The sequence below is a fragment of the Paraburkholderia sp. BL18I3N2 genome, from assembly GCF_003001875.1.
Lineage (GTDB): Bacteria > Pseudomonadota > Gammaproteobacteria > Burkholderiales > Burkholderiaceae > Paraburkholderia > Paraburkholderia phytofirmans.
This window is the reverse complement of the sequence record NZ_PVNC01000001.1, coordinates 1,258,027-1,298,682: the sequence shown is the minus strand read 5'-3', so window position 1 is coordinate 1,298,682 and position 40,656 is coordinate 1,258,027. Positions and strand designations below refer to the sequence as shown.

The window sequence follows — 40,656 nt, the reverse complement described above, 5'->3', positions numbered from 1 at the left end:
AACCGGTCGCTCACTCAACGTACTGACGAATGATCTTTCCATCTTTCAATGAAAAAACCTTCCTTTCATTACTGTGTGAGACTTGATACTTTCGCTTCTCCGGCAGGCCCCGAAGGACCCCACCGGCGCGTCGCGCATCAAGCGCCCACACTTATCGGCTGTTAATTTTTAAAGATCGATTCCGCATTCACTACCAAACCGGTACCGCACGCCGCTGTCTTTCCAACTACCCGGCACCGCTTCGTTCTGCGTCGCTGCATCAGCAGCAGAGAAACGAGATTATGAAGAACTTTCGCTACGCCGTCAACAGGTTTTTCCAACTTCCTGAACCTGCCCGCTTCGCTGAAAGCCTTGCCACTGCTGGCTCTCCCGCCTCCCGCGCCCCGTTCTCCGAGGCACGAAAGAGCGAGATTCTAGCGACCTGCACCCCGCCTTGCAAGCGTTATTTTGATAGGCCTGGATTGCGCCAGAAACGGCGCGAGGACGACGACAAAACCGGACACCCAGCAAGGGCAAAAGGAACCGAAAACCCACATTCCACTAACGGCTTCAAAAGCACTCTCACACAATCACGTGCTTAAGCATCACCCGTTCGACAACACCTAAATAGTGATCGAGATCCGGCGTAGCACGATTCTCTTCCTTGGCAAGATCGTCCCATCTGCGCAGACGCAATGCGTCTTCCGCGTACGGCTTCTGCAGAAACGCCTCAGCCTCCTCCTTGCTGAAAATGCCACCCTGCAACTCGAGGCTCCGCACCGAATCGGCGGAAAGCTGGCCGAAATACGTGTCGTCGATGGCGCACAGGCATCGCTTGGCGTCGACGTGCAAACGGATCGGCTCCAACACCGCGTTCGACAACACCGGCCGCAAGAACGGCAGCGCGAAATACTGATGCAGATCGTCGATGCCCCGTTCCGTCGGCGTCTCGCCCTGCAGATTGAGCAGGTGGCCGAGGTCGTGCAGAAACGCCGCGGCAACCAGTTCCTCGTCGGCGCCGGCCTCTTCCGCCAACAAGCCGCTCTGCAACGCATGCTCGAGTTGCGTCACCGGCTCGCCGCTGTAAGCCAACTGGCCGTATTGCTCGAACAGGGAACGAATATCCTTCACATCCAATGCCACGCGCTTACTCCCACGGTAATGAAAAGGTCTTCAGATTGGTGAAGCTCTTCATGGCTTCCTGAACGCCTTCCTTATAGCCGAGCCCGGAGTCCTTGATGCCGCCGAACGGCGTCAACTCGATCCGATAGCCGGGCACTTCCCACACGTTGACTGTCCCCACGCGCAATTCGTTGATGAAGCGCGTGATCGCATCCTGCCGGTTCGTGCACACGCCCGACGACAGCCCGAACGCCGTGCCATTGCTAATGCGAATCGCGTCGTCGATTGTGTCGAAGGTGATGATCGGCGACACCGGTCCGAAGGTCTCTTCGCGCACCAATGCCATTGACGGATCGACGCCGTCCAGCACCGTTGGCGCATACAACGCGCCTTTGCGCTGATTGCCAATCCGCAGACGCGCCCCGCTCGCCACCGCCTCGTTCACACGCGCCTCGAAAAGCTGCGCTGCGGCGACGTCGATCACAGTGCCCATCTGATTCGAAGCATCGAACGGATCGCCGAAAGACCAGGTGCGCGTCTTTTCGACGACCAGATCGGTAAAGTCCGCAGCCACGCTCTTTTGCACGAGCATCCGCTTGACCGCGGTGCAGCGCTGCCCGGAGTTCTTATACGAGCCTTGCACGGCGAGCGTCGCCGCGCGTTCGAGGTCGGCGTCGTCGAGCACGATCAGCGGATCGTTGCCGCCCAGTTCCAGCACCACGCGCCGGTATGCCGCCTTGCTTGCAATGTATTTGCCGATCGCCACGCCGCCCGTGAACGTGACGAGCTCCGCCAACGGATGCGTGATCAGCTCATCGGCGATTTCGCGCGGGTCGCCGGTCAGCACCTGCAGCATCGGCGCAGGCAGACCGGCTTCGTACAGGACATCGGCGAGATAAAGCGCCGACAGCGGCACCTTTTCCGACGGCTTCAGCACCACGCGATTGTTCGTCGCAATGGCCGGCGCGATCTTGTGCGCGACCTGGTTCATTGGATGATTGAACGGCGTAATCGCGACGATCACACCCGCCAGCGGTTCGCGCTGCGAAAACACGCGACGCTTCTTGCCATGCGGCGTCAGATCGCAGGAAAAGCTCTGGCCGTCGTCGCGCAATGCTTCGATCGACGCAAACTTGAACACGTCGGCTACGCGGCCGATCTCATAGCGCGAGTCCTGCTTCGACAACCCCGACTCGAGCGAAATCAGATCCGATGCCTCTTCGGTCCGCTCTCGCATGAGCGAAGCTGCGCGCTCCAGAATCTGCGAGCGTTCGTAACGCGTAAGCTTCGCTTCATAGGCCGCCGCGTATTCGAACGCGGCGCGCACGTCGTCGACGCTCGCCAGCGGGACTGTGCCCACGCGCGTTCCCGTGTAAGGATCGGACACGTCGAGCGTGCGCGAGCGCGTCACGCGCTCGCCTTTGAGCCGCAGCGCTTCCGCCCGAAAAGCCGGATGGTCCCGCAGCACGGCGTTCATGATGACGACACGCGATTCAAGGCAATGTCGAAGATATCGAAGTTGCGCAGCCTCTTGCCGCCATCGCCCCCGCTGGACGGCAACGCTTCGACACGCCGGTTGAACAGCAGCGGCACTTCCTGCTCGGAAATCCCGCCATGCGAGCGCAACGGCACCGTCAGCCCGGACAGATCATGTTCAGCGCGCCGCGTGCCGAGCACGACATGCTTCGTGCTGACCACGACGATATCGCCGACGCGATCGTTCGGCAGTTCGAAGCGCTCGCAGGCCGCCGCGTTGTCGAGCACCGTATCCATTCCCTGCAAGCCGCCGATCCGCTCGATCACCTGCGCGACGCTGACATCGCGCGGCAGATAGATCGTCGCAAAAGAGCCGAGCGCGCCGTGATGCACCACATACGGATCCGTGATCGGCAGAATAACGCGCGCGCGGCCGGCGCCGAGCCAGTCGTCGAGCACGTCCTGCAAATAGATCACGTTCGGCTCGCCGGTCTGCGGATCGTGCTTGGCGTTCATGCCGTGATCGGCGGTCAGGCCGATCACCCAGCCGAGCGCGTCGAGCTTCGCGAGGTAGCCGTCCATCATCGCGTAGAAGGCGTTCGCGCCTTCGGTACCCGGCGCCCATTTGTGCTGGATGTAGTCGGTGGTGGATAGATACATCAGGTCGAGCTTGCGCGTTTGCGCGAGCCGAACACCGGCTGCAAATACGAATTCGGACAACCCGGCGCTATACACATCGGGCACGGGCATGCCGACCAGATCGAGCACTTCGCCGATGCCGTTTTCCTCGAACGTCACCTTGTCGGCTTTTTCCGCCGAGAAGCAGATGCCCTTCAACTGCCAGCCGAGCAGCCGGCGCAATTTGTCTTTCGCGGTGACCACGGCGACCGCGGCGCCGGCTTCGGCAGCGGCGGCCAACAGCGTGCCGGCGCGCAGATAAGCGGGATCGTTCATCATCACTTCCGCGCCTTCGCCGCCGTTCGCGTCCGGGTCCCAGAAGTAGTTACCGCAGATGCCATGCACCGAAGGCGGTACGCCGCACACGATCGACAGATTGTTCGGGTTGGTGAACGACGGGATCACGCAGTCGCCCTTGAAGGCGCCGCCGCCCTTGAGCATCTTGCCGATGAACGGCGCGACGCCCGCCGCGACCGCGGCTTCGAGATAATCGAATTCGCAGCCGTCGACGCACACCACCACCGTCGGTTGCGAGGGCAGCCGGTAGCTGCGGCCGTTGACTTCGATCGTGCGTTCGCTTGTGCTCGTGCTTGTGCTCGTATTTGCCATCGTTACCTTCCATGCGTGCCGGGCACGCGCGTTGTAGTCAATTCGCTGCAACCATCTCAATCATTCGATGCCGCCGGCACGCGCGCCACGTTCAACGGCCCCGCCGGTTCGCATGCCGCGTGAGCGCGCTGCAGACCGCCGTTCACATGCGCATGCATCAGCGCCGCGGCATGCTCGGCGTCGCGCGAAGCCAGCGCCTTCAAGATCGCGCGATGCTCGGCGAGCGAGCGCTCCATCGCATCGGCATGCACCACCAGCGCGGCACGTCGAAACAGACTCAATTCGCACACCAGCCGCCGGTACGTTTCATACAGTTTCGAATTGCCCGATGCCGCCACCAACGCATCGTGAAACGCCACATTCGCGCGCGCATAAGCATCGTGATCCTGGGCGTCGAGCGCCGCGCGCATCGCGTCGAGCCAGTCTCGCAACACCGCGAGCTTGCCGGCATCGATGCTCGTCGCCAGCATCCGGCACGCCGCCTCTTCGAGCACGGCGCGCACCGCGTAAATCTCATCCGCTTCCGCCAGCGACACCGTCCGCACGAACACGCCGCGATTCTTCTCGGTACGCACGAGTCCGGCCTGCTCGAGCGCGCGAAACGCCTCGCGCACGGGACCGCGCGACACCCGCAGACGCGTGGCCCAGTCGGCTTCGTTGAGCTTGTCGCCGGGCGCGAGCGCCCCCTCGATGATGTGCCGCTCGATTTCGTCGCGAACCAGCGTCGTCAGCGAATGCCTGCGCACAACCTCAATCGGATCGACAGAAGCAGTTTGCATATATTCGGTCATTTTGACAAATTTCGCCACATCGATATGTGTATGGGCTTGCGCGGCGTCATGACACGCGAACTCAACTATCAGAGATCGGGCGTCAGTCGACCCGACGGCGCGGAACACGCGCCGCGATCAGCAGCAGCGCAGCGAGCGAGACCAGCAGAAGAATCAGCGACAGCGCGGAGGCCGGAAGGTAATAGCCGCGCTCCACCTGGCCGACGACCACGATCGGCACTGTCGCGAATCCAGGCGGATACACGGTCAGCGTGGCGCCGAGTTCGCCGAGCGAGAGCGCGAAGCCGAGCGCAAGACTGGCGCGGATCGCCGGCACCAGTTGCGGCAGCACGACGCGGCGCAGCACCATCGAAGGCGGCGCACCGAGGCTTGCCGCGGCTTCACGCAAAATCGTCAGCTCCGGGCGCAACGCGGCGGCCGCGCAGCGGTAGCAGAACGGCAGCACCAGCGCCAACTGCACGAACACGACGATCGCCGCGGAGCTCGACAGATCGAACGGCCGCTTGTGATACGCGATCAGCACCGCGAGTCCGAGCACCACGCTCGGTACGCCGTTGGGCATCATCGCGATGGTGTCGACGATCGCGCCGAGGCCACGGCGGTCGCGCCCTTCGAGCGCCAGCGCGAGCCACAGGCCGAGAATCGTACCGAGCACCGCGACGCCCATGCCGATTTCGAGGCTGGTGGTGAGCGCGTCGAAGTCGCTCGAACCGAGGCGCTCGAACCAGCGCATGCTGAAGCCGTCGGGCAGGATCGTGCCGGACCAGTGCGCGGCCACGCTCGACAGTGCGACGACCAGCACCGGCAACACGAACAGCCAGAAGCAGAGCAACGCGGCAAAGCCGAGAAACAGGCCGCCGAGCATGCGCACCAACAGACTGCGGCGCACCGGCCGCGCTTTCTTGTGCATGACCGGCAAAACGGTCGGGTCGAGTTCAACGGCCATGGCCCGCTCCCTTCACCTTGCGACGGTTGACCTGGCGGTACAACGCGTACAGCGACAAAGACATGATCAGCATCACGACCGCGCCGGCGGCGGCGGTCGGCAGATCGAGATCGACGGTAGCGGAACTGTAGATCGCCACCGGCAGCGTGATCAGATGAGCGCTGCCGAGCACGAGCAGAATGCCGAACTCGTTGAGCGTCAGCAGAAAACACAGGATCGTTCCCGCGGCGATGCCCGGCCACGCGAGCGGCAGGATCACCTTGAACGCGACCATCCAGCCGCTCGCGCCGAGGCTGCGCGCGGCTTCGATCAGACGCATGTCGAGCGTGGCGAACGAAGCGAGCGTGGGACGCACGACGAACGGCGCGTAGAACACCACTTCCGCGAGAATCACGCCGCCGACGCCGAACAGGAAATCGAGCGGCGGCGCCTGCAGATGAAAGAGCCGCTGCAAGCCGATGCTGACGGAGCCTTGCGAGCCGTACAGAAAGATCAGCGTGAAAGCGACCAGAAACGACGGGAACGCCACGAACAGTTCGAGAAAGCGCGTGATCATCCGCGCGCCGGGGAACGGCTTGAAGAACAGGATCGACGCCAGCGCGACGCCGAGCAGCGACGCGAGCCCGGCGCTGGCGAACAGGATCCACAGTGTCGTGCCGATCACGCCGCTCGTTTCCGGGTTACTGAAGAACGCCGAATAAGCATGCAGGCTCAAGCCGTGAGGACCGGTCAGGCTCAGCAGCACGAGACGCACGAGCGGATAGACGACCAGCGGCCCGAGCACCACCACCAGGATGAACAGCAGATGCCATTGCGCGGCGCGTTCGCGCCGCTTTACCGCGGCCGTGTGCGAAGCGGCGCTGGCGCTGCGGCGCACGTCGGCTGCGGCATCGGCGGCGGCCGAGCCGAGCGGGTTCGGCGTATCAGGGGTTGATAAGGACGACATCGTCAGCCTCGTAACGCAGGGAAATACGCGCGCCCTTCTCCGGCATCATGCCGTGGCCGCGCTGCATGGTGACGAGCACCGCCTCATTCGGCATGGCGTCCAGCGCGACCGAGACCGACAGAACCGCGCCATACCATTCGACCGACGTGATCGCGCCGTGCAACTGCCCTTCGCCGAGCGGCACGACACGCAGCGCCTCCGGACGCAGACAGGCCACGCGATCGCGCTCGTTGTAGCGTGCGTCGTCCATGCTGAAGGCGACCTGCGGCGGCAGCAGATTGGCCGCGCCCAGATAACGCGCGACGAAGCCGTCGGCCGGCGTGTCGTACAGCTGCTGCGGCGTGCCGAGTTGGGCGATGCGGCCTTCGCGCATCAGCAGCGTGCGGTCGGACAACACCAGCGCGTCGTCCTGGTCGTGCGTCACGCAGACGATCGTCAGATTCGGCAGGCGCTCATGCAGCGCCTTGAGTTCGGAACGCACCGACGCGCGCAGATTGGCGTCGAGTGCGGAAAGCGGCTCGTCGAGCAGCAGCACATCGGGCTCGATCACGAGCGCACGCGCGAGCGCCACGCGCTGCTGCATGCCGCCCGACAACTGCGCGGGCATCACGTGGCCGGCGTCGCCGAGCTGCACGAGTTTCAGCGCGTCGGCGACGCGCCGTGCGACATCTCTGGACGGCGTGCGGCGCGCGCGCAATCCGAAGGCCACGTTCTCGAACACCGACAGATGGGGAAACAGCGCATAGCTCTGGAACAGCAGACCGAGATTGCGCTTGTGCGGCGGCACGTGCGTGAGATCGTGGCCGGCCACGGTCAGCGTGCCGGCCAGTCCGTCCGCTTCGATAAACCCGGCGATGAAACGCAACAACGTCGTCTTGCCGCAACCGCTGCGGCCGAGCACGGTGAGCAATTCGCCGCGCTGGATGGTCAACGACAGATCGTCGAGCACCGTGCGCGAACCGAAGCGCACCGTCAGATGATCGATCTGCACGCCGCCCGGCGCAGTCGAACGCGCGGCATCGAGCGCGTCCGGTGCGGCGCCGAGCGCGCCTGGTTGAGCAAGACTGGCGGTATTCACCGGGTTCATCCTCCAACTGGATTAATGCTGACGCGGCGCCCCGGCTTCGCCGTGGACGCCGCCTGATTCTGCGACGTCACGCGGCCTGATGACCCGGTGACGTCGATAACGCGACGAGCGACGGCTTACTTCGGTTTGACCACTTCGATCTGCTTGCCCGACGAACCGATCACGTCGTTCTTCCAGCGCGCGGTCCAGTCGGCCTTCTTCGTCATCACCTGATTCCAGTCCACCGGAATCAGCTTCACGCCCGCGATGGCCTTCTTGACGGCTTCGCCGTTCTTGCCGGTGAGCGGCACATCGGTGCGGCCCGGAATGCCGAAGATGTCCGGCACTTTCGCCTGCACTTCCGTCGACATCAGGTAATCGATCAGCTTCTTGCCTTCCGCCTGGTTCGGACCGTTCTTGATCAGGCCGATGGCGTACGGCAACTGGAACGTGGTCGGCTGGCCGCCTTCATGTGCGAGGAAGATCGGCTTGAGCGACAGGCCGCCGTTGGCCGCGTCGTCCAGATCCATTTGCAGGTCGCCGTTGGCGACCGCGATTTCGTTACGCGAGAGCAGCACGTCGAGGTAGCCCGTGCCCTTGGTGTGGAACTTGGCGCTGTTTTCGAGCTTCTTCAGATATTCGAACGCCTTGTCTTCGCCCATCAGCGACGAGGTCAGGATGATCACCGCCATGCCGTCGCCCGCCGTAGCCGGGTTCGAGTAAGCGATCTTGCCGCTGAAGTCCGGGTGCAGCAGGTCGGCGAAGGTCTTCGGCTGCGTCTTGGTGACTTCCGGGTTGATCGCGAACGAGAAGTAGTTGTTCACGAAGGTCGCCCATGCACCGTTCGGCGCCTTGGCGATCGCCGGCACATTCTTGTAGTTGGCGCTCTGATAAGCCTGCAGCAGGCCGCTCTGGTCGGCTTGCTGGATGAACGGCGGCAGCGTGACGAGCACGTCGGCCTTCGGCTGATCCTTTTCGATGGTGGCGCGGTTCACCACTTCGCCGCCACCCGCCGTGACGATGTTGACCTTCACGCCTTCCTTCTTTTCGAAGGCCGGCAGCACGTCCTTATAGAGGTTCTCGAGGCCGTCAGCGGTGTACAGCACCACGGCGTCGGCCGCGTGCGCCTGCATGGCCGTGGCGCCGAATGCTGCCGCGGCGACCAGCGCCGGCAGCAGTTTGCGTGCGAGGCCGGCCGTGGCGTGAAGGGAATTCGTCTTTGTCATGTCGCTTTCTCCGAAAGGCAAAAAACCAGACGGTCGGGAGATCCCGATACCTGTTGTGATTGAACGGCGGTAGCGCCGCGCCGCTTGCGTGTTGCCCGCATCAAGCTGTCATGCAGATTCATGCGGATTGCAGATTGCAGATTGCCAACAACTTTGTTGCCCTCTTGTCGCCACTTTCCAGCCTGACTCACAGCCCCGCTACGACACTCGCGCCGTCGGCCATGCCTGAATGGGCACGGCAAGGATCACAGGTTTCCATGACAACGCAATGACGATTCTGCCGATTTCCAAAAAATGACACAATTCGCCAATAATATCCAAATCGCTTTTGACCGCCCGGCGTGGGCGGCGCTCGTTCAGATAGCGACGAAGGCTCGCGCGATGGCTGGAACCGCGCCGGTCCTGCCACGCCTCACAGCCTGTGTGCCGAGTCATCGCGATCCTACATGGCGAAAATGACGATGTATGCGGAACGCTTCGCGGTAGCGACGCGCCTGTGGGCTGGTTCCGATCGACGGCGCGTATTGTGCCCGGCCAAGCGGAATATTGCAGCGGATGGGGATAGTGAGAACGCGGCGCGTGTGCTGCATCGGCGCGATCGAGGTGAGCGACCGCACAACGCGAGCCGCGGATCGGCCGCACCTTCAAACGGCTCGGCATTCGATGCAGGTAAATGGCGCGCCCTGCCCCGACAGGCAGTCACTGAGCGGCGCTCAGGCGATCAGGATTTCCGGGCCATGCGCCGCGATCGCCTTGCCAAGCGCGCGTTCGGGCGCCAGCTCCGTCACCAGATAACGTGTCGACTCGATACCGTTGATGCGCACCGGCGTCACACGGCCGAACTTCGAATGATCGGCGACCACCACCACCATGTCCGCCGCGGCGATCATGCGGCTGCGCACCTCGGCGGCCATGCGGCTGTAGTCGGTCAGATAGCCGTCCGGCGAAATCCCGCCCGCGCCAATGAAGGCGAAGTCCGCGTGATACTGCGTCAGTTGATGGACAGTATCGAGCCCGAAGGTGGCGTCTTCTATGTCGGACAGTTCGCCGCCCAGCAGCGTGATGCGGTTGTCGTTGCGGCGGCCGAGCAGCAGCGCGATCCGCCAGTCGTTCGTGTACACGGACAAACGGTGCCGGTCGAGCAACGCCCGCGCCACCGCCTGCGTGGTGCTGCCCGAATCGATGATCAGGGAGGCGCCGTCCGGCACGAACTCCGCCGCGCGCTCGCCGATGGCGCGCTTCGCGCCGGCATTGGCGGCTTCGCGTGTATCGAGGTCGGGCTCGCGCCGGTCGCTCGACAGCGCGCCGCCGTGAGTCGTGACCAGCAGGCCGCGCCCGGCCAGCGCGTTCAGGTCACGGCGAATGGTCTCGCGCGACACGTTCAGTTCGCGCACCAGCTCCGCGACCGAGAGCGCGCCAGTTTTAGCGACTTGCGCCAGGATGTATTGGTGACGTTGTTCTGCGAGCATCTATAAAAGGCCGGAAGCCGGCACGCTTGGGTTTCGCCACGGTTGGAGAAGGCCGGCGTATTGTATTACGCGTCGCGCGGCGATGCTCCCCTCGCCGCGCTTACCTGCTAACCTGAACGCCCTGGCCGTGCGCGAGTGCCCCTCGATAGAGCTGGACGCCGCGTGGTCCGTCAACCGAACTGCCGATGCCGCCACTGTTTCGCCGTCTACTGTTGCTGTTCCACGCGCTGCGTTACGGCGCGCGCCTGATCTGGCTTGCCGCGCCGCAAGACCACAAACTGCACTGGATGATCGAGCTGATCGGCCGCTTGCATACGGCCGAACGTAGCGGCAAAAGTCTGAGCGGTGTGCTGCCGGCACTCGGACCACTGGCGGCCCGGTTCGCGCAAACGCTGGCCGAACGACCCGAACTCGCGACCGGCACATTGCACGACGCCATCGACGCGATCGATCACATGGAGGCCTCGCTGCCGCCGCAGGAGTCCGAACAGGCGCTCGCGCGCGCATTCGGCAGGCCGCTCGCCGCGCTGTTCAGCGCGGTGGATCTGGTGCCGGTGCGCGGCGGCTTCGCCGAGCAGACACATTTCGCGCGGCTGCTCACGCCGGTGAACGGCCATCACGAAGTGGCGATCAAGCTGGTGCGCGCCGACCAGTTGCAACAGATCGGCGACGAACTCGCGCTGCTGCGCTGGGTCGCGCGCTGGCTGGAGAAGTTCTCCGGCACAGCGCGCCGTCTGCAATTGCGCACGCTGGCGCAAACCTTCACGGACGACATCCTGCGCCGCTTCGATCTGCGCGCGGAAGCCGCCAATCTCAGCCAGACCGGCCATCATTTCGACGGCGACAAGCGCATCGTCGTGCCGGACGTGATCTGGGATCTCTGCACCGCTTACACGCTGACCATGGAGCGCGTCAGCACCTTACCGGCGAGCGATCTGCCCGGCCTGCACGCGCATCACATCAAACTCGCGCCGCTCGCCGCGCATATCGTCGAAGTGGTGACCGAGCAGGCCTTCGAGCACGGCTTCTTTCACGCCACGCTCGACGCGCGCCGCGTGCGCGTGAGCATCGAACCGGACACGCTGGGGCGTCTCGTGCTGGCGGAATTTTCGATCATGTCGAGCCTCTCGACCGGCGAGCGCGAATTCTTCGTGCATGGCGCGACCGCGCTGTTCGACCAGGACTACGGGCGTCTTGCCGAAATGCATCGCGATGCCGGACATGTGCCGCACGACACGCGCGCCGAGGTGCTCGAAGCCGAGTTGCGCACGCGCGCCGAAGCGCATTTCGCGGCCGAGCCGGAAGACCGTTCAGCGGGTTCGCTGTTTCATCATCTGCTGCATGCGGTGCAGCCGTTCGAGGGCGGGGTGCCCGGGCGGCTCGCGACCGCGCAGCGCTCGTTTCATCAAGCGGAAATGTTGGCGCGCGCGCTGCATCCGGGCGTCGACACGTGGAATATCACGCGCGGCGTGCTGGCGGATATCGCGCGGCGCGACGTCGATCACCGCGGCTGGCTCAAACGGATTGGACGCGAATTGCCGCATCTCGCGCATATGCTCCCGCGCGTGCCGCAACTGGCGGTTCGCTATCTGCAACACGAGCACGATCGCGCGCGTACGCCGCAGCAGAGTGCGCAACTGATGGTGGAAATCGGCCGCGAATACCGGCGCACACGTGTGCTGCTGTGGGCGTGCGCGGTGTGCGGCGGCGTGCTCGGCGCGGGCACGGTGCTGCTGATGTGGTGAGGTGCGGCGGTTCGCGGTTCAAACCACGCTCTGACTCTGCCAACGCGTTTGGCTGATTGCAGTTTCGAGCAAGACGCGCGTTGCGTCTCCCGACAAGATAGCGGCTTTTCTATTAATGCTTGCCGATGCTCGCTTCCTTTATCGCCACTGTTTTCGTCGTGTTGTGGTCGACCGGTTTCGTGGTCGCCCGCGCGATCACGCCGTACGCGGATCCCAATCTGTTCCTGCTTGCCCGCTTCGGCGGCACGGCGCTGATATTCGCGCTGGCCGCGCTGTTTGCACGCGCCAGGTGGCCGCGCGGGCGCGACTTCGGTAAGCATCTGGTGGCGGGTGCTTTGCTGCAAGGTGTCTATCTCGGCGCGGGTTACTGGGCCGTCGCACAAGGCTTGAGCGCCGGCGTGATGGCTTTGCTCGGCGCGCTGCAACCGCTCGCGACGGCCGCCGTCGCCGCGCCGCTCTTCGGCGAGCGGTTATCGCGGCGCGGCTGGACCGGCATGGCGCTCGGCCTCGCCGGCGTCGTGCTGGTGCTCGAACCGAAGCTGACGGCGGCCACGGCGCCGTCGCCGCACGGCAGCGCGCCCACCTGGCTGGTCGTGCTGATCTCGATCGCCGCGATCGGCGCGATCACGGCGGGCACGCTGTTCCAGAAGACCTCGCTTGCCAAGGCCGATATTCGCAGCGCGAGCGCGGTGCAGAACTTCGGCGCCGCGCTCGTCGCGGGCGTGCTTGTGCTCGCGCTCGGTGAGCATCGCTGGATTGCGTCCGCCACGCTGTGGGGATCGCTCGCGTGGGGAATCGTGATGCTCTCCGGCGTTAGCGTGACGTTGCTGGTGTGGATGGTCAGACGCGGCGACGCGGCGCGCGCGACCGCGCTGATGTTTCTCGCGCCGCCGCTTGCCGCGCTCGAAGGCTATGTCGGCTTCGGCGAGACGCTGCTGCCGTTGCAGATCGTGGGGTTTGCGGTTGCGTTGGTGGGGGTGTTGCTGGCGCGCTCGTGATGGTTGCGTCCTCAATATGGGCGAGGCGGGTGTGGTGTGCGGCGTTGTCGCGGTGCGTGGCGCGGGTGCGATGCACGGCATAGTCGCTGTGCGCGGGGCGGTCGCGGTGAGTGGCGTAATCGCGGTGCGCGGCGCAGGCGCAATGCACGGCATAGTCGCTGTGCGCGAGGCGGTCGCAGTGCGCGGCGCGGTCGCGACGCCCCCCGCCGCGAATCAATCCGCTGTGTCCGCCCCAGCCGGCACTTTGGCGCGCGCCTTGCTGCCCGGCGCCGGCGCCCACGCCGGGCGGCTCTTGCGCGCCGAATCCACCACGGCGATGTAACGCCCAGCCCACGGCGTCACCTGTCGATCGCTTTTCAACACCCACAGCGATTTACCCGATTCGACGAGCGCGACATACTCGGCGTCGAGAATGCCATAGTGATCGATAAACGAATTGAGCGACGCGGGAATGCGCACGCAACCCTTCGAATGACGCATGCCCAGCAGCGATTCGAGATGGTCAGGGTCGGTGGCGTGCATCTGGAAGCGCATCTGCGACATGCCACCCTTACCCCAGCCGCGCTCGCCCTGGGCCCAGCCGAGGTCGAAAATCCGCATGTCACGCTTGCCGTAGCCGCGAATATGGTTTTCGTTCTGCGTGCCTTCCGACCGGAAATCCATGTTGGCCGGCGTATGCTCGAATACGCCGAGCGGCGTGATGAAGTGGTCGTACTCGCCCGGCAGCCCGGTCGAAACCGGCGACGCGCCGATCATCTGCCAGGTGTCGGCCGGCGCGGCGCGAAAATAGATGAAGAGCGCCTGCACGTTGGCATTGCGATCGACCAGCACGACATACTCGCCCGACAGATCGCCGAGCATGTGAGTGCCGAGCACGGCTTGCAGCCGGTTGGCATAGGCTCGCTGATCCGCTGCCGGCACTTTCAGCGTGCGCGTGACGTTCTGCGCGAACACGTCCCGCAGCATGAACGCGCGACGCGGATCGACCACGCCGGCGGCATCGGGCGCCACGACAGCCGACGCATTGACGGCGGCCACCGGACGATTCACCGGCTTTGGCGCCGACACCGCGACGGGTGCTGAAGCTGCGCTCGCCGCGCCGCACGACGCCATGCAAAACGCGATGCCTAACGCACGTGCCCACCGGCGCAAAGAAGGCAATGCGCGCGCGATTCTCCGCGCCGAAGGTCGATACGACATACACGGTACGTCGCGCGGACGATTGGCCGACGCGAAAAACAGACGGTCCATTACAGGCTGGCCAAGCCGGTTGATGTGGTTCATCGCGTGTTTGAGCAAACCTGATTATTATTGACTGCTCGCCGGCTCATGCGGCGCTCTCAGAACGAGGATGTTACTAAGCACATTGCGATCTGTCGATGAAGATTCGTCGAATCATTGATACCGCTGTAATAACTGGACATCTTTGCAGGTCAGTGCGGCAGATTCAAAGCGGTGCGAAGGTGAATTGAACCCGGGCCGGTTACGGTTCGACATGTGCGCGAGCGCGCAAGGAGCAAAGAGGAATCATGACGCAACACGATCCAGTCGCACGCCAGGCAAGCATCTCTGAAGAAATGCACATCAGCGCCGAGTTCAATGCTGAATATGAAATCGAGCGCCGGGTCGCTTTCCTCGCGAATTATCTGCGTAGCAGCGGCCTGAAAACGTATGTGCTCGGGATCAGCGGCGGTGTCGACTCCACAACTGCGGGCCGGCTCGCGCAAATCGCGGTCGAGCGATTGCGCGCCGAACATTACGACGCGCACTTCGTCGCAATACGTCTGCCTTACGGTGAACAGAAAGACGAAGCCGACGCGCAGCAGGCATTGCGTTTCATTCGCGCGGACGAAAATCTCACCATCGATATCAAACCCGCGGCCGATGCCATGCTCGCCGCGCTCGATCAGAGCGGCCTGCTATACAAGGACGAATCGCAACAGGACTTCGTGCACGGCAATATCAAGGCGAGGCAGCGCATGATCGCGCAATACGCGGTGGCTAGTGCGCGAGCCGGGGTGGTCATCGGCACGGATCACGCGGCTGAATCGGTGATGGGCTTCTTCACGAAGTTCGGCGACGGTGCCGCCGATGTATTGCCGCTCACCGGGCTCAACAAGCGTCGTGTGCGCGCCGTGTCCAAAGCGCTGGGCGCACCGGAAGCTTTAGCGCACAAGGTGCCGACCGCCGACCTCGAAATGTTGCGGCCGCAACGACCCGATGAGGACGCCTATGGCATTCCGTACGACGCAATCGACGACTTCCTGGAGCGCAAACCCGTGAGCGATGCGGCACGCGAGACTATCTTGCGCTTCTACGAAGTCACGCGTCACAAGCGCGCGTTGCCGTACACGCCGTTCGATTGGCCGGTGCAGACAAGCGGAGATTGAGAAAGGGATGGGTGTGCGGACGACGCGCCGAATGGGCCGTGCCGGGTGCGGCGCCGGCACGCCGGCTTACGTGCGCTCTTGTCGCGCAACGCATTCAGGGTGAATCGATCGCGCTGGGTTACTGAGGCGCCGGTGGTTCGTCGGTGAACAGATCGGCGCTGGCTTCAAGCGTCTGGCCGCCCAACTGCTTGCCGTGAATCTGCCGCGCGATCACTTCGCCGACATAAGGCACTTCGGCGTCCAGTTCGACCGTGGCGTAGGCGCTGGGCTTGCCTGCGTCGACGACCTCGATGTTTTTCGCGTAATGCCCAAGTTCGTGCTTGAGGAACTCCCGCACTTCCTGCTCGCTGCACGATTCCGCGATGTTGCGCACGATCAGGTTCATGAGGTCTACCCTCTGCGCGCGTTGCGGCCCGCGCCGCGATCCGCCGACTGCACGCGCACGGGGCGCAATGCGGCACGCTGTTTCGCCTGCTCGGCAGCGAGTTGGCGGATCAATGCAGCGCCGGCGGCGCCCAAAGCGGCCAATGACAGATAGAAGGCGATCATTTAATTCTCCCCTGCGAGTTTCGTCCTGTACTCAGGATAGCGACAATCGACAGTAAAAGCGATGCAACACAGTGTCGTCAAAAAACGGACTTAAATCTCGCCGTTGATGCACTGTACCTGAATAAGCGGCGTCAAAAATAGCAAAACAGCTGTTCATTTCTCGCTACAGACCCGGCAAACACGCCGAACGCGCACGCTGAGCGCAAAAACCGGGCCGCGAGATGGATCGCCACGGCATCCTGCGAGGGACCTGCGCAAAAGGCGGACTGGTTGTCGCGATCAGTCCGCCGCTTGCACGTTAGCCGAACTCACCCACCATGCATTCCTGCCCTGCGGCAGCTGAACCAGCACTGCGGACGGATCGTCGACGCCGTCGTCGGCGACTTCGCATACGGCCAAGCCGTCAGGCAGGCGTTTCACCTCGCCGGCCGACTGGAACAGCGCAACACGTTGCGCGCTCAACGGCCGCAACTGGCGGTACACGTCGAAGCTGATGGCCGCGGGCACATCGCCGCGAATCTTCAGCGTGTCGGCCTGGCCGCAATGCACCGGCTCGGCAGCGAATACGGCAGTGCTGCCGAACACGCAGCCGATAGAAAGCGCCATGGCGGCAAGACGTGAATGGATCATGATGATTCTCCGAAAACTAGATGGGGCCGCGGCTTGCGAGTTGCAAGCCGCGCGATTGGATAAATGCTAGATGCGCGTAAATGACGCAGGCGCCGCACACAAGCCGGCCGGCTTCATGGCGGGTTGTCGCGGCCGACGCCGTGACCCTTGTCGCCGCCGGTCGCCACGTCGAGCCGGCTCACGTCGCAAGACGTTTGGCTGAAGCCCGAATAAACCACCGACCAGTTGCCGATAATCGCGGCTTGCGCTTCGGCGAGGCTCAGTTTGCCTTCGCAGACGCAGCGCTTGAGCATGACCGCCGCGCGCGCCTTGCGGCGCTCGCCCTGGTGGCCTGCCCACGGCAGAAGATCGAGATTGGCGGGCGCGTCCGGCGAGCCGCCGAGCACGATCGGCACGCGGCGGTCGAGCGCGAAGGTGGCGCCGTTGTCCGCATCGATGCCGCGTGCGGCAAGCATGCGGTCTTTGTGCGCCATCAGTTCGTCGAACGGCGGCGCGACCGTGTCAGCGTAACCGGGACGGCAAATCGTGTCCCCGACCGATTGCTGCGTGACGCGTTCGTCGAGCATGCCGGCGGCCTGCGCGCGAGCGTCGCCCATGCGTAGCATCACCAGCGCGGTGAAGCCAAGCGCGAGCGCAAACCGCATATTGCCGAGGGGACGCGCAACACCGCACCGGCGCGCAAGCGCCGGCAAAGCCGTGTCGTATGTACTGCTGGTTGCGTCGCTGGAATACCTGGCGCGACGCCTGTCTGCAATGCCTGCGTTCATTCGTCGGCGCGCCGGGAGCGGCACGCAGTAGTTCAATTCGCAGACTAATTAAAACACATTCAATATGGGTAAGTAAAAAAGCCTGCCTATGCGCGCCGCGCGCATAGGCCGCGTTTAGCGGATTTCACAGGCTGAGGAAACGGGCGGCGGCACCGTCGCGCGTCGCCAGTCCCAAGCGCCAGATTGCCAGCCGTCCTCGCGATGCCAGGGCATCCCGCACGCGCCGCGTCTGCGACGCGGCGCGATGCGTCACCCCGTCGCTACTGCGGCACACGCGCCTGCAATGCGCGGATGCGAAGCAGCGCCTGCGTGTTGGACACCGTCGTGTCGTACATCTTCGCGAGATCGGCCTTCAGCGCGGTGCGCGATCCGCCGTCGAGATAAACCATATGCCCCGACGGATAAAAACGCGCCGACAGGTTCTGCCGGACCTGCTGGCTGAGCAGCGGCATTTGCTGCAGATCGAGCACGGTCTGATAAAACGGCGTGACGAAATCGAAGAAGCCGTTGGCCGACAGCACCTTCAGGTCGGGATTGAGGGCCATCACGGCAGCCAGGTCGCCGGCGGTGTACAGAATGATGTTGCCCTTCGAGTCGACGCCCTTCTGCGCGCCGGTCGGATCGATGTGACTGAAGTCCCAGTACTTGAAGGCCTGGTCGTTCAGATCCGTGAACGACGAATTCGAGGTGTACTTGAGTTGCTCGTTCAGATACACGTTCCACATCGTCGTGTAGACGCCGGTCACCGCCGTCATGGTCGGGTCGTTGCCGCCGGAATTCGGGTCGATCTTGCCGGCAATGCCCGTGCCGATCGCCGTCACACGGCCGTCGTACTCGCCGAGCGCAAGACCCTTGGATTTCAGCAGCGTGGTGAGGAATAGCGAATTGCCCCGGCTGTCGTACGAGGCGACATCCAGACTCCACGCGAGCAAGGTCGTTTTGTCGATGCCCGTGTATTCGCTGAGCTTTTCGACCGTTGCCGCGTCGGTGGTCGGAAACTTACGCAGCGCGGCCAGATAGTCCGTGCGCGCGAACTGCGCGACTTCTTCGGCGAACGTGCCGAGGTCGGTCGGCCGCGGCGCGATGCCGAGCTTCTTGTGATACCACGCGTCCGCCGCCGCCGTGGGCAGCGCGCCGACCGGGTTGCCGGCCTGGGTGTAATCGAGAATCGACGATTGCAGCGTAATGCCGTTCAGATCCACGCCGTCTTCATGCAAACGGTACGCCAGCACGCAACTGCGCGCCGTGCCATACGACTCGCCGAACAGGTATTTCGGCGAATTCCAGCGGTTGTTCTTCGTCAGAAAGCGCTTGATGAACTGCTTGATCGAGTCCGCGTCCTGGTCGACGCCCCAGAAGTCGCGGTTCTTCTTCGGCGCGATTGCCGCCGAGTAGCCGGTGCCGACGGGGTTGATGAAGACGAGGTCGCTCTTGTCGAGCAGGCTGTCCGGATTGTCTTCCATCGAATACGGCGCGGGTGGCGTGAAGCTCGGCATCGACGTCTTGATGCGGCGCGGCGCGAACGAGCCCAGCAGCACGAACACCGACGACGACCCAGGCCCGCCGTTATAGAAGAACGTGACCGGCCGCGCTTCTTCCTTCTGATTGTCCTGCGTGAACGCCACGTAGAACATGCGGGCTTCCGCCTTTGAACTGCTCGGGTCGACGATGACCAGGTGGCCCGCCGTCGCCGTGTAGTCGATCTTGTGTCCGCCGATGGTGACCGAGTGGTGGGTGATCGCCGCGCTTTCATCCGTTTCGGTCACGGAATCGTCCGGACCGTTGCCGTAGGCAACCGGGTCGAAGAACGGCTGATCTTTGGCCTTGTGCGGCGCGCTGGCCGGCGCGGGCGCGGGTGCCGGCGCCGACGCGCCTGAAGCATGCGAATTGTGCGACGGCTGCGGACTAACAGAAGCTGACTCGGTATTCGTCATGATCGCTCCATGGGTTCGTTCACGTCTTTTGTGCCGCCCCGAAGGACTTCCTTCGGGGCGCGTGTTGCAGACTATAGTGCGGCCGCCACCTTCTGACCATTGGGACTGCCGAGCCCCGTGCAGGCATCCCAACCCGCGGATGCCGCGAAACTGCCGTTGTTGCCTTGCGTGATGTCGTTGCACGCGCCCGTCGCCTTATACAGCTTAGGGTTGATAAAGCCGGCCGGCTGCCCTTTCGCCGCATTGATGCGCGCGATCAGCGCGGCCCACAGCGGCGCGACCGCGCTGGTGCCGCCGACCACCGTCTGCGTACCGTCGATCAGGACACTGTAGCCGGTCACGGGCGATGCGTCGCCCGCCACGTCCGGCACGCCGCGCCCGCCGAGCGCTTTCTTGCCGCCGTTCGTCGACGTAGCGGACAAGCCCTTCTGCCACGCCGGCACCGGGAAAGCCTGGCTCACGCCGCCGCCGGTCGCGCCGCCTTGCGCGCCGTCGTTCCAGACCGCCTCGTGCGAGATCGAGGTGCCCGACGCGGTGAGGCTCGTGCCGCCGCAGGCCAGCACATAGGGGCTCGACGCCGGGAAGTCGACCTGATCGCCGCTGCCCGTGCCGTCGCTCGAACCACTGTCGCCCGAGGCCGCGCAGACCGTCACGCCGAGCGTTGCCGCCGACTGCAGCACGCTGTTGAAGGCCTGCAACGACTGGCTGGTCCAGTTCGACTCCGGCCCGCCCCAACTGATCGAAATCACCGAAGGCTTGTTGGTCGTGTCGTGCACCGCGCGGCTCACCGCGTCGATAAAGCCGGCGTCGCTGTTCTGCGTGAAATACACCGCGATCTCCGCCCCGGGCGCGATCGCGCCGACAATTTCGATGTCGAGCGTGACTTCGCCGTCCGGTCCGTTCGGATCGCCGGTGGGCTGGTTGCTGCCCAGATCGACGCCGACCGACTTTACCTTGGGCGAAGCGACGCCAAGGCTCGCGAAATAGGACTTGAGGTCGCTGGCGTTATACCCGCCGCCCAGCTCGATGATGCCGACGCACTGACCGCCGCCGTCGCCTTGCGGAAAATGGTAGAGCGACGCGAGTTGCGGCGGCGTGAACGAAACCTGATGACCGCGAGCCGGCAGGAACGGCGGCCGGATGCGAAAGTGCGGCCGCGCCTGCGGGCGGTTGTCGAGGCCGAGCACGGCTTGCACCACGCCGTGCAGATCGTCGGGCACGCTGATCGTGCCGGTGCGGCCGCGGAACTGGCCGGACGTGTGGTGTTCGTAATGTTCGAGCTTGACGGCGAACGCGTCCTGGAACTGGGCAATCGTGCCGCTCAGCAGGACCGTGCGCGCGGCCGGATCTTCGCGGACCACCGTCAAACCGTGTGCGGTGGCGAAGGCCTTGACCTTGGCGATGTCGTCCGGCGCGGCGCCGTAGTCCTCGGCGAGCGTCTCGCGCGACAGCGGCTTGACGCTGGGATCACCCGCTTCGATCTTGCTCATCAATGCGTCGAACTGCGCCTGCTGCTGACGGCGCAGCATGACGAATACTTCGATCCGCTCCCCCGGATTGCATTGCCCCACGACTTTCGAACCCTGTTCCACTGTTCGCTCACTGCCCGGCAGCGGGTGCTTATTGACCATAGTGTCGACTCTCCAGTTAGCGTGACCGCGGGTTCCACGAGCTGGATCCACGCGCCACGCGCCTCTCACAACCTCATCGCCTGAAGGCGGCGGCAAGTGCGCTGTTCAAGGATTTGCTGTTTCAAGGACGTCAATCGGTCCGACCAATCCATTCAAACACAGTTCCGGCGCGCGCGGCAGTTGTCCGAATGGCTAACGCCGCGTCGCCTCGATGCGCATCTTTCGCCGCTCGCGCTATGATGCTGCAGCGGCAATCCAGCCGTTACGTTGCCTCGCGCGCCGTCCGCGCGCACGATCAAAGAATCAGAGGAAGCCCCATGTCAATTTCGATGTATCAAGCATCACTGCCCGTGTTGATCCGCGGCCTGACGAACCTGCAGGTTATTCTGGGCAAAGCGGAGGCGCATGCCGCCGCGAAACAGATCGAGCCCACGGTGTTCACCACCGGCCGGCTCGCACCGGACATGCTGCCGCTGACGCGTCAGGTCTATATCGCGAGCGACACCGCGAAGGGCTGCGCCGCGCGTCTGGCCGGCGTCGAAGCGCCGAAGTACGAAGACGTCGAACAGACTTTTGAAGAACTGATTGCCCGCCTTCAAAAGACGATCGATTATCTGAAGGAATTCAATGCGGAACAGATCGACGGCTCGGAAGAACGCGCGATCACGCTGAAGCTGCGCTCGGGCCCGGTTGAGTTCACCGGCCAGTCGTATCTGCTCGGTTTCGTGCTGCCGAACTTCTATTTTCACGTCACGACGGCGTATGACATTCTGCGTCACAACGGCGTCGATCTCGGCAAGCTCGACTATCTCGGCGGCATCAAGTAAAGCGCGAGCCCGCGCGGACTCGAGGTTGGCGCGGAGCGGCAATGAGCGCTCAGAAAGAGATATTTTTGGGCGCGTCAAAGATCCGCTCCCCGGCCGGCTCAAACGCGCGGCTGGAACGCGATGATCGCCATGCCGGCCAGCGTGAAGGCCACGCCGGCGGCGTCCCACAGCGTGGGCCGCACCTTGTCGACGCACCATAGCCAGGCAATTGCCACCGCCACATACACACCGCCGTAAGCCGCATAGACGCGGCCGGCGGCGGTGCCGTGCAAGGTCAGCAGCCAGGCGAACAGCGCGAGGCTGAGCGCACCCGGCACCAGCAGCCAGATGGAACCGCCCTCTTTCAGCCAGCGCCACGGCAAGTAGCAGCCGACAATTTCGGCAATGGCGGTCACGACATAGAGCAGAAAAGTTTTCATTGAGCGGGAAAGCGAGTGAATGTGTTGCCACGAATAAGGTATGGCGCTCTATTGGCTTTATTAACACAATCACTTGGCGTGCGGGCATGGCGCATGCGAGAGTCTTCGCACTTACCTTAATTGCCAATTGCCAAACGTCATGAGCATTGCGTCACCCTGCATCGACATCTGCAAGTTCGACAGCAAAACCGGCTTCTGCATCGGCTGCATGCGCACGCGCGACGAATGCAAAAGCTGGAAGAAGATGAAAGACAAGCATCGCCGGAAAATCATCGAGGACCGCTCGCGGCGCGAGCACAAGCTGAGCAAGTAAGCGGCCTTTTCTGCGCGGTCCCGGCCTGGCGGTGTGAAGACGCGCAGCTGACGCGCCGCCTTCAGCCGGAATCAGTCCAGCGAGAGCCGCAACGCAAAGCCGATCAACGCGGCCGAGAAGGTCCAGCGCTGCAGCGTCTGCGCAAGCGGATGCGCGCGCATCCAGCCGGCGATCCGCGCGGCGCCGATCGCGTACATCACGTCGAAACAGGCGCCGATAGCGAGCAGCACCAGACCGAGCTCGACCATCTGCAACGCCACCGGCCCCGCCTCCGGGCGCACGAACTGCGGCAGCAGCACCGAGCAGAACAGCAGCGCTTTCGGGTTCAGCAAGTTGGTCAGCAGGCCTTTGACAAAAGCGGCCCGCAGCGGGCGCGACTCGACGCTTGCCGCAGCATCCGCGTTGGCACCCGCGGCAGCACCGCCGGGCAGCGCAAACACCGGCGAACGAAAAATCTGGATCCCCACCCACGCAAGATAAACCGCGCCGCCATAGCGCACCACTTCGTACAGCCACGGCGCGCTGCGCAGCAGCGCGGCCACGCCGCATGCCGAGAGCGTGACGTGCGTCGCGCGCGCGAGACCGAGGCCGCCGGCAGCCGCGAAGCCGCTGCGCACGCCACGTCCGATACTGGTTTGCAGCACCAGCGCCATGTCCGGTCCAGGCACGGCATAGACGACGAAAAGCGCTGCGATATACACGGCCAGCAGATGTGCGGAAATCATCGAATTCTCCTGTTTTCAAGGCTCTATCTTGCTATCGTCGGCGGAGGGTTTGCTGGCGAATTGCTGAGCGGGAGACCGCACCCGTGGAGGAATGCGCTAATATTGCGGCCCAAGCATAGGCTTTCCTCCAATCCGTCATCAGCATCACCAAGCCATGACAACCGACCTCGATAAAACAGACCGCGCGATCCTCGCCGCGCTGCAGAAAGATGGCCGCATGTCCAACGCGCGGCTGGCCGAAACGGTCGGCCTGAGCGAAACGCCTTGCGCGCGTCGCCTCAAGCGCCTCGAAAACGACGGCTATATCGACCAGTACCGCGCGATGCTGTCGCGCTCTGCGCTCGGCTTCGGCGTGGTCGCCTTCGTCTATGTGCGTTTTGCGGTGCACGACCGGGCGGTGGCGACACGTTTCGAGCGCGAGGTGCAGGCCATCCCACGCATCCTGGCGTGTCACAACGTATCGGGCAGCGCCGATTACATCCTGCAGGTGGTGGCGCGCGACCTCGACGACTACGGCACGTTCATGCGCGACGAGATGCGCAGCCTGCCGGGCGTGACGTCGGTAGAATCGGCGCTGTCGTTGCGCGAAGTGAAGGCCAACGGCGGCCTGCCGCTGTCCTGAACGCTGACGCGGCATAGTCACCCCTTTTAAACGGCGCGAGCCGACAGTTGAATACGGAGTTCTCATGGATCACGAACAGGCGCGAGCCGAAGAAACCGCGGCAATGCAGCGCGTATTGACCGCGACGCAGCGCGTGCAATCGGCGTTCGCGTCGCTGCAATCGCAATTCCCGCCGGCCGGCAGCGGCAAGCCTTCGCAGTTCGCGCTGCAAACATTCGACGCCGCGCTACAGGAACTCGAAGACGCGCAAGCCGCATTCGACGAACTGCTCGGCGATCTGCTCGACGGCAATCGTTGAGACGCCTCGAAGCGTGCTTCGCCGTGTAGCAACGGCGAAGCGCGCCCGAAAATCGACGCCATCGCCCAGGCTCGCTCGCGCGTACTCGCGCGTCACCAAGGCGCGGCCACCGCCTCGCGTTTTCGTCAGCTCGGGCGCCCCGTCGAGCCAAATTGCACATGGACTCGCGGCCGCAATATTCTGCCCAAGCCTCTCTCTACCAGCCGCGAAAAAACACCCTTCATTAACCTTTCTTTCCTGTCTCGATCGAAAGAAAAAACGCCTCGCGCAACCATAACGTGGCCTAACCCACGCCCCAGCGCAGAATATTTGCTTCGTTTAACGAAGCATGTTGACTTCCGCTTGCGGGAGTGCCTAAAATTCGCCGTCTTCACAAACGGGGCCCATGCCTTGGACACCAGCAGTAGTCGACTTTCGAACAGTTTCGCTGCCTGACCGGCCCGACGCCCGCGCTCCCATTTCCTAGCCGCCGTCTTGCCAGCAGGCAGACGGTGCGCGCCGCAGTAACTCTCTCCGTGCACCTTGATTAGCGCCATCCGGCCGCGCCGTGCTTGTGCACGTGCGTTTCACCGAATGGCATCGCGTCGCGAGCTTCCGCTCGCGGCAGCGTTCGCTCGCGCCGTCTCGATTCGTTCGAAACGCGGCGCGCCCGAACGCGTGGACAAACACGTGCGTACTGAACGCCGATAAGGAGCCGCCATGGACAGTGACAGTTATCCCATATGCCGCTTAGTTGCCGTTCAATTGCCGCTCAGTCACGACCGAGCGGACAGGCAAACAATCATTTGCCCAAGGAAAGCAAGTAGACCTGATTCGCCGCGCGCCTGATGCGCCGCGCTCCGTGTCTGCTGGCTTTCCGCAATCCGCGTCAAGCCACACGCCCGGAGAAAAAAACATGTACCTCGCTATCCTCGTACCGACACTGCAGCAAACCCACACCCACGGCGACGCCGCACTCGCCTTGCACGGCATCAAGCCGCATTGGCTCACCGTTGCCTGGCACCGCGTCAGGGCGCTCGCTTTGCGTCCTGTCTCGCGGCCCGCTTCGTAAGCACACACGCCTAGCGCGTCTTCGCGTTTCCGCCCGCAGCGCCGCCCCGTTCGGCCGCGCCCCCGGCGGATCCTGAAGACGCCCCGCTCAATCCAATCAAACCTACTCAGGCGGCTAGCATGTCCACTCCAATCAACGTCTCACCACCCCGCAGCGCCGTTCTCGACGACGCGCACCTCGGCGACATCAAGGGCGCGCTCGGCACCATCGCCCATCACGACACGGGGGCGCGCAACAGCTGGTGGGCCCGCGTGCGCACGCTGCTCGCGATTCTCGGGCCCGGCCTCATCGTGATGGTCGGCGATAACGATGCCGGCGCCTTCGGCACCTACACGCAAGCGGGCCAGAACTACGGCACCACTTTGCTGTGGACCATGCTGCTGCTCGTGCCCGTGCTGTTCGTCAATCAGGAGATGGTGCTGCGTCTTGGCGCGGTGACCGGCGTGGGTCATGCGCGGCTGATCTTCGAGCGCTTCGGCAAGTTCTGGGGCGCCTTCAGCGTCGTGGATCTGTTCATCCTGAACGCATTGACGATCGTGACCGAGTTCATCGGCATTACGTTCGTGCTGCAGTTCTTCGGCATTTCGAAAGTGGCCGGCGTCTGCATCGCCGCGGCGGTGACCATGGCCGCGGTCAGCACGGGCAACTTCCGGCGCTTCGAACGCTTCGCCGTGGTGCTGTGCCTGATGAGCCTGTTGCTCGTGCCCGTGCTGGTGTCGATTCACCCGCCGGTTAGCCAGATGGCGCGCGATTTTTTGCTTCCGGGCTGGCCCGCCCACTCGAAACTCAGCGACGTCATGCTGCTCGTGATCGGTATTGTCGGCACCACCGTTGCGCCGTGGCAGTTGTTCTTCCAGCAAAGCTACATCGTCGATAAACGCATCACGCCGCGCTTCATGAAGTATGAAAAGGCCGACCTCTGGATCGGTATCGTCTTCGTGATGATCGGCGCCGTGGCCATGATCTCGTTCTGCGCGGCGCTCTACGCGGGCAAGGCCGAATCCGGCCATTTCACCGATGCGGGCGGCGTGATCGCCGACCTCGAAAGATATGCCGGCCGCACGCCCGCCGTGCTGTTCGCCGTGGCGCTGCTCGACGCTTGCATCATCGGCGCGGCGGCGGTGTCGTTGTCGACCGCCTACGCGATCGGCGACGTCTTCAAGATTCGCCACTCGCTGCATCGCGGCGTGTCGGATGCGAAGGGCTTCTATCTCGTCTACTTCGGCATCGTGGCGGCCGCGGCGACACTGGTGCTGATTCCGGGCAGCCCGCTCGGCCTTCTGACGGAAGCGGTGCAGACGCTCGCCGGCGTGCTGCTGCCGAGCGCGACCGTGTTTCTGCTGCTGTTGTGCAACGACCGCGCGGTGCTCGGACCGTGGGTGAACTCGAAGAAGCTCAACGTCTTCACAGGCGCGGTGGTCTGGGTGCTCGTCATGCTATCCATCATTCTCACGGCTTCCGTCATGTATCCGGATATCACCGGCGAAGCGATGCTCGAAGTGCTCGCAGGCGGCACGCTGATGGCCGTGGCAGGCTATGCGGCGACCGTCGTGTTCCGCAAGCTGCGGCGGGAATCGGGGACCGCGGCGAATCACGAGAGTGAGCTCAGGTTGTCGAAGGAAACGCGCACGGCCTGGCGCATGCCGCCTCTGGACAATCTGCCGCCCCCGCAACTGACGATGTCCAAGCGAGTCTGGATGGGCGTGCTGCGCGGTTATCTGATCGTGGCGGTCGCGCTGGTGATCGTGAAGGTCGTGCAGATGGCGCTGCTGCATTGAAGCGATAGCGCCGCGCTGCCGCCCGCGCCTTCGGCGGGCGGCGGCCATTCTGTGCGTCGCTCAATCAGCATCCGTTTCGATGACCGGCTCGCAGAGAATCGGAAAATTGACCGAGTTCGCGATATAGCACTTCTCATGCGCCACGTGATGCAAGTGCGCGGCGAGTTCGACATCGCCACCCGCCCGAATCACGACGCGCGGGCGCAGCACGATTTGTGAAAAACGGCCTTGCTTCGGATCGTCGAGCATGGTGCCTTCGGCGTCGTCGCGATACGTGGTCACCGTGATGCCGGCGTCCGCGCATAGATGCAGATACCAGAGTTTGTGGCAGGCGCTGGCCGAGGCGACCAGCAGATCTTCGGGATTCCAGCGGTTGGCGTCGCCGAGAAAGGCCGCGTCCGATGAACCCGGAATCTCGGGCTTGCTGCCCGCCGCTATCACATGATCGCGCCCGTAATCGCGATAACCGGAAGTGCCGCTTCCGCGATTGCCGGTCCATTGCACCGTTACCTTGTATTTGTGCTCGCCGTACGCCATGCCAATCTCCTTGCTGTCGAATCGGATCTGCTTGCCGAGGCGTGCATTTTATCCGCGGCGTTCACGCGATGGACGCGTCTGGCTTGCTGACTAATTCCGCGGCGCCGCCATCCCCTTGCCGGCGAAATTCGGCACGCGCGGGTCTGGGTTCGCGTTCAGACTCGTGCCGTTCGCCCGCATGGTGTTGAGTGCGGGACCGGCCCTTAGGCCGCCCACCGTTCCCGCGCCCGGCGACATCGGGCTCATGCCGGCGGCCGTTCCAGGGCCCGTTCCCGCTGTAGCGCCCGCGTTGTTGCTCATACCCGAAGGCGCGCCATTGACGGCAGCCGCACCGGTGGCCCCCCGCTGCGTGACCGACTGCCCATTCGCTATGGCGACGGCACCGATCATCAGTGCCGACGCCACGATACTGCCCCTTACGATCTTCATAGCCCACTCCGTTGCACCGTCGAATTGCGCGACCGCGAGGTCCGAGTTGCCGGCCGCTCAAATAGTAAGACGACCCCCGGCCCGCTTCGTTCGCCGCCGCCGAACCAAAGCTCGACGAACGATGCGCGATAATCGACGGCTTTCTTCACAGACCGCACCGATGACCCAAGCCGCTTTCGCCCCCTTTCAAGATCTAGCCCGCACCCTCCTGCCGCACGCTTACGACGACAACGGCGACGGTTCGCACGACACCTCGCATCTGCAACGCGTCTGGAAAAACGCCGCGGCCATTCAGGCGCAGGAAGGCGGCGACGCGCAGGTCCTGTTCGCCGCCACGCTGCTGCACGATTGCGTCGCGGTCGAAAAGAATTCGCCGCTGCGCGCACAGGCGTCGCGACTGTCGGCGGAAAAAGCGGCACTCGTGCTGACCGCGCTCGGCTGGACGCAAGCGCAGGTCGAGGCCACGGCGCACGCAATCGAGGCACACAGTTTTTCTGCCAACGTCACGCCCATCACGACCGAAGCGAAAACGCTGCAGGACGCCGACCGGCTCGACGCGCTCGGCATGCTGGGCGTCGCGCGCTGCTTCTACGTCGCCGGACGCATGGGCCGCGCCTTGTACGATCCGGCCGATCCGCACGCAACCCAGCGTCCGTTGGATGACGCGCGCTACACGCTCGATCATTTCCGCACCAAGCTGCTGAAACTATCCGCGGGTTTTCAAACGACGACCGGCGCACGACTGGCCAGCATCCGCCACGACCGTCTGCAACGTTTCCTCGACGAATTCAGCGACGAAATCTGAACGTGTAACCGCCCGCGCGAAGTCGTACAAATCCTTACAAAGCAGCACGCGCCCCGTGTGCACCGGGCGGACTTTCGCGGCGTTATTGCATGCATCTACCCGCGGAGTCCGCCATGAACACAAACCTCACTTCCAGCCAACCGCAACGCAACCGTATTCATCCGCTGGTCGCCGGCGCGGCTGTCGCCGTCATCCTGGCGAGCGCAACCGGCATCGCCGCGATGACCGGTCTGCTGCCGGTTTCGCATGCCGTCACCGAACCCGCGATGCCGGTTACGGCAACGGCGGCGCCGGCGGTTACGGCAACGGCGGCGCCGGTCGCGGCACCGCAACCGGCTCCGGTTCAGCAGACGGCGCAGCAAGCCGCTCCTGCCCGGCCGCCGGTTCATCATCCGCACCACGCAACCCCGGCGGCCGCGCCGAACTACGCAAACAATCAGGGTTACCAGGCACCTTATGAAGCCGCGACGCCGCGGCCGGTCGCCGCCGACCCGTACGCGGGCGAAGTCGTCGCCATCAATACGGTGCAGGCTCCTGAGCCGACCACGGGGCTCGGCGCGCTGGGCGGAGCGGTGGCGGGCGGGCTGGTCGGCAATCAGATCGGCGGCGGCCGCGGCAAGATTCTCACGACGATTGCGGGCGCCGTCGGCGGCGGCCTTGCCGGTAACGGCATCGAGCACGCGGTGCGCAAGCAGACCACCTACCAGGTCCAGGTCCGCATGCAGGACGGCAGCTACCGCAACTTCAGCTACCCGACTCAACCGGCCGTGCAGATCGGCGAACGCGTTCACGTGTCCGGCGATTCGCTTAGCGCTTCGTGAACCTGCGGCCGGCGTCCAAAAAGGAATAAGACTGCTCCCTCGCGCGTTATGATCAATCGTTACGCCAGAACGGCTGATCGCGCACGATGGAGCACGCCTACATCCACCTATTGCACCAGTTAGCCGGCCATCCCGGCTGGACGCTCACGGTCATCTTCCTGGCGGCCTTTCTGGAGTCCCTCGCCGTCGTCGGCACTTTCGTTCCGGGCAGCACCGCCATGTTCCTCGCCGGCGCGCTGATCGGCACGGGTTCGCTGAGCCTCGGCTGGGCACTCGTGTGGGCGATCGCGGGCGCCATCGCCGGCGACGGCATGAGCTTCTGGATCGGCAGCCGCTACAAGGACCGGATCGTCCAGTTCTGGCCGTTCCGCAAACATCCCGAGGTGCTCGAGGCAGGCCACCGCTTCTTCCGCAAACATGGCGCGAAGAGCGTCGTGCTGGCGCGCTTCATCGGCCCCTTGCGGGCGATCGTGCCAGTGGTTGCGGGCATGCTGGGCATGTCGCCGCTGCGCTTTTACGCGATGAACGTGCTGTCGGCGCTGATCTGGGCGCCTGCCCATATCCTGCCGGGCATGATCTTCGGCGCCTCGGTGCTGCTGGCCGGCGCGGTGTCGTTCCGGCTCGTCGTGATCATCGCGCTGCTGGTGGGCATCATCTGGCTAAGTTTTCGCGCCGCGCGTTTTCTGCTCTCGCATGCCAATGCGTGGTCGAGCGCGGCGGGTCAGCAACTGGGAAGTTGGGCCTGCCGGCATCCAGGGCCATTCGGCCGTTTCGCGCGCAAGATGCTCGACCCCAATACACCGGACGCCGGCGGCCTCTTGCTGACGTCGCTGGTGGTACTCGTGTCGGGCGCGCTGTTTTTCGGCGTGCTCGACGACGTCGCCAGCGGCGATCCGCTGACGCGGGTGGACGCCTCCGTCTATCACTTCCTGCAATCGGTGCGCACGCCCTGGAGCGATACCGTTCTCGCCGGTCTCTCGACGCTCGGCAGCAGCTTCACACTCGCGGCGCTGGTCGTGACGGTCACGGTGTGGATGCTGCTGGAGCGGCGCTGGCGCACCGTCGGCTACTGGCTCGCGGCGGTGGTGTTTTCCCAATTGCTGATCTACGTGCTGCAGTTCGCGATGCGCCGCGCGCCGCCCAACACGTCGATGATCGGCGCCTATGTGTTTCCGAGCAATCACGTCGCCGCAACCGTCATCGTGTACGGTTTCCTGGCATTTCTGCTGGCGCGCCGGGTCGGCAGACTGGAAGGGGTGCTGGTCGCGGCCGCGAGTGCGATCGTCGTGATCCTGGTTGCGCTCGCGGGGCTGTACTTCGGCAGGTACTGGGTGTCCGACGCGATCGGCGGCGCCGCGCTCGCGTACATCTGGGTGGCGATCGTTGCGTTGACAGCGATGTGGCGGCACCCGGAGGCGCCGCCCGAACGCGCGTTCATGCCCGTCGTGGTGCTGGTGGTCGTGCTGGTCAGCGTGGGCGTGCAGGTCGGCTTCAACATGCCCACGCCGCCGCCGGACAGCGCATTGCGCCCGCCTCCCGTGCTGGTCTCGCAATCGCAGTGGACGCTCTCCGTGTGGAAGCGCCTGCCGTGCTATCGCTCGGACATGGGCGGCGACCGCAAGGAGCCGCTCACTCTGCAGTGGGTCTCGAACCTCGATTCGATCCGCGGACAGTTGCGCGCCCAAGGCTGGGTGGAAGGCACGGACGTCTCGGCGCACAGCCTGCTCTCGTTGGCCTCGCCCAATGTTTCGGCGGTGTCGCTGCCGGTCTTGCCGAAGCTCAACAACGGCGTGCCGTCCTCCGTGGTCTTCATGCGTCCGGGCGACACGCGCGACGAACGCGACGTGCTGCGGTTCTGGCCCAGCGGTTACGCGGTGGGCAACGGCACGTCCGTCACGCCGCTGTGGGTCGGCGCTTTCGCGCACGAACGGCTGTCCCGTGCTTCGTGGCCGATCAATATTCTGCGGGTCGACAGGGAGATGACGTCGTTCGACGCGCACGAGAAATCGAGCGCGGGCCTGGGCGCGGCGCTCGTCGCCCGCGTCAGTTGCCGTGGCGTGCCGGTGTCGTTGCTCGCCTCGCCGACGGAGTGAGCGCGTTCGCTGCTCCAGCGAAGAAATCCTACTGCGCTCAATCAGTTATGTCGCTTGGCCAGGAGTTGTCCACAGGGATGTGAACAATTTCTGTGGATAAGGTGGGCACACACGACGGGCTCTCGGCTCGATCCGCCCCATGTGCCAGCGGGTGGGCGGCACGCCACAAGTTCCGGCCACCCAGCGCTTCGCGCGCAGCTAAGTTCCCGAATCGTTCCGCGTCCACGCTTGCGTCGGCACGCACAAGACTTCTCATCCGTTCGACCAGATCGGCACGCCGGATCATGCCGCCGCGCGTGCGTCGGTTATCATTCAAACGCTCGCTTAGCGTAGTCCGGCCACGCGCCCGCGATCCGCGAGTCAAGCGCAACCCGACTGTTGCCGACAGGACGATCATGAGAATTCTCCTCGTTGAAGACGACCTGCAGATTGGTCAAAGTCTGCTGCGCGCCCTCAAGGACGCCGACTATAGCGTCGACTGGGTGAGGGACGGCGTCGCCGGGCGCGACGCGATGGCCAATGCCGAATACACCGTCGTGCTGCTCGATCTGGGCTTGCCCGGCGTGAGCGGCATCGAGTTGCTGAAGTCGTCGCGCGCGGCCGGCAACGCGGTCCCGGTGCTGATCCTGACCGCCCGCGACGATCTCGATTCGCGCGTGCACGGCCTCGATGTCGGCGCCGACGACTACCTGCTCAAACCTTTCGATGTCCCCGAACTGCTCGCGCGCATCCGCGCCGTACTACGGCGCAAAGCGGGCTACGCATCGTCGCGTCTCGGCGACGAATCGTTCAGCCTCGATCTCGACAAGCGCACGCTGACCTGCAACGGCGCAACGACCGTGCTGTCCGCACGCGAATTCGCGCTGATGCTCGCGTTTCTCGAACGGCCCGGCACGATCCTGTCGCGCGAACAGATCGAGGACCGTTTGTACGGCTGGGGCAAAGAGGTGGAAAGCAACGCGGTGGACGTGCTGATTCATTCGGTGCGCAAGAAATTTGGACTCTCGGTGATTCGCAATGTGCGCGGGCTCGGCTGGACCGTCATGCTCGGCGAAGCCGGCAAGGGACCGGCGTCATGACGCGCCTGCGGGCTCTCATCGGAACGGGTTCACTGGTCGCGCTAGTTGCGCTGGCCGGCGCCACGCAGCCCGCGCCCGTCGAAGCGAAAACTGTCCACTACGCGACCGAGAAGGCCTGCCCTGTCGTTGCCGATCGCCCGGACCATAAGCAGTCGATTCGCGAGCAGATCGCGCATACGGTGAACGGCGACATCGCGTACTACCGTTTCGGCCACGGCACGCCGATCGTGCTGCAAACCGGTTTTCGCGCGACGCTCGCCGAATGGGATGTGGCCTTTCTGACCGATCTCGCCAGACGCCACGAAGTGATCGTCTTCGACAACCGCGGCATCGGCCGCTCGGAGCCGGCGGCGTCGAGCTTCACGGCGCGGGACATGACGCTCGACGCGGCCGCGCTGATCGACACACTGCGGCTCTCCGACGTCACGTTCGTCGGCTGGTCGATGGGCGGCGCCATTGCCCAGCAACTCGCGCTCGATGCGCCGCTCGCCGTGCGGCGCATCGTTCTCATGAGCGCGCCCGCGCCGGGATCGCTCGGCGTGCCGGTGACGCCCGACGTCGAAGCCACCCTGTCCGGCAAAGCGGGCACCACCTTCATGGACGTCATGCGGGTCCTGTTTCCGCCCAACGCAGTGGACGCCGCGCAGCGGTGCTTCCGTCAGAATATGTTCCGGCCGGCTGGCTATCAATCGTCCGCCATTTCCGCGACGGTGACCGAAGGCCAGTCCGCGCTGCTGCACGATTGGGCCAATAACGAGGCCGCAGTAGTCGCGCTGAAAAACGTGCGCCTCGCCACCCTGATCCTGACGGGCGCCGACGATCAGGTCTTGCCCAAGCAGAACTCGGAAGCGCTCGCCGGACAGATTCCGCACGCGCAACTGCTCGTCGTGCGTTCGGCGGGCCACGCGATGATGTATCAGTATCCGCACGCGCTGGCCGCCGCGATCAACACGTTCATCGCGACGTCGCGCCCGCCCGGCAACGCCGAATAAATCCCCCAGCCTCGGCCAGCGCCGCGCGCGCTTCCGGCACGAACGGCGAAAAGCATTGCCACGCGTGCGGCATCGCATGCCATTGCGCGAACTCCACGGCATCGCCCGCTCGTTGCAGCCGCGTACCAGTCCGGAATTCGCGCGCGGTCGAGGTGTGATTCGCCGGTTTCGAGCGCTCATTTCCGGCTCATTCTTCGCGCCTAAGCTTCATTCCATCGACGGGCAACGCCAGCTCACGCAGCCGGATCGGAACGCTCGTCGCAACACGGAGTGGAGAAAATCATGTTCACTGAACTTGCGAAGAAACTGAGCGCCTTGCTGATCACCACCGAGGACCACGAACGCGAGGCCTATCTGGCGTCGTCGGTCGATCTGGTCGATCTTGAACACCGCATCGACGTGGTCGAAACGCATGCGGATCCGGCACGCTGGTATGGAGCCAGCACGCCGCATGAAGGGAGGATGTGAAGCACGTCTTGCCGCCCACGCTTTAACGCGCGCTTCACTCAAACGTGTCCACGAGGTGCGGACCGACTGGCTCAGCCTCAAGCCATTGGGTCCGCCATAGCCGAAACACAGCGGCTCGCCGGTAGCCATTCACGTTCAAACGCTCGTTCGTACGGCCGCCTAAAATTTTCCATCAGAAAGATTTCGCCCTCACCGGCCCGGTTGGTCAACACGTCTTCACGTTGGAAAAATCTACCGGACCCGCTCGCCGAAGATGTCCATTCTAGGCAATGCGAAGCAACAGACGCGCACACCGCATCAGTTTTCTCTAGAGTTGAAGGGTCGACCATCCAACACGCCAGTCGACTTTGTCGCGCTGACTGTCCAACGCGAGTTTCAATCAAAGGGAAAATCAAATGAGAACTTCTGTTCACCACGAAGTAAAGACCTATTCCGACGAGCAACTCGGGGTTCGTCAACTTCAAACGGGCGCCTTAAAACTTAAACACACCATCACCCCGGACGAGATCCGGGATAACCTGCCGGCCGGTCAAGGCGGCGTCGGGTTTTTATTTCACGCTACCGACTGGGAAACACTTTCGTTTTCATTTCACAATGTGAAGCATCGAAATGCGTCATTCGAAGAAGAGCTTTGGAACACCAAGCCTTTCATTGCCTCACCGATCTATTCCGGCTCCCAGATCATCGGCGCCAATATTGCCTGTCCGGTGCCGCTCGAAATGTGGCTCGGCAGCCCGCGCGGCATCAAGCGATTCCGCGAGACGCAATTCTTCCCGGCCCTGGAGCTGGCAAGACAGGCCGGCCTGAACATGGTCGCGATGGGCGCCTCCACGCCTTACGCCTGCAACTACGGAGCACTGCCGCGCGATACCAAACCGCCGCATATCACCACGGGCCACGCCGCCACCGCCGCGATGCTGAAAGACTGGGCCATGCACTGCTGCAATGAGCTCGATCTCGAATTCGGCAAGACCAAGCTTGCTCTATTCGGCGCGGCCGGCCGGCTCGGCACGACGGTGGCCAAATACGCGCTCTATAAAGATGCACCGCGCGAGCTTGTTCTGATCGATCTGCCGGACAAGGTGAAGCTGCTCACGGAGCAAGCTAGGGAGTTGATGGCATCGGACCTGCTCGGTAAAACGCGGGTCTCCGTGCACACCTTCAGCCCGAACACGCCGTTGCCGGATTTCGACGGCGCGATTCTGGCGAGCAGCACCAGCGTGCCCTACCTCACCGCGGCCGATCTCAAGCGTGCGCAGTTCTGGATCGACGACTCCCATCCGCGGGCGGCGAGCGTCGAGGCTGAACTCGCGTCACGCGGTCATACGCTATATATTGAGTGCTTCGCGCGTGGCCTTGCCGGACTCGACACCGCGTTCCCGTTCCGGCTGCCGACCACACGCGACTGCTATACCTGTTTCGCCGAAGGCTACTCCGCCTGGCAGGAAGGCATTGCGTCCGACTTCATCATCGGCAGCCCGCCCGTGTGGTCCGTCTCGTACACGCACAGCCTGCTGAAGAAGTACGGCTTCGCGGTCGGCCCTTTCCACGGGAAAGACGGTTCGCCGATCGAGCTGGCGGATGCGCAACTTCGCGGCAAGCAAGAATTGATGGGCTCGTAAAACGTCACTGGAGGCCTGATGTTAATGCCGCGCGAGAGCATGCGGGACGTGCTGGAACGAAGCCGGTTTGCAATACGATGGGGCGGCGCACTGGGCCTCCTGTGCCACCCCATCTACTACGTAGTCTGGACCTATGTCCTGCCACAGCCTTACGACAATCTCTTCCTTCGGCTCAGCGCGGCGCTCGTCTGCATTCCATTGATTTTCCAGGCACGCTGGCCAAAGCGGTTCAATCATTACCTGCTGATCTATTGGCATTGCTGCCTGATCTACGTCCTGCCATTCGTTTGCACATTCCTCGCGATCAGAAATTCATTCTCCACCATGTGGATGATGACCGAGGTCATGATGATCTTCATCATGGCGCTGTGCATCGACAATCCGCTTTTGCTGATGGGATGCATCGGCATTGGCGTTTTTTCCGGAGCGCTTGCCGCGGTAATCAGTTCGCCGGTGCCGATCGTCGTGACCGCGGCCGATCAGTCGAATCTCGCCTTGCTGCCGGTCGTCGTCCTGTGCAGCATGGCGTTCAGCCATGCGATCAGTAAAGGGAGAATCTTCGTCGAAAAGAACCGCGCGTTGCAGGCTCTCGCCGGTTCGATCGCGCATGAAATGCGCAACCCTCTCAGCCAGTTGCGCTATGTGCTGGATCGCGTGGAAGAAGCCCTGCCCGCCACGATGGGACCCAACCGCCCGCTCGCACTCACTCACGACAAACGCGACCGGCACGGCGGGAACGAGAGCGCTGCGGGGCTGTATCGTCATCTCGCCCAGGGGCAGTTGTCGATCGAGCGCGGCTTGCGCATCATTGCCATGACGCTGGACGAGGTCAGCGCCAAACCCATTCGCCCGGACTACCTCACATATCTGAGCGCGACGGGCACCACGCGTAAGGCGCTGGAAGAATACGGCTTCGCCGACGAAAAGGAACGCGGCAAGGTCAGGCTGGTGGTGCGGGAAGACTTTACCTTCAAGGTCGACGAAACCGTCTATCTGTTCACGCTGTTCAATCTGATCAAGAACGCGCTGCATCACATCGCCACGCACCCGGCGGCCACGCTCACACTGACAATCGAACAGCAGTCGGTCATGGTTCGGGACACGGGGCCCGGCATCGCGCCCGAGATGGTGTCGCATCTGTTCGAGCCCTTCCGTACCGCGGGCACTTCGGGCGGCACGGGACTCGGACTCGCTTACTGCCAGCGCGCGATGCGCGCTTTCGGCGGTAGCATCAGCTGCCGCTCGGAAGTCGGCAAGTTCACGGAATTCACGCTGCGATTTCCCGTCGTCCCGAAGAGCGAAATCGTGGACCACGAGCGGCGGATTTTTGAACGCGCCACGCCGGTGTTCAAAGACAGGCGCATTCTCGTCGTGGACGACGACGGCGCCCAGCGCGCGCGCGCCTGTCGTGCATTGTCGAAAGTGGGCGCGCACGTGAGCGAAGCGGAAAATGGCGCGCTTGCATTGACCGTGCTCCGCGAGTCGGCCCCGTATGACCTCGTGTTGATGGACATCAACATGCCGGTTCTGGACGGCTACACGGCCGCCGAGAGAATTCGCGCCGGTCACGACCATCCAGGCTGGAATGTCCTGATTGCCGCCTATACCGCCGAGCCCGGAAGCGTGGTGCGCGTGCTCGCCCGGCGTGCCGGCATGGACGGAATCATCAGCAAATCCTGCAGCGTGATCGAATTGATCACGACGCTGCAGGCGCTCTTCGAAAACGGCAACCGCCACCATCTGAGCCAGAAATCCGATGCGTTCTCCGGCAAGTCGATCCTCGTCGCGGACGACGACACTTACAGCCGGCTCGTGGCCAAAGCCTATCTGGAGCGATGCGGCGCGAGCGTCGTCGAGGCCGAGCACGGGCAGGCCGTGCTCGCACATCTGCAGGCGGACGGCGTGATCGACGCTATCGTCATGGACATGAATATGCCGGGTATGGGCGGCCTGGAAACGACCGCGTCGATTCGCGCGCGCGCCGACTCGTATGCCACCGTGCCGATCATCGCGCTGACCAGCCAGTCCGATATCAAGGCCGTGCAGACCTGTCTCGCCGTGGGCATGAACGAAGTCATGATTAAACCGGTGCAAGCCGGGTCGCTCTACGCGTGCCTTGCGCGGCAGTTTGCACAGCAACGCGGCTCGAGCGTGCCGATAGAAGCCGAACTATCGTCGACGCCGGCCGGCAAGCTGCCCATCGTGACGGAAAGCGAACTGCTCGACGAAAAACACCTTGAAGAGCTTGCGTCGCTCGATCTGCTCGACGAATCGTTCCTCAAAGGCATCGAGCAGATTCGCCAGCTGGTGACGCGGCTTGCGACCAGCGTCGCGGCCGGCGACCTCGCATCGACGCACGGCGCGTTGCATGTCCTGCTTGGCGTGAGCGGCAATATCGGCGCGAGGGCGCTGCATCAGTTCGCGCGGCAAATCTATCCGCGCGTGGTGGAAGGCCAATGGCCGGTGGAAACCGATTGGCTTGCGCGCATCGGCATCCTGAGCGAGCGCTCGACCGATGCGTTGCAGACGTATTTCGTTACGGCGAGAGCAAGCCACGAACAGCGGGATTTCTGAGCGACCAACGGCTCTCGAAAGCGGACCCCGGAATGAGTCAGGAGTGAACCGGTGGTCATGCAAGCGGAAGCGACCAGAAAGCAATCAGAAGGTGATGGCCGGCTTCACTGATTGCACCGCAACGCGAGCGAAAACGCTAACGCCATGCGAGGAAAACTGTATAGTTAATCGAACCCGGGGACGGCCCGATCGCCGTCACGACGGAGACCGGAACGGGGCACAACATGAGCATCAGAATCGCGTTGCTGGCGTGCATTCTCACGCTGTTCGGTTGCGGCGGGGGAAACGGCTCGTTGACGACTTATACGGTCTCGGGCACGGTCGATCACCTCTTGTCGCCCGGGTTGACGCTGACCAATGGCGCCACGACCATCGCAGTCACGGCGGGCGCCACCCACTTTGCGTTCCCGGATCAACTGACCAACGGCGCCGCCTATCGGATTTCAGTGGCGAGTCAGCCTGGCGGCGAGAACTGCGTGATCAGCCAGGGCGCCGGCACCGTGGCGGGCGCCAACGTCGGCAACATCGACGTCGCGTGCAACACGGTGATTTCCAGTCCCACCGCGGTCGGCATCTACCCGGTCGCCACGGCGCCGGATGGTTACTCGCGCGCTTATGTACCCGTGACAATGGTGGGCAACAACCCGGTGTCGATCAACGCGACACTCGACACCGTTTCGGCCGGCGTCGTACTGAATGCGTTCGATGTCGTTCCGCCGTCTATGGTGAACATCAACGGCTTCGATTTCCCAGCCGGTCAAAGCACGATCACATACAACGGCATCACGGTCACGAACAACGTGATGACGACATATCTGAATGTCCAGGGCGCGGGCATCAACTTTGGATTGGGAACACTCTTCGGCGCCTCCAGCACGAACGGCCCTTTGATCAGGGCAACCGGCAATCTGGCTTACGCGCAGGTGACTTTCGGTTCTGCCGGAGATGTGACCACGGCGGTACTTCCGATCCTGCTGGTGTACCAGGTATCGACCAGCGCCAACGGCACGGCGCTCCCGTCGACGGTCGCATCGAATGTGTTCGGTGTCGGCGGGACCTATACGCCCATCGGCACCCTGACTGGCGCCTTCGTCTATCCGGGCACCTGCGCCACGCCGCCGGGTTCGTCGAACGCATGTGACCTGCTCAGCCCGTTACGTTCGGTGTCGTTCGCTTCGAACGTCGATCCCGGCTTTCTGCTGGCGCCGCTCAGCTTGCAAAACTGTCAGATCGGCACGCCGGGCAGTTGCACCGCAGTACCGTCGCTGACAGTCGGCGTGAGCGACGCTGCCACTCAGGCGCTAGGGTTCGCCAACGGATGGACCGCAGGCACGGCCTGCGCTCCGCTAACCTTGACTTACGTACCGCCGGCATCGTACGGATGCAGTTCCTACGTTTTCCAGGTCACCACGTTCGTAGACAACTTTGGCGCTGGGACAGCCGCGCTGCTGGACACCGCCAGTTCGGGCATGACGCTTGGGTCCGCCAACGCCGGAGCCTTTCCATCGACGGTCGCGGCCGGCAGCCAGGTCACCATCCAGGTTGGAATCGCTATCCACGGCAATACCGCCGATACGTACGTCTATCAATTCACCGCCGGGAGCGGCGACTATGCGACGACAATTTTGCCCACCAGCTGGATCACCGACGTTGGCATCGGCTTCTTCACGACGCATCGGTTTTATATGGACTACAAGACAGGTACAGCAGGATGGGTGTGAGGTTCCGAGTCGGGCCAGGAGTTACGCATGGCGCAGCAATGGCCCTCCTGTGATGAATGACCTCCGCGAACCTCATCTCAAAGCCGCCTGACTAGCGGACGGCTCCTCGTCATCCGCGCTGTGCATGCGGCTATTGAAACCCGGAAAGCCCATGATCACCGTAGTCCCCGCGCCGACCGTGGATTCGACCCGCAGGCATCCGCCGAACGATTGCATGATGCGGTTGCAAAAGATCATGCCCATGCCGTGGCCGCCGGCGCCCGCGTATGTGGTGACCGGATCCTGCAGCAGACGCGCCTTGACCTCCGGCGCGATCCCCGGGCCATTGTCATGGATGCGGATCTCGGGCTCAGGAAACGCCACCACTTCGAGCCGCAAAACGGGCGCGCTGCCGCCGTCGAGCGCGCGCAGCGCGTTGGACAACAGCGAAGACAGCACGAGCGCCACGCAATTGGGCATCGCGTGCACGACGAAATCCCCTTCCACGTCGACCTTCACCCAATCGCGCTGTGACGCGACAAACGGATAGG

Annotated in this window: 39 protein-coding genes (1 of these 39 only partly in view); 18 read left to right on the top strand and 21 right to left on the bottom strand. The window is 63.7% G+C overall.

Annotated elements, in window-relative coordinates; translation table 11 throughout:
• Positions 1-561: 561 nt before the first annotated feature.
• The 9 genes from B0G75_RS05905 to B0G75_RS05865 all read right to left on the bottom strand — a co-directional run bounded on the left by B0G75_RS05905 (position 562) and on the right by B0G75_RS05865 (position 10,308).
• A complete protein-coding gene (locus B0G75_RS05905) occupies positions 562-1,122 on the bottom strand; it encodes a phosphonate degradation HD-domain oxygenase (protein ID WP_106301697.1) in 561 nt (186 codons plus the stop codon).
• Between the two features lie 4 nt (positions 1,123-1,126).
• On the bottom strand, positions 1,127-2,578 hold the full coding sequence (phnY, locus tag B0G75_RS05900) for a phosphonoacetaldehyde dehydrogenase (RefSeq protein WP_106301694.1): 1,452 nt from the start codon (positions 2,576-2,578) through the stop codon (positions 1,127-1,129).
• Entirely contained in the window at positions 2,575-3,864 is a 1,290-nt protein-coding gene (gene phnA, locus B0G75_RS05895) for a phosphonoacetate hydrolase (RefSeq protein ID WP_106301691.1), read from the bottom strand. The genes phnY and phnA overlap by 4 nt, the downstream gene beginning before the upstream one ends.
• A gap of 56 nt (positions 3,865-3,920) precedes the next feature.
• Positions 3,921-4,655, bottom strand: a complete 735-nt coding sequence (locus B0G75_RS05890; protein ID WP_106301965.1) for a phosphonate utilization associated transcriptional regulator — start codon at positions 4,653-4,655, stop codon at positions 3,921-3,923.
• An 82-nt stretch (positions 4,656-4,737) separates the two neighbouring features.
• Positions 4,738-5,601 (bottom strand): 2-aminoethylphosphonate ABC transport system, membrane component PhnV, encoded by an 864-nt coding sequence (gene phnV / locus B0G75_RS05885; protein WP_106301688.1) that lies wholly within the window; start codon positions 5,599-5,601, stop codon positions 4,738-4,740.
• Positions 5,591-6,547: a 2-aminoethylphosphonate ABC transporter permease subunit gene (locus B0G75_RS05880; protein ID WP_106301685.1), complete on the bottom strand. Its 957-nt coding sequence runs from the start codon at positions 6,545-6,547 to the stop codon at positions 5,591-5,593. The genes phnV and B0G75_RS05880 overlap by 11 nt, the downstream gene beginning before the upstream one ends.
• A complete protein-coding gene (gene phnT, locus B0G75_RS05875) occupies positions 6,525-7,625 on the bottom strand; it encodes a 2-aminoethylphosphonate ABC transport system ATP-binding subunit PhnT (RefSeq protein ID WP_106301962.1) in 1,101 nt (366 codons plus the stop codon). The genes B0G75_RS05880 and phnT overlap by 23 nt, the downstream gene beginning before the upstream one ends.
• A 125-nt stretch (positions 7,626-7,750) precedes the next feature.
• Positions 7,751-8,839, bottom strand: coding sequence for a 2-aminoethylphosphonate ABC transporter substrate-binding protein (phnS, locus tag B0G75_RS05870; RefSeq protein ID WP_106301682.1), 1,089 nt, complete (start codon positions 8,837-8,839; stop codon positions 7,751-7,753).
• Between the two features lie 713 nt (positions 8,840-9,552).
• The gene (locus tag B0G75_RS05865; protein ID WP_012426666.1) at positions 9,553-10,308 is read right to left on the bottom strand and encodes a DeoR/GlpR family DNA-binding transcription regulator; all 756 of its coding nucleotides are present in this window, start codon (positions 10,306-10,308) and stop codon (positions 9,553-9,555) included.
• A 185-nt stretch (positions 10,309-10,493) separates the two neighbouring features.
• Here B0G75_RS05865 and B0G75_RS05860 point away from each other — a divergent pair, with 185 nt between their 5' ends.
• Together B0G75_RS05860 and B0G75_RS05855 are read left to right on the top strand one after the other, a co-directional pair.
• Positions 10,494-12,053 carry an AarF/ABC1/UbiB kinase family protein gene (locus B0G75_RS05860; RefSeq protein ID WP_106301679.1) on the top strand — a complete coding sequence of 520 codons (1,560 nt, stop codon included), beginning with the start codon at positions 10,494-10,496 and terminating at the stop codon, positions 12,051-12,053.
• A 125-nt stretch (positions 12,054-12,178) separates the two neighbouring features.
• Complete coding sequence (locus B0G75_RS05855; RefSeq protein ID WP_106301676.1) at positions 12,179-13,051, top strand: DMT family transporter; 873 nt, start codon at positions 12,179-12,181, stop codon at positions 13,049-13,051.
• A gap of 213 nt (positions 13,052-13,264) precedes the next feature.
• On the opposite strand, the gene B0G75_RS05850 is transcribed toward B0G75_RS05855, so the two are convergent.
• Positions 13,265-14,335, bottom strand: a complete 1,071-nt coding sequence (locus tag B0G75_RS05850) for a L,D-transpeptidase (protein ID WP_106301959.1) — start codon at positions 14,333-14,335, stop codon at positions 13,265-13,267.
• 245 nt (positions 14,336-14,580) lie between these two features.
• Between B0G75_RS05850 and nadE the strand changes: the two genes are divergently transcribed.
• On the top strand, positions 14,581-15,441 hold the full coding sequence (gene nadE / locus B0G75_RS05845; RefSeq protein WP_106301673.1) for an ammonia-dependent NAD(+) synthetase: 861 nt from the start codon (positions 14,581-14,583) through the stop codon (positions 15,439-15,441).
• 118 nt (positions 15,442-15,559) lie between these two features.
• Here the strand turns inward: nadE and B0G75_RS05840 are convergent, their stop codons facing one another.
• The 6 genes from B0G75_RS05840 to B0G75_RS05820 all read right to left on the bottom strand — a co-directional run bounded on the left by B0G75_RS05840 (position 15,560) and on the right by B0G75_RS05820 (position 20,952).
• The gene (locus B0G75_RS05840) at positions 15,560-15,826 is read right to left on the bottom strand and encodes an RNA-binding protein (protein ID WP_106301670.1); all 267 of its coding nucleotides are present in this window, start codon (positions 15,824-15,826) and stop codon (positions 15,560-15,562) included.
• Positions 15,827-15,831: 5 nt separating this feature from the next.
• Positions 15,832-15,990 carry a hypothetical protein gene (locus B0G75_RS40530; protein ID WP_166678989.1) on the bottom strand — a complete coding sequence of 53 codons (159 nt, stop codon included), beginning with the start codon at positions 15,988-15,990 and terminating at the stop codon, positions 15,832-15,834.
• A gap of 279 nt (positions 15,991-16,269) precedes the next feature.
• The gene (locus B0G75_RS05835; RefSeq protein ID WP_106301667.1) at positions 16,270-16,620 is read right to left on the bottom strand and encodes a hypothetical protein; all 351 of its coding nucleotides are present in this window, start codon (positions 16,618-16,620) and stop codon (positions 16,270-16,272) included.
• A 113-nt stretch (positions 16,621-16,733) separates the two neighbouring features.
• Positions 16,734-17,387, bottom strand: a complete 654-nt coding sequence (locus tag B0G75_RS05830) for a hypothetical protein (RefSeq protein ID WP_106301664.1) — start codon at positions 17,385-17,387, stop codon at positions 16,734-16,736.
• A 260-nt stretch (positions 17,388-17,647) separates the two neighbouring features.
• Positions 17,648-19,321, bottom strand: a complete 1,674-nt coding sequence (locus tag B0G75_RS05825) for a S10 family peptidase (protein ID WP_106301661.1) — start codon at positions 19,319-19,321, stop codon at positions 17,648-17,650.
• A gap of 71 nt (positions 19,322-19,392) precedes the next feature.
• Complete coding sequence (locus tag B0G75_RS05820) at positions 19,393-20,952, bottom strand: protease pro-enzyme activation domain-containing protein (protein WP_106301658.1); 1,560 nt, start codon at positions 20,950-20,952, stop codon at positions 19,393-19,395.
• A gap of 317 nt (positions 20,953-21,269) precedes the next feature.
• Here B0G75_RS05820 and B0G75_RS05815 point away from each other — a divergent pair, with 317 nt between their 5' ends.
• On the top strand, positions 21,270-21,779 hold the full coding sequence (locus tag B0G75_RS05815) for a DUF1993 family protein (protein WP_106301655.1): 510 nt from the start codon (positions 21,270-21,272) through the stop codon (positions 21,777-21,779).
• Positions 21,780-21,877: 98 nt separating this feature from the next.
• Here the strand turns inward: B0G75_RS05815 and B0G75_RS05810 are convergent, their stop codons facing one another.
• Positions 21,878-22,198, bottom strand: a complete 321-nt coding sequence (locus B0G75_RS05810) for a YnfA family protein (protein WP_106301652.1) — start codon at positions 22,196-22,198, stop codon at positions 21,878-21,880.
• 139 nt (positions 22,199-22,337) lie between these two features.
• Here B0G75_RS05810 and B0G75_RS05805 point away from each other — a divergent pair, with 139 nt between their 5' ends.
• The gene (locus tag B0G75_RS05805) at positions 22,338-22,511 is read left to right on the top strand and encodes a DUF1289 domain-containing protein (protein WP_106301649.1); all 174 of its coding nucleotides are present in this window, start codon (positions 22,338-22,340) and stop codon (positions 22,509-22,511) included.
• Between the two features lie 71 nt (positions 22,512-22,582).
• On the opposite strand, the gene B0G75_RS05800 is transcribed toward B0G75_RS05805, so the two are convergent.
• Positions 22,583-23,236: a LysE family translocator gene (locus B0G75_RS05800; RefSeq protein WP_106301646.1), complete on the bottom strand. Its 654-nt coding sequence runs from the start codon at positions 23,234-23,236 to the stop codon at positions 22,583-22,585.
• A 154-nt stretch (positions 23,237-23,390) separates the two neighbouring features.
• On the opposite strand from B0G75_RS05800, the gene B0G75_RS05795 reads away from it, so the two are divergent.
• The 4 genes from B0G75_RS05795 (at position 23,391) to B0G75_RS05780 (ending at position 26,985) form a co-directional block, all read left to right on the top strand.
• Positions 23,391-23,858 carry an Lrp/AsnC family transcriptional regulator gene (locus tag B0G75_RS05795; RefSeq protein WP_012426651.1) on the top strand — a complete coding sequence of 156 codons (468 nt, stop codon included), beginning with the start codon at positions 23,391-23,393 and terminating at the stop codon, positions 23,856-23,858.
• A 64-nt stretch (positions 23,859-23,922) separates the two neighbouring features.
• On the top strand, positions 23,923-24,156 hold the full coding sequence (locus B0G75_RS05790) for a hypothetical protein (protein ID WP_012426650.1): 234 nt from the start codon (positions 23,923-23,925) through the stop codon (positions 24,154-24,156).
• 895 nt (positions 24,157-25,051) lie between these two features.
• Positions 25,052-25,207 (top strand): hypothetical protein, encoded by a 156-nt coding sequence (locus B0G75_RS40525; protein WP_181309168.1) that lies wholly within the window; start codon positions 25,052-25,054, stop codon positions 25,205-25,207.
• Between the two features lie 119 nt (positions 25,208-25,326).
• The gene (locus B0G75_RS05780; RefSeq protein ID WP_106301640.1) at positions 25,327-26,985 is read left to right on the top strand and encodes an NRAMP family divalent metal transporter; all 1,659 of its coding nucleotides are present in this window, start codon (positions 25,327-25,329) and stop codon (positions 26,983-26,985) included.
• 60 nt (positions 26,986-27,045) lie between these two features.
• Here B0G75_RS05780 and B0G75_RS05775 read toward each other — a convergent pair whose 3' ends face one another.
• A complete protein-coding gene (locus B0G75_RS05775; RefSeq protein WP_106301637.1) occupies positions 27,046-27,522 on the bottom strand; it encodes an OsmC family protein in 477 nt (158 codons plus the stop codon).
• 90 nt (positions 27,523-27,612) lie between these two features.
• Positions 27,613-27,951, bottom strand: a complete 339-nt coding sequence (locus B0G75_RS05770; RefSeq protein ID WP_106301634.1) for a hypothetical protein — start codon at positions 27,949-27,951, stop codon at positions 27,613-27,615.
• Positions 27,952-28,111: 160 nt separating this feature from the next.
• Between B0G75_RS05770 and B0G75_RS05765 the strand changes: the two genes are divergently transcribed.
• The 9 genes from B0G75_RS05765 (at position 28,112) to B0G75_RS05725 (ending at position 40,126) form a co-directional block, all read left to right on the top strand.
• Positions 28,112-28,756 carry an HD domain-containing protein gene (locus B0G75_RS05765; RefSeq protein WP_106301631.1) on the top strand — a complete coding sequence of 215 codons (645 nt, stop codon included), beginning with the start codon at positions 28,112-28,114 and terminating at the stop codon, positions 28,754-28,756.
• Positions 28,757-28,869: 113 nt separating this feature from the next.
• Positions 28,870-29,577 carry a glycine zipper 2TM domain-containing protein gene (locus B0G75_RS05760; protein ID WP_106301628.1) on the top strand — a complete coding sequence of 236 codons (708 nt, stop codon included), beginning with the start codon at positions 28,870-28,872 and terminating at the stop codon, positions 29,575-29,577.
• Positions 29,578-29,663: 86 nt separating this feature from the next.
• Positions 29,664-31,670 carry a bifunctional DedA family/phosphatase PAP2 family protein gene (locus B0G75_RS05755; protein ID WP_106301625.1) on the top strand — a complete coding sequence of 669 codons (2,007 nt, stop codon included), beginning with the start codon at positions 29,664-29,666 and terminating at the stop codon, positions 31,668-31,670.
• Between the two features lie 395 nt (positions 31,671-32,065).
• Positions 32,066-32,749, top strand: coding sequence for a response regulator transcription factor (locus tag B0G75_RS05750; protein WP_106301622.1), 684 nt, complete (start codon positions 32,066-32,068; stop codon positions 32,747-32,749).
• Positions 32,746-33,741, top strand: a complete 996-nt coding sequence (locus B0G75_RS05745; protein WP_181309167.1) for an alpha/beta fold hydrolase — start codon at positions 32,746-32,748, stop codon at positions 33,739-33,741. The genes B0G75_RS05750 and B0G75_RS05745 overlap by 4 nt, the downstream gene beginning before the upstream one ends.
• 282 nt (positions 33,742-34,023) lie before the next feature.
• Positions 34,024-34,209 (top strand): DUF3563 family protein, encoded by a 186-nt coding sequence (locus B0G75_RS05740; RefSeq protein WP_106301619.1) that lies wholly within the window; start codon positions 34,024-34,026, stop codon positions 34,207-34,209.
• A 395-nt stretch (positions 34,210-34,604) separates the two neighbouring features.
• A complete protein-coding gene (locus tag B0G75_RS05735; protein WP_106301616.1) occupies positions 34,605-35,831 on the top strand; it encodes a hypothetical protein in 1,227 nt (408 codons plus the stop codon).
• Positions 35,832-35,849: 18 nt separating this feature from the next.
• Positions 35,850-38,405 (top strand): hybrid sensor histidine kinase/response regulator, encoded by a 2,556-nt coding sequence (locus B0G75_RS05730; protein WP_106301613.1) that lies wholly within the window; start codon positions 35,850-35,852, stop codon positions 38,403-38,405.
• A gap of 224 nt (positions 38,406-38,629) precedes the next feature.
• Positions 38,630-40,126, top strand: a complete 1,497-nt coding sequence (locus B0G75_RS05725) for a hypothetical protein (protein ID WP_106301610.1) — start codon at positions 38,630-38,632, stop codon at positions 40,124-40,126.
• 72 nt (positions 40,127-40,198) lie between these two features.
• On the opposite strand, the gene B0G75_RS05720 is transcribed toward B0G75_RS05725, so the two are convergent.
• Positions 40,199-40,656, bottom strand: partial view of a hybrid sensor histidine kinase/response regulator gene (locus B0G75_RS05720; RefSeq protein ID WP_106301607.1) — the 3' end only. 709 nt of this gene lie beyond the right edge of the window; 458 of the gene's 1,167 nt are visible here — the last part of the coding sequence; its start codon lies off the right edge, out of view — the gene reads right to left on this strand; the stop codon is at positions 40,199-40,201.

Bases quoted from the DNA above. Each gene is read 5' to 3' on its own strand.
- B0G75_RS05830 (WP_106301664.1), bottom strand. From the start codon at position 17,387: ATGAACGCAGGCATTGCAGACAGGCGTCGCGCCAGGTATTCCAGCGAC.
- B0G75_RS05890 (WP_106301965.1), bottom strand. From the start codon at position 4,655: ATGACCGAATATATGCAAACTGCTTCTGTCGATCCGATTGAGGTTGTG.
- B0G75_RS05770 (WP_106301634.1), bottom strand. From the start codon at position 27,951: ATGAAGATCGTAAGGGGCAGTATCGTGGCGTCGGCACTGATGATCGGT.
- B0G75_RS05825 (WP_106301661.1), bottom strand. From the start codon at position 19,321: ATGACGAATACCGAGTCAGCTTCTGTTAGTCCGCAGCCGTCGCACAAT.
- phnA (WP_106301691.1), bottom strand. From the start codon at position 3,864: ATGGCAAATACGAGCACAAGCACGAGCACAAGCGAACGCACGATCGAA.
- B0G75_RS05735 (WP_106301616.1), top strand. From the start codon at position 34,605: ATGAGAACTTCTGTTCACCACGAAGTAAAGACCTATTCCGACGAGCAA.
- B0G75_RS05740 (WP_106301619.1), top strand. From the start codon at position 34,024: ATGTTCACTGAACTTGCGAAGAAACTGAGCGCCTTGCTGATCACCACC.
- B0G75_RS05810 (WP_106301652.1), bottom strand. From the start codon at position 22,198: ATGAAAACTTTTCTGCTCTATGTCGTGACCGCCATTGCCGAAATTGTC.
- B0G75_RS05790 (WP_012426650.1), top strand. From the start codon at position 23,923: ATGGATCACGAACAGGCGCGAGCCGAAGAAACCGCGGCAATGCAGCGC.
- B0G75_RS40530 (WP_166678989.1), bottom strand. From the start codon at position 15,990: ATGATCGCCTTCTATCTGTCATTGGCCGCTTTGGGCGCCGCCGGCGCT.
- B0G75_RS40525 (WP_181309168.1), top strand. From the start codon at position 25,052: ATGTACCTCGCTATCCTCGTACCGACACTGCAGCAAACCCACACCCAC.
- B0G75_RS05750 (WP_106301622.1), top strand. From the start codon at position 32,066: ATGAGAATTCTCCTCGTTGAAGACGACCTGCAGATTGGTCAAAGTCTG.
- B0G75_RS05755 (WP_106301625.1), top strand. From the start codon at position 29,664: ATGGAGCACGCCTACATCCACCTATTGCACCAGTTAGCCGGCCATCCC.
- nadE (WP_106301673.1), top strand. From the start codon at position 14,581: ATGACGCAACACGATCCAGTCGCACGCCAGGCAAGCATCTCTGAAGAA.
- B0G75_RS05780 (WP_106301640.1), top strand. From the start codon at position 25,327: ATGTCCACTCCAATCAACGTCTCACCACCCCGCAGCGCCGTTCTCGAC.
- B0G75_RS05800 (WP_106301646.1), bottom strand. From the start codon at position 23,236: ATGATTTCCGCACATCTGCTGGCCGTGTATATCGCAGCGCTTTTCGTC.
- B0G75_RS05725 (WP_106301610.1), top strand. From the start codon at position 38,630: ATGAGCATCAGAATCGCGTTGCTGGCGTGCATTCTCACGCTGTTCGGT.
- B0G75_RS05815 (WP_106301655.1), top strand. From the start codon at position 21,270: ATGTCAATTTCGATGTATCAAGCATCACTGCCCGTGTTGATCCGCGGC.
- phnY (WP_106301694.1), bottom strand. From the start codon at position 2,578: ATGAACGCCGTGCTGCGGGACCATCCGGCTTTTCGGGCGGAAGCGCTG.
- B0G75_RS05795 (WP_012426651.1), top strand. From the start codon at position 23,391: ATGACAACCGACCTCGATAAAACAGACCGCGCGATCCTCGCCGCGCTG.
- B0G75_RS05850 (WP_106301959.1), bottom strand. From the start codon at position 14,335: ATGAACCACATCAACCGGCTTGGCCAGCCTGTAATGGACCGTCTGTTT.
- B0G75_RS05865 (WP_012426666.1), bottom strand. From the start codon at position 10,308: ATGCTCGCAGAACAACGTCACCAATACATCCTGGCGCAAGTCGCTAAA.
- phnV (WP_106301688.1), bottom strand. From the start codon at position 5,601: ATGGCCGTTGAACTCGACCCGACCGTTTTGCCGGTCATGCACAAGAAA.
- B0G75_RS05730 (WP_106301613.1), top strand. From the start codon at position 35,850: ATGTTAATGCCGCGCGAGAGCATGCGGGACGTGCTGGAACGAAGCCGG.
- B0G75_RS05775 (WP_106301637.1), bottom strand. From the start codon at position 27,522: ATGGCGTACGGCGAGCACAAATACAAGGTAACGGTGCAATGGACCGGC.
- B0G75_RS05880 (WP_106301685.1), bottom strand. From the start codon at position 6,547: ATGTCGTCCTTATCAACCCCTGATACGCCGAACCCGCTCGGCTCGGCC.
- B0G75_RS05765 (WP_106301631.1), top strand. From the start codon at position 28,112: ATGACCCAAGCCGCTTTCGCCCCCTTTCAAGATCTAGCCCGCACCCTC.
- B0G75_RS05745 (WP_181309167.1), top strand. From the start codon at position 32,746: ATGACGCGCCTGCGGGCTCTCATCGGAACGGGTTCACTGGTCGCGCTA.
- B0G75_RS05835 (WP_106301667.1), bottom strand. From the start codon at position 16,620: ATGATCCATTCACGTCTTGCCGCCATGGCGCTTTCTATCGGCTGCGTG.
- B0G75_RS05855 (WP_106301676.1), top strand. From the start codon at position 12,179: ATGCTCGCTTCCTTTATCGCCACTGTTTTCGTCGTGTTGTGGTCGACC.
- B0G75_RS05860 (WP_106301679.1), top strand. From the start codon at position 10,494: ATGCCGCCACTGTTTCGCCGTCTACTGTTGCTGTTCCACGCGCTGCGT.
- phnS (WP_106301682.1), bottom strand. From the start codon at position 8,839: ATGACAAAGACGAATTCCCTTCACGCCACGGCCGGCCTCGCACGCAAA.
- B0G75_RS05840 (WP_106301670.1), bottom strand. From the start codon at position 15,826: ATGAACCTGATCGTGCGCAACATCGCGGAATCGTGCAGCGAGCAGGAA.
- B0G75_RS05760 (WP_106301628.1), top strand. From the start codon at position 28,870: ATGAACACAAACCTCACTTCCAGCCAACCGCAACGCAACCGTATTCAT.
- B0G75_RS05805 (WP_106301649.1), top strand. From the start codon at position 22,338: ATGAGCATTGCGTCACCCTGCATCGACATCTGCAAGTTCGACAGCAAA.
- B0G75_RS05820 (WP_106301658.1), bottom strand. From the start codon at position 20,952: ATGGTCAATAAGCACCCGCTGCCGGGCAGTGAGCGAACAGTGGAACAG.